The following is a 47,322-nucleotide window of genomic DNA, read 5'->3' as shown; positions in this document are numbered from 1 at the left end:
GGTGGATGCCTTGGCATGCACAGGCGATGAAGGACGTGATACGCTGCGAAAAGCCGTGGGGAGCTGCGAATAAGCTTTGATCCATGGATCTCCGAATGGGGCAACCCACCTTAGATGCTTGGAAAATTTAAGCCGTGCGATGTACGGCTTAGGTTTCCAAGCATTGTTGAAAGGTATCTTATCCTGAATACATAGGGATAAGAAGCGAACGCAGGGAACTGAAACATCTAAGTACCTGCAGGAAAGGACATCAACCGAGACTCCGCAAGTAGTGGCGAGCGAACGCGGACCAGGCCAGTGGCAATGAGGAATAAAGTGGAAGGATCTGGAAAGGTCCGCCGTAGCGGGTGACAGCCCCGTACACGTAGAACACTCATTGTCCTTGAGTAAGGCGGGACACGAGAAATCCTGTCTGAACATGGGGAGACCACTCTCCAAGCCTAAGTACTCGTGCATGACCGATAGCGAACAAGTACCGTGAGGGAAAGGTGAAAAGCACCCCGACAAGGGGAGTGAAATAGAACCTGAAACCGGATGCCTACAAACAGTCGGAGCCCGCCCTCCAAATTCCTTGGAGGGGCGTTTCGAATATCTCGTCGTTTACGGCGGGAATTTGGAAGACTTTAAAGTGACCCCAAATGCCAAGGCATTTGGTGGGTGGGTGACGGCGTACCTTTTGTATAATGGGTCAACGACTTAGTGTGACATGCAAGCTTAAGCCGGTAGGTGGAGGCGTAGCGAAAGCGAGTCTGAACAGGGCGCCTTAGTATGTCGCATTAGACCCGAAACCGAGTGATCTAGCCATGAGCAGGTTGAAGGTTGGGTAACACCAACTGGAGGACCGAACCCGCATCTGTTGCAATAGATTGGGATGACTTGTGGCTAGGGGTGAAAGGCCAATCAAACTCGGAAATAGCTGGTTCTCCGCGAAATCTATTTAGGTAGAGCGTCGACCGAATACCCCCGGGGGTAGAGCACTGGATGGGCTATGGGGACTCACCGTCTTACTGATCCTAACCAAACTCCGAATACCGGGGAGTACTAGTCGGCAGACACACGGCGGGTGCTAACGTCCGTCGTGAAAAGGGCAACAACCCTGACCTCCAGCTAAGGTCCCCAAGTCATGGCTAAGTGGGAAAGGATGTGAGGATCCCAAAACAACCAGGATGTTGGCTTAGAAGCAGCCATCATTTAAAGAAAGCGTAACAGCTCACTGGTCTAAATAAGGGTCTTTGCGCCGAAAATGTAACGGGGCTGAAGCCATGCACCGAAGCTGAGGATTTGCCTTACGGCAAGTGGTAGCGGAGCGTTCCGTAAGCCTGTGAAGGGATACCCGTGAGGGGTCCTGGAGGTATCGGAAGTGCGAATGTTGACATGAGTAACGATAAAGAGGGTGAGAGACCCTCTCGCCGAAAGACCAAGGGTTCCTGCTTAAAGTTAATCTGAGCAGGGTTAGCCGGCCCCTAAGACGAGGCGGACACGCGTAGTCGATGGGAACCACGTTAATATTCGTGGGCCTGGTGGTAGTGACGGATCGCTTAACTTGTCCGGACTTATTGGATTGTCCGGGCGGGGACGCGGTTCCAGGAAATAGCTCCACCGTATAGACCGTCCCGAAACCGACACAGGTGGTCAGGTAGAGTATACCAAGGCGCTTGAGAGAACTATGTTGAAGGAACTCGGCAAATTGCACGCGTAACTTCGGAAGAAGCGTGACCTCATGATGGGCAACCATTGTGGGGTGGCACAGACCAGGGGGTAGCGACTGTTTATCAAAAACACAGGGCTCTGCGAAGTCGCAAGACGACGTATAGGGTCTGACGCCTGCCCGGTGCTGGAAGGTTAAGAGGAGGGGTGCAAGCTCTGAATCGAAGCCCCAGTAAACGGCGGCCGTAACTATAACGGTCCTAAGGTAGCGAAATTCCTTGTCGGGTAAGTTCCGACCTGCACGAATGGCGTAACGACTTCCCCGCTGTCTCCAACATAGACTCAGTGAAATTGAATTCCCCGTGAAGATGCGGGGTTCCTGCTGTCAGACGGAAAGACCCCGTGCACCTTTACTATAGCTTTACACTGGCATTCGTGTCGGCATGTGTAGGATAGGTGGTAGGCTTTGAAGCGGGGACGCCAGTTCTCGTGGAGCCATCCTTGAAATACCACCCTTATCGTCATGGATGTCTAACCGCGGTCCGTCATCCGGATCCGGGACAGTGTATGGTGGGTAGTTTGACTGGGGCGGTCGCCTCCGAAAGAGTAACGGAGGCGCGCGATGGTGGGCTCAGAGCGGTCGGAAATCGCTCGTCGAGTGCAATGGCATAAGCCCGCCTGACTGCGAGACTGACAAGTCGAGCAGAGACGAAAGTCGGTCATAGTGATCCGGTGGTCCCGCGTGGAAGGGCCATCGCTCAACGGATAAAAGGTACGCCGGGGATAACAGGCTGATGACCCCCAAGAGTCCATATCGACGGGGTTGTTTGGCACCTCGATGTCGGCTCATCGCATCCTGGGGCTGGAGCAGGTCCCAAGGGTTTGGCTGTTCGCCAATTAAAGCGGTACGTGAGCTGGGTTCAGAACGTCGTGAGACAGTTCGGTCCCTATCTGCCGTGGGTGTAGGAATATTGACAGGATCTGTCCCTAGTACGAGAGGACCGGGATGGACATATCTCTGGTGGACCTGTTGTCCTGCCAAGGGCATAGCAGGGTAGCTATATATGGAAGGGATAACCGCTGAAGGCATCTAAGCGGGAAACCCACCTGAAAACGAGTATTCCCTTGAGAACCGTGGAAGACGACCACGTTGATAGGCCGGGTGTGGAAGTGCGGCAACGCATGAAGCTTACCGGTACTAATCGTTCGATCGGCTTGATCGTTCCCATTGCTCATGCTCATCGATGATGAGCATCGAAATTCTTTGTCCTCACGCTGTCGCGATCGGAAGATCGCTTCGCTGCGGACGGCCTTTGGCCTTGCGGAGCAAAAGCTCCGACAAGTGCCCGAAGCACCGTTAAAGACGTGTTCGAAACAAAAGAAGTGAAAACTTCACCAGCTTCTCGATGACAGTTTGCTCCGCAAGGAGCAACGCTTGCGCTTTGCCGACCTGGTGGTTCTGGCGGGGTGGCTGCACCCGTTCCCATTCCGAACACGGCCGTGAAACGCCCCAGCGCCGATGGTACTTCGTCTTAAGACGCGGGAGAGTAGGTCGCTGCCAGGTCTGCAAAACGCAAGAAAATACATCTTCTCTCATAAACAAGGCCCGGACGATACAAACCGGCCGCCGGACAAGCCACTGTCCGATCGCCAAGCCGAGCCGATACAAACAAGATTTTGCTTCGCAAAACTCGCGAGATTTTGCTTCGCAAAACTCGGATAACGCGGGGTGGAGCAGCCCGGTAGCTCGTCAGGCTCATAACCTGAAGGCCGCAGGTTCAAATCCTGCCCCCGCAACCAAAAATACCGACACTCCCGAACGATCCGTTCCGGGAGTGTTCTTTTTTGCAGCCTTTCCAACGACCTGGCGCTCGAGCCGGTTTAGGATCGCAAGCGGCAAGCAGACCGCGTCCGGCGACGCGGGTCATCGGCGCACTCCGTTCAGGCGACCTTGTCGAACCGGGTCGGCCGGATAAGGACCTCGGCGGAAATGCCCAGGCGATCATGCAACTGACGAATCATGTCGATCGACAGTCCGCGCTTGCGGTTGCGGATGGGCTTCAGGTCAGCCGCCATGCTTCACCTCCGTCACGTCGATCCTGTCATAGGCCTTGTGGGTGCCGATCCACTTGATCCGGGGACGATGCCCTTCTCGAAATCGACAGCCACCACCAGACGGTAGGGTAGTCATTGCCCTTGATGTTGAACACGGTCCGCCCGGAATTAACGATGCTGGTCGTGGCGTAGCGTCTCTTCATATCGGCGGAACTCGCCCACTCCGACGTGCTGACTTCATCGAACCAGGCGTCGAGTGCGGCTTTGACGGCCGGCTGGTCTTTTTGCCCGGCAAGGCTATCGACGAATTCCCGCAAGTCCGGCGGGCGATGATTTTGGCCTCAAGAGCGATATGCCGGTTCCCCCGGCGCCCGAGCAGACGGGCGAGGCGAAGTACAGCCTCGTTGGACACACGGGCGGGGTCATCCTTCGTCTTGGCGACGCCGAAAACTTCAATGCTAAGGCGAGGAAGCTCGGGATAAAGTGCTTCGACTTCTGCAAGAAGGGCGGCGCGTGAGCGCCGCCTCCCTGGGGTCAAATAGACCAAAGAACGTTGCGGTTGTCGCAGAAGCTCAAATTACGCGAGCGATCAATCTCAGGCGGGAAGAACAGAACTGGGTTTTCTCGCGGAAACCAAGATGGCGGATGCGTATGACTGAGGAAGCACTCCGTGATAATCGTTATTTATGCCTTCAATCCCGTTGCCCTTCGTCATCTCCCTTCTTCTCTGCCTTATCCTTGTGCGGATGTTCCGGCAGGGAGAAGGGAAACTCGGGCTGTTTCATCTGCTCGTCGCCACGTTTGCCGCTCAGGCGATCTTGTCGGGATTGAACTGGAACGTCGGCTGGCGTCCGGCTCGTTCTATTCAGCCGATCGTCGCAGCGGTCCTTCCGGCCATGTCTTTTGGAGCCTTTGATCAGCTACGCCGCAATAGGCTTGCAAGGCGCACAGACATCCTGCCGCACCTGGTGCCGGCGGGCCTCGTTGCAACTCTCGTCGCCTTCTGGCGCGCGCCAGTCGACATTGTTCTCTTTGCCATCTACCTCGGATACGGTCTTGCGCTTCTCCGGGTTGCCGGACAGGGGCCGGGCGCTCTTTCCGCTGTCCGTATCTCCGATGAATGGACCGCACATAGGGCGCTCATCGCAATGGCGGTCATGCTTGTGGCGACGGCCTTCATCGACGCAATAGTCTCGCTCGATTTCGTCTTTGGAGGTGGCGAGCAGGCCCGAACGATCGTCACCGTTGCGAGCGTTTCATGGCTAGCGGTCGCCAGCTACGCCGCCACGGTCGCGGACAATACTCGCCCCGACCATGAGGCAAATACCACTGCGGAAGAATTCGCCTCTTCCTCCTCCGCACTGCCGGCGTCTCCGAGCATCGAGGATGACAAAGCCATAGCAAGCCGGGTCGATGCCCTGATGCGGGAGCAACATCTCTATCGCGATCCAGACCTGACGTTGGACCGTCTTGCACGGCGCGTGGGTATCCCGGGACGCCAGATTTCCGGTGCCCTGAATCGAACTTATGGCCGCAACATCTCCCAGGTTGTAAATGAATACCGAGTCAGCGATGCCAAACGACGGCTCGTCGCGACACGCGATCCGGTGACAACCATCATGTTGGAATCGGGCTTCGGCACAAAATCGAACTTCAATCGGGAATTCTCGCGCGTCACGGGCATGACCCCGAGCAGCTATAGGCGCGCTGGCTGCGAGATATCTGCCGCACCGGATGCGCGGGCGGAAGTACCGGCGTCATAGCTGTTCGCCCCCGGTCCAAAGTCATCGCAAAAAGGCCTAGATCGCGATCTCGAACGTCCAAGATCGTGTTCAAGGACGCGCTGCTCTTTATCTTCCGACAAGTTTCGGCCTGATCCATCAGCCCAAGGAACTTCGATGAAACTGTTGATCAAAATCGCGACGATGTTTTGCAGCACCATCTCTCCGGTGCTGATGGTGCACCATTCTGCCGCTGCCGGTGAATTTGTCGGCGTGCGGCAGATCGCAGCTCCCTCCAAAGAACGAGGCAGCGATCTAGCGGTCACCATTTGGTACCCGGCGGACGCGGGCGGCAAATCTGTTACGCTTGGGGAGAGTGTATTTTTTGTGGGAACGGACGCCATGCTCGAAGCCCCGATCTCGCGCGGAAAATACCCGCTGATCTTGTTATCGCATGGCGTTGGCCTGGGAGGCACTCCACAAGCCATGAGCTGGATTGCAACGCCTTTGGCGAAGCAGGGGTTCATCGTGGCGGCTCCCGTTCATCCTGGGAACACGGGGGCGAACAGATCAGCAGCGGAAACGATGAAGCTTTGGCTGAGACCTGGAGATATCAGCGCGACCTTGGATACGGTTCAGAAACAGCCGTTTCTTGAAGATCACTTTGAAGCTGGGAAGGTCGGCGCACTTGGACTCTCGATGGGCGGCAGCACTGCTCTGGCGCTGGCTGGTGCCCGTATCGATCCGATCCGTTTGGCAGGCTACTGTGACACCGACATCCTCAATCCGTCGCTTTGCGGATGGGTGAGGCAAAGCGGCGTCGATCTTCACGCGATGGATATGAAGCTGGCTGGTCGAAACAACGAAGACAAAAGAATCCAGTTTGCCATGGCGATTGATCCTGCCCCTATGGACGTGTTTCAAGCCAGCACGTTTTCGGAGGTTTCCATTCCTGTCGAGATTGTGAATCTTGGACGACCAGGAACGATCCCCCGAACTGCGCTCGCTTCGGAGATCGCAAAGGCCATTCCGGAGGGTAAGTATTCCACGATCGATGATGCGAGCCATTACAGCATGTTTGGCGAGTGCAAACCCGGCGCGGCCGAGATCGCTGCGTCTGAAGAGATAGGCGATCCCATTTGCTCCGACGGAGGCGGGCAGTCGCGCCCCGAAATTCATAAGCAGTTGGTCGATATGGTCACGGAGGCTTTTGATCGAGAGCTGAAAACGGACCGCTAGCTGGGCATGACTGCTAGGAAACACTGATCTTTCGAGCCTACAGCTAGCCGCATTCATCTTGCGACGCGTTGTTTGCCGCCGACTGCGCAGGAGGTCCATCCGTAGCCTTCCTCGAAACCGTGGGTGTTCGCAAATGGATCCGATGCGGTCTGCGGCCCCTTTCACCGACTCGGCCGATATCGGTTGACCATCGAAATGATCTCGTTCCGAGACGAACGGATGCGCCGAGCCACTATCGGCGCGCCGCATAAGGCCGGACAGATCTGTCTTTGCGAGCATCTTGGTTCGGGTAATACCAAGATCGAGCGGAAGCGTCAGCGGTGATCCGTCAGACCCAGCAGATCGCTGACCTGCTGGGATTCCGGGCTAATGGGCTTACAGAGGCAATCGCAAGCCTTTCCGGACCTCTGCCCTTGCCTCCGCGAAATCCGCGAGGAAGGCCGGGTTGTCCCGAACCATCACCGCGCAGATGGCGCCAAGAATCCTTCCGGCTTCAACATCGCTTGGAAAGTGAACCCCGCCGATAACCCGGCTGAAGCCGAGATCCCGACCCCTTTGCATGATCTCCTCGCCCTTTTCAGGGATCATCTGAGCGAGCACGATTGCAGTGAAGTGCGAGAAGGCGGCATGCCCGCTCGGATAGGCGCCGTAGTTCTTGAACTCCGACACCGCCTCGACCGCGTCGTTGAGCGCGCCCGGCCGTGCCCGGTTCCACTTCTCCTTGCCCTGCTTGTTCAGATTGCTCTCGGTTTTATAGACTTGATGAAAGAACTGCTTCGCGATTGGAAAGTTCTCCTCCTTCCATTCCGGGCCGAGCACGTCAGCCCACCGGAACACGCTCTGCTCTGAATCCGCGAGCGACGCCTCCGCCATTTCCGGCGTCCGCCGCTCCTGCCAGCGCAGCACGAGATCCATATCATCGTCAGCCAGCAATCCTTCCGGGGGCGGCGGCAGGTAGCGTGTGGAATCGAACGTTTCGGGATCGATATAGACCTTCACGTCCTTAACGATGACGGCTCCGTCCATCACCTCGGTCGCACCGACGTGGCTTCCAGGTAACGCGAACAGGGTAAGCATTCCCGCCGTCACCAGTCCCCTCAGCGCGCGCCCGCCCGAGCCGGGGCTCCGGGACTTGCGGACCGCATCCGCCGAAACAGAACCGTTGCAGATCAAGTCACTCATATGATTCCTCCCTTGGTGGATGCCGGCTAGAGGCCGGCAACAATGATTTTGCAATCACCATGCCAGTCGCGCCGCAAAGCAAGTTCGCTAGTGATTTGTTTTTCCATTGTTTTTCGCCGCGCAAATCTGACCTGCTGTCAAGGGCGGGTCATTGTTGACCCATGCGCGACTTGGGGCGTGGCATAACTGACCCGAGGCACGGTGGGTGAACCCACAAAAAACGCCGACCCAATGGGCCGGCGTCGTTTGGGTTGATGATCGAGTGAGCCGTAGGACTAAATGTGCACAGTCTTCGTCTGCTCCAACACGCCGAAAGCCCGTGCGATCGGGGCATCAAGCGGTATCTCCGTCTCCCCGCCCTCAGCGAGAAAATAGGCAGTGGTCTGCGGCTCGCGATAAGCATCCATCTGGCGCCGTGTCGCGTTCGTGCAGATCCCGCGGATCGCCCGGAAGCAGCCGCTATGGGTTACGACCACATGCCGGGCGGAGGGATCGATTGACCTAAGCCACGTCTCTATCCGTGCTCCGACATCCGCCTTGCTTTCTCCGCGCGGAGGACGATAGCCCCAACGGTCGCGTTCGTGCTCGCCAAACTCCGTTGGTCGCTCCGCTTCCACCTCCGCCAGGGTTTTGCCTTCCCATTCTCCGTAAGCTCGCTCAGCAAGAGCAGGCTCCTCGACGAAGCTATGGAACGGAATGGCCCAGCAGTCGCTGAGGAGCGAGGCCGTTTGACGGGCACGTCCTAAAGGGCTCACCCAGTACCGCACGGGGCGGTGCCGGATGACGTGCTGCTGCAACGCCGTTGCAACGGCAAGAGATTGCCGCACGCCGTTCAGCGTCAAGGGCGTGTCCCCGCGGCCCTGCAGCCGTCCTTCCTGGTTCCATTGCGTTTCCGCATGCCTGATCAGCAGGATTGGCGGATAGGGGACGTCTCGCGAGATCTCCGCCCTCGGCGACGGCGCGTCGGTCGCTGGCCGGTCATTCAGCAGCGCCTCAGTCACGGATCACCACCGCCTGGTCCTGATCGACACAGATCCATACGGCCTCACCCTCGCCACGGCGACTGGCGCCGCGCCGATGATGTTCGTCAACGAGCAGTCGCTCGCCGCCGACGTCGACGAAGTATCGAACCATCCCGCCGAGAAATTCCGCTGAAGCGATGACGCCGTCGAGCGAGCGAGGGTCGCGACCCTCGCGGAACGCAATGCCTTGCGGACGCAGCACGAGCCTTGCGGGTCCGGCGGTGTGTTGCCCGGCCAGAGAAACCTTTAGTCCCTTCGTGCTCGTGAACGAACTCGCGCCGCCGGCAGCCTCGACCCGACCTTCAAGTACATTCGCCGTGCCAAGGAACTTCGCCACGAAGCTGTTGACCGGACTGTCATAGACATCGTCAGGCCTTCCAACCTGCTGGACGACACCATCCGCCATCACGGCGATGCGGTCGCAGATCGTGTTGGCCTCTTCCTGGTCATGGGTCACGAAGATCGTCGTTATCCCTAGCCGCCGCTGCAGCTTCAGGAGATCCTGTCGCATCTGGACGCGGAGATTGGCATCGAGATTGGACAGCGGCTCGTCGAGCAGGAGCACGCGCGGCTCGACGACGATTGTCCTTGCGAGGGCGACGCGCTGCTGCTGGCCACCCGAAAGCTGGGATGGATAGCGATCGGCAAACTTGCTCATCCCCACGAGATCGAGGGCGGCCCTGACCCGTTCCGTGGCCTCGGCCCTCGGCACGCGCCGCTCATCAAGGCCATAGGCGACGTTCCTTGCCACCGACATATGCGGCCAGAGCGCATAGCTCTGGAACACCATGCCGACGTTGCGCTTCCAGGGCACCAGACCGACCACGTCCTGTCCGTCGAGCAGGATTCTCCCCTTCGGAACCGGGCCAAATCCGGCAATCGCGCGCAGCAGCGTCGATTTTCCCGACCCGGACGGGCCGAGAAAGGCAAAGAACTCGCCCGGCTCGATCCTGAGATTTATGCCCTTGAGGACATCCGTCGACCCGAAGGACAAGTGGATGTCCTCGATGTCGATCGCGACAGGCTTTACACCCCTCTGGGTTCCCTCGATCCCGGGATTGGTTCGAGCGACATTCATCGTATTCGTTGTCAAATTCATGTTAGTGTCCTCCCCCGGTGTCTCCCGAGTTGGTTCGATTGCGACGTGCCTTGTCGATGAGGCGGTGCGAGAGATAGGTGGCGAAGCCGACGATGATGACCGCCAACACGCCGAGCGCTGCACCCGGGCCGCGGCCGGCCGCCGATTGCATGAACAGATAGAGACCGTAGGCCAGCGGCGCGTCGCGCTCGCTCGATACCAGCATGATGGTTGCTGAAAGCTCGACTGCCGCCGTCGAGAAGCTCGTGACGAACCCCGCGACCAATCCACTCGCCATGAGGGGCACGACGATGCGGCAAACTGTCCTGAACTTCGATGCCCCAAGGTTTTCCGAGGCTTCTTCAAGCGATGGAGAAATCTGCTGCAGGGCCGCCGTGCAGGACCGCAACGCGTAGGGCAGACGACGCACGGCGAGGGCGATGACAATGATGCCCCACCAAGTCGCCAAGGGTTTCCCCGTGCCCGGCAGTTCGATCCCGTAGAACACCCGCAGATATCCAATGCCCAAGACCACGCCCGGCACCGCCAGTGCGGCCACCGCCATATAGTCCAGCCACTTCCGGCCGATGATGTCGGTGCGCATCACGACATAGGCGATAGCCGTACCCAGAACGACGTCGATCAGTCCCGCGAGCCCCGCATAGAGGAGCGTGTTCTGGATGAACCCCCAGGCCGATGTTAGCGCCGTGCTGTAGTGCGCAAGGGTGAACCCATCAGGCAGGACGCTGAAGGACCAAACGGTGCCCAGCGACAGAAGCAGCAATCCAAAATGGGGCGCAAGAACGATCGCAAGGATCAGCAGGACGACCAGGTAGCAGAGAATCGCCTCATGGGGGCGGAGGTCACGTTTGGCGAGTCCGCCGCCGCCCTTTTGTGTGGTCGAATAGTCCCTGCCGCGCATGCCAAGGAACGACACCCACATCGCAAAGATCGAGAAGGCGATCAGGATGCAGGAGATGACGTAACCCATCGGGTCGGAAATGCCGACGGAGGATATGCGCAGATAGGCTTGCGGCGCCAGCATGGTGTTGACGTTCAGGAGCAGGGGCGTGCCGAGATCATCGAAGACCTTCACGAACACCAGCGAGGCCCCGGCGATATAGCCAGGCATCGCCAGCGGAAAGACGATCCGGCGAAACAGACGAACACCGCTCGAGCCGAGCATCTGTGCGGCTTCCTCCATCGACCGGTCGATGTTCTGCAGACTGGCCGAGAGATTGATCAGGATGAAGGGGAAGTAGTGAATGCTCTGGACGAAAATCACCCCGTTCAGGCCCTCCATGAACGGGAAACTCACGCCGAAATAGTCGCGCAGAAGGAGATTGACGCTGCCGTTGGCGCCGAAGAGGAGCTGCATGGCGACTGCGCCGATGAAGGGCGGCATGATCAGCGGGACAAAGGCCAGCGTCTGAATGATCACAGAGCCCGAAAAGTTGAACCGCGTCGTGAAGTAGGCGAGCGGCAGGGCGATCGCCGACGCGATGATCACCGACATGCCGGACACGTAGAGAGAGTTGAAGAACGACTGCCGGAAGAGCGTGCTGTTGAAGAAATCGTAGAAATTGACCAGCGTGGGGGCACCCGTCGACGGATCCTGAAACGCAACCTGGATGACCTTGAGCACCGGCACGATCAGGAATGCGCCGAGAAACAAGAGCACCAGGCCGGCCACGACATAAGGGCCAAGCGAGGACGCGAACGCCGGTCGCCGTAAAACTGCGGACGACATCAATCCATACTCCAATCATGAAAATCGGGGAGCGGTACGGCAGGCCGCACCCCCTGCCCACCACAGCAGGAAGGGGACGGGTGCGACCCGGTATCAAACAGATGATTGCTACGTCTCAGAACATCGAACGAGCTTTGTCGGCGAATTCGATCGCCTTCTGGTAGTTCGCGACTACCTTCGCGTCCCACTGCTGCTCGATCTCGGCCTGCCGCCCTTCGACCTTGTCGTCGGCGGATTTGCGCTCGACCTTGAAGATGGCGTTGAAGTCCGCGTCCATAGCCTGCGTCTCGTCGACTGGAAGTTCCGCAACCAGCGCCTTGGCCTCATCGATCAGGGCGCGCGCTTCGGCATTGTCGCCGCCTGCTTCAGCGAGTGCGGCCTCGGCCCTTTGAATGGCCGCGGTCGCGTTCCGCAGATCCTCCAGACGATAGGTGATCATGACGTCGAAGAGCGAATTGACGACGTTGTAGCGCTTTTCCGAAAGGGCGCTGTCGAAATTGACCTCCGTCTTGATCGACCCGTCAAAGGGATTGGGAAGCCCTTCCGGTGCTTTCTTGTATGCGTTCTCGTTGACCGGGAGGCGCATGATCTTCGGATCGAAAAGGAGCGCTTGCCCCTGCTCAGAAAGAAGGAAGTCGATGAACTTCTGCGCCGGCCCCTCGTTGGGGGCGTTGGCAACCACACCGATATTGGCGGGCACTAGTGCGGTCACGCTCGGATATTGGAACTCGACCGGGAAGCCCGAAGCCTTCGATGAGAAACCGAAGAAGTCGATGACGATGCCAATGCCGAACGAGCCGCTGTTGACGCCGTCCGGCACACCGAAGCTTCGCTCCGTGATAGTCTTGGCATTGCCGGAGATCGCCTTGACGGTCTCCCAGCCGTTCTGCCAGCCCTCGCCCTGCAGAATGGTCTCAATCGTCAGATGTGTGGTGCCGGAGCGCGACGGCGAGGAAGTGCCGACATGTCCGTGATAGACTGCCTTCTCCAGATCGCTCCACTCCTTCGGCACCGGCAGATCGAAGGCCTCCATGTAGCGGGTGTTCCACATGATGCCGTAGCCGGAAAGCGCGAAGCCCAGATACATGCCGTCCGGATCGTTGATAGGATAGCCGTTGAAATCGGCAGGAATCCCCTCGACCGACTTCGAATACGGCGCAAGAAGATCCTGCTCCTTGAGCACCTCGAACGCGTCCGGAGCGGAGGCCCAGAAGATGTCGGACTGATTGTTCTTTGCCGTCTCGACCAGGTATTTCACTCCGGACGAGGTGCTCTTGTTGACAATCTCCACCGCGATCGACGGGTTTTCTTTCATAAAGGCAGTCTTGAACACATCGGTCAGGTCGGAGGGGAACGACGTGACGATGACGAGCCTGTCGTCAGCGGCAGAGGCCGGCATTGCGACGAGCAACGCCGCCGCGGCGACACTGAAGCAGGCTTGTTTCAACAGGTGGTGAATTCTTGCGGACATGGGTTCCTCCCGGATTTCTGCGCAAAGCGGCCAGCAAGCCGCCAAACACCTGGGAGCAACCTCCGTGCCAATCACCGAAGCATCCGGCGAACAACGAATGCATTGAAATCAAAAGAAAAAAGAACAGCGCATCAACACGATGGGGGTCACTATTGACCCAGGTCGTCTTCGTCGCGTGTCACTAGTGACTCGGCCTCTCCGCAGAACCCCTCGCGATCGAGTCCATGACGCTGCAGGCGCAGATAAAGCCTCTTCCTGGGAATGCGGAGCAGATCGGCTGTCTGCTGCGCACGCCCGCCAGTCGCGCGCAGGGCATTGATGAGGATGCGTTTCTCGAATGCGTCCACCTGATCCGGCAGGCTCCGCCTTTCCTCGCCCGCAATAGCCATCTCGCCAAGGTCGGCGTCTATCCCGAGCGCATGCCGCTCCGCAAAATTCACCAGTTCCCTGACATTGCCTTTCCACGGCCGGGTGCACAGCTCTTCGAAGAAAGCTGTATCCGGCGTGGCCAACTTGATTCCTCTGCTCTTGGCGCACTTCTCAGTGTAATTCATGAACAGGAGCGGGATATCCTCGACCCGGTGTCGAAGCGGCGGAATCGAGACCATCGCCACGGCGATCCGATAGTAAAGATCGGCCCGAAAACGCCCCTCCGAAGATGCCTCCTCGAGGTCCGCCTTCGAAGCTGCGACAACCCGAACATTGATCGGGATCTCCGCCTTACCGCCTAAACGTTCGATGACCTGCGACTGGAGTGCGCGCAAAAGCTGGGTTTGGTGCGCGATCGGCATGCTTTCGATCTCGTCCAGAAACAATGTGCCGCCGCTCGCCTGTTCGAGCCTGCCAATGCGGCGCCGATCCGCTCCGGTGAAGGCCCCGGCCTCATGGCCGAACAGTTCACTCGCAATCAGCGTGTCGGGCAGTGCGCCGCAGTTCAGAGCCACGAAGGAGCCGTTGCGTCGCGGCCCGAGGCTGTGCAGCGCGCGTGCCACAAGCTCTTTTCCGGAACCGGTCTCGCCATAGATCACCGTGTTCACATCGGCGGCCGCGACGGCGGCGACGCGTTGGCGCAATCGCCTCATCGCCTCGCTGTTGCCGACAAGGTGCTTTTCGATCTCATAGCCGCCGCTACCCTTTCTCGACAGGCGCCGGTTCTCGATAACAAGCGATCGCATTCGCACGGCACGCGCCACAGCGGCGAGCATCGTCTCCGGATCCGCCGGCTTTTCGATAAAGTCGTAAGCACCTGATCGCACCGCGCGCACCGCCATCGGGATGTCGCCATGTCCCGTCACGATGATGACCGGGATGTCGGGATCGATTCTCCGCACGGCCTCGAGGAAATTCATCCCATCCATGACCGGCATGCGAAGATCGGTGACGACCGCGCCCGGCCAGTCGACGCAAAGCGCGCGCAGCGCTTCCTGCCCGTTGCCGAACGCCAAGGGCTTATACGCCTCCAACGCCAGCGTTTCCGCCCAAGCGCTGCGAATCTCAACTTCGTCGTCGACCAAAACGACGGGCAAGCCTGTCGTATGGTTGCTCATGACTTGAATAGCTCCACGGTTGCCAAGACGCCGCCTCCTCGTGCCCGCCTGACCTCCAGCCTGCCGCCGAGATCCCGGATCACATTGTATGATATCGACAGACCGAGCCCGAGACCCTCGCCGGGTGGCTTGGTCGTGAAGAAGGGATCGAACAGGCGATCACGCACCTCATCGCTGAACCCGGCCCCACTGTCGCGGATGCTGACGCGGGCGAGTTTGCCCGTCTCGCTCACACCAACGACAAGCTGAGGTGAGGCAATCTCCCGCATAGCGTCAAGCGCGTTGCTGATCAGGTTGACGAGCACCTGCTCCAGAAGGGCTGGCTCGGTCATGACGTGCACCGGGTGCTCGGGACGATCCCAACGGACATGCACCCCTTCCCGTGCCAGGCGTTCTTCGAAGAGGGAAAGCGCGTTTGACGCGACATCCGACAGGTCGTGCCGGGTCACCACCTCCTGCGGGCGGCGCGCGAACCGCTTCAAGTGGTTTGACGACTTCGACAGCCGACCGATCACCCGGTCCATGTCGGCCAGTTTCTCGCGGATCTTGTCCAGATCGCCGCGCTCAACATAGCGCAGCGCATTGTGCGTATAGGAACGCATGGCCATAAGCGGCTGGTTGAATTCATGGGCGATGCCCGCCGAAAGCTGCCCAAGCGCGGCCAGTTTTGCTGCCTGTATAAGTTCCGCCTGCGTTTCCCTCAGCTCCGTCTCCGCCCGCCGCCGAAGATCGATCTCCTCAAGAAGCGCCTCGTTCGATCTCCTCAATTCGGTTGCGTGGACGTCAAGGGCTCGGGATTTGTCCTGAAACAGACGAACCGCATCGGCAAGTTGGCCGATCTCATCGGGACCTGAAACGGGTACAGATATATCTGTCTTGCCGTCGGCAATAAGACGCATGGACGAGAGAACATCCATTAATCGCAGAAGGAGCTTCCCTCGTACGAACACGACCGAGAAGGCTAGGAGCAGCGCCAGCAGGATCGCGGTGCTGGCAGCGTTCAACAGGTGGGCATTCGAAACGATGACGGCGATTTCTTCGGACGCCAGCTCCGAGCGTCTGCCGCTCTCGCGAACGGCCCCCGCGACCAAGTCTCCAAGCTTAGTGAGGAGCGCGCCGCTCGTCTCCTGCAATTGCATGTTTTCTGAGAGAAGTCCGCTTTCGCGAAGCTTCAGATTCAACAGGCTGTCCTCGCCGTCACTAAATCTGGCGAGTTGATGCCACAACTGTCGCAGCGTAATGGAGCTACTGTTCCCGACAAGCATAGCGGCGGTTTCATTCGCTTCCTCAACCGTCTCTGCCAGACGTCCCTGGAGATACTCGATCGCCCGATACTCGTTCTCACTTGCCGCCCGCAATATCAGGCCGACTGCCAGATTTGCATTGGCGTGCAGCCGCCCGAGCGCCTCCGTAGCGCGAACCTCCTCTGCGACGAGTGCGTGATGAAACGCATGTGCGCCGCCGGTTCCTCCGGCATGCCGCAGCGCGGATCCGACGTTGAATCGTGCATCTGTCAGCAAGGGCTCGACCTCGAGCAGAAAATCCCCATGCAACCGGTTGATCCGGGTCACCTGTTGCGCAAGCGCTGACTTCAGGAAAAAACGTTTGCCCACATTCGTGTCCAGGTCACGGATATTGGCCTCAAGCGAGGAGATGACGTCGCCGAGACCGACCGAATAGCCGCCCTCGCTACGTTTCGCCTGCCCCAGCAACTCTCGAATGCCTCCGAAATGATCCGTCAACCGTTCAAGCGCTGTCTCCCGTTCGAACTGTGTCTGCGCGTCGCCTAAGGCCGGCACCTCGACGCGAATTGCCTGGCCGATCTCGGCGAACCGTGCATTGACAGCGGAAGCGCCCAGGTTCTCGACGGCGAGATTGGCCACCGAGCGACTGACGCGGTCCAGCGTTATGCCGGTGACCAGTGTCGCCGCCACCGCCACTCCAGCGATCACTGCCAGGGAGGCCGCCAGCTTCCATCTGAGCGTTGTGAAAGCCGGTCTCACTGGACTGCTTCTTTCGTTCGGCTTTGACCGGAGGCCTCGATCCGCGCGACAAGTTCGCGGGCGCGTCTGAAGCGTTCGTCGAAGTCACGGGACCAACTGTCGCGCAAGGCAATCCCTGATCCAGACGGCTGTGCGTCAGAATCGAGCGGCAGAGCCGATAGCGCCTCCTCCAGCTCGGCAGCGTCCGACATGAACGACGCCACGGGAACAGCCTCCAGCAGGTTCCTGAGATTGGCGACCAGTGCCTTCTCTGTGCCTGATTCCATGACCAGCTGGTCCCTTTCGAACCGCCGGACTGCCGCCCACAACTCGACCAGATCGACATATCGATACGTGATCATCTCGTCGAAGAGCGCGCTGACGACCGCGATGCGCCGCGCCGCCAGGGCCGTGTCAAATGCTGAAGCATCCTGCGCCGGTTCGAAGCCCACCTGCGCCCACAGTCCTGGTGTGATCGGAATGCGCGCAAGATTGGGGCGTAGCAGCAGATTCTGAGCGGCTTCGGACCGGAGGAAGTCGACAAACGCCATCGCCCCCCTGTCCTGATCCGAATGTTCCGTAATCGCAACGCTCGCCGGAAAGACGATCGATGGCGAGAGGGCAGCGAAGCCGAGACGCTGCCCCCCCTCATTGGCTTGCGCGAGAAAATCGATCCCGATCCCGAAACTGAACCGTCCCTTCGCCACGCCCTCCGGGACTCCGAAACTCCGAGCCGTTATCGTCGCCGCATTTCCACCAATGCGCGACAGCAATGCCCATCCAGCCTCCCAACCGTAGTGTTGCAGCACTGTCTCGACGAACAAGTGCATGGTGCCGCTTCGCGCGGGCGAGGTGAGGCCGAGTGTGCCGGCGTAAGACGGCAATCCAAGGTCCGACATCGCACCCGGTATGCTCATGTCATGTCCCGGCCTCCACATCACGCCGATGCGGGACAGCGCGAAGCCGAAGCGTGAGCCATTCGGATCATCGACCTCGATGCCGGCGAAATCAGAGGCACTCCGGACCATCTCGGGGCGGCGAGCTAACAGTCCGGCCGCATCCAAAGCCCTGAAAGCCGTCGGCGAGCTCGCCCATACGATATCAGGCTCCGGGCGGCGCTTCTCGCGCACATGCCGGATCAGTGCAATCGTGTTCTTGTTGGTGACGCATACGCTGATGCCTTGATCGGCAGAAAATCGCTCAACGAAGGGGCGATAGAATTCTTCAGGATATGAAGTCAGAACTTGGATGCGGCATCTTTCTTCAGCGGTGTGGGCTCGCTCTACCGCCAACAAACAGACCGCAGCCAGCAAAATAATGAGCTGTCCGCTTCTCCAACCGACTTTTCTCATCCTCCCCCGGCCCTCGGCGCTTTCAACTGTTCTGTTCACCTCCCCACATGATGTGCTCTCGGTTAATTGGCACTTGTAGAGCGGCGGCTCCGCGCCAGTGTTGCCACTGCTATCGCGAGTAGGAAGCCATGTTCTCTATATCACCTTTTGTGCTTGATGCCGCAGATTAAGGCGCTGAATGCCTGTCCGCTGATCAGAAACCAGGCAAGACCGCTGGCTACCAGAATGCTGATAGTCTCCGTCAGATGCAGGTTTTCATCCGTGGCATGGAGTCGTATGCGCGCAGGAAAGTTTCTGCTTTCTCGCTGAGCAATAGCTGCGAAACCGATACCGAGACAGGCATGGAGAATGCCCATAGGTCTGCCAGTTCGAGGGAGCGCAGACTTGCAACGCCGCGAGCAGCATTCATCATAGAAAGAATTCTATTAACCCACTCCATATGAGCTCCCGTGTTGGAAAGCGGCTTCTTTCGCAAAGGTTTTGTTAACTAATGCTTACTTCAGACGGTTTGACCTTTTGCCTATCAGCATTGCCAAAGGAAGGGTCGGCAGGCTCACCCTTGCGATATGAGTTATAGTACGGTACATTATCTCATAATCGAGGTGAGGAATGATCGTTGGCTTTCGGGATGACTGGTTGCGGGCTTTCTTCGTGGACGATGCCCATTCCCGCAACATCCCGTCTGATCTCGAAGCCCGGCTGTTCCGTAAACTCCAGATGATCGATGATGCAACAACCGATCAGGACTTGCGCGTGCCGCCCAGCAATCACTTCGAGAAGCTGCGCGGGAATTTGGCAGGGTTCCATTCGATCCGCGTGAACCAGCAATGGCGGCTGATTTTCCGCTGGGATGGCGAACGCGGCGAGGCTGACGGGATTTATCTGGACGATCACAGCTACCGATGAGAGCGAGGCAAAATGCTGACCACCAAGCGCAAGCCGGCGACTGTCGGCGAGATACTGACCGAAGAATTCATGAAGCCGATGGGCCTGACGCAGGGCGCGCTCGCCGAGGCGATGGGTGTCCAGCGCAAACATGTCAACGAGTTGTGCGGCAACCGCCGGAACGTAACGGCGGCGACAGCCTTGATCTTGGCCCGTGTCTTCGGCAACAGCCCGGACTTCTGGCTCAACGTGCAGCGGCGCAACGATCTTTGGGAGGTGATGAACACGCCGAAGGAACGCGAGCGAGTTGAACGCGCGCGTCCGTTGAAGGATGCGGCCTGACTGGTATCACCAAAGCGGCGACGGATGCTCAGACGTTTTACCCGTCCTAGGTGCCGCCGATGCTTCGCCAGCGCCGCACGCTTGGCTTTATGCCTTCACAGCCTGAATCCCGTGCCGCTTCCTGCCTGTTTGACTCGAAAACAGGGCAGGAAGCGGCATGGAAGACGTTGGGAAAGGCAGGCGCGATCAGAGGCCTTCGGCCAATGACAACGGGCCGGAAGGAAAGGCAGAGGGCGGGGAGGAAATCGCGCCGTTGCAGAAGCTAGACAGAGTGGTGCTCGATATCGCCCGCCTGATCGGCAGGCAGATGGCGAGGAGGATTTCGAGCGGTTGAGAGCCGCGACCGCTGGCAGATCGCCGGTTCCTATGAGGATGCGGCGATATCCGGTTCCAGCACGATTCTTCGTCCCGGGATCCAACGGCTTGTGCGGGACGCGCAACGCGGCGAGTTCAAGATATTGCTGGCCGAGGCGTTGGACCGCATCAGCCGCGATCAGGCGGACGTCCCACCCTGGTGAGGGCGATGGGAAGCAGCATGCAACCGATCCAAGCCGCTTTACTCCAGTCGTGCAGGTCTGTGCGCCAATATCGCCTCATAACAGCTCCAAAAATGGGGCGTGATGCAAACCGAGGTACCGATATTCGTTCAGATATCGGCAGCCTGTCCCGCAACGAGATTGTAAAGCCGTTTTCCGATGAACCCATCCGGATCGGCCAGGTCGTGAACCACGCTCATGTGATTGAGCCTGGGTGCACCGAGAAGCTCCGCCTCCTCGTTCAACGAGGCGAGCAGTGCCTGAAACTGCGACGCCTGATCGAGAAAAGGAGCGGTTTCGTTCTCGCCATAGGCAATAATGCGTCGAGCGCATTGATGATGGGTGGAAGTGAGCGGCGTCCAGGCGGCTGCCTCCGAGGGCGTCATCTGCGCTTCGCTGCGCAGGAAGCTGTCCGGAATCCCGGAGAGATCGTAGATGCCGCTGACGAGGAGAAGACCCGCAAGCTCAGGGAGCGCGCGCGCACCGGTTTCTTCCGGGCCCGTCGCAGCGAGATAGGACGCCAGATGAGCTCCAGCGGAATGACCGCTAACGGTCAGTCGCTGAGGGTCTGCACCAAAATCGGCAGCGTGATGCTGAAGCCAGAGGACGGACCGCCGAACCTGATCGACCAGCACGTTCAGCCGCGTCCCGGGCATGAGGTCGTATTCAACGAGTGCCGCAACGCCGCCGGCGGCAAGGACAGGCGCGGCCACGAAACGGTAGTTCTCCTTTTCCCCGGAGCGCCAGTAGCCGCCATGGACAAAAACATGCAGCGGGGCGCCGGCCTTCGGACGTTCCGGCAGGATGACGTCCAGGACCTCACGGGCGCGTGTGCCGTAGCGTAGGTCTGCAAGGACCTTCGCCCTGGCTGAAAATATGCGGCTGCGTTCGGCGAACTCGGCGGCGATCGCGTCGAAATCGGGCACGAAGTCCCGAATTCGGTAAAGGTCCTGTGGGGCCATCTTCTCTTCCTTCGATATCAGTAGTCTACTGCGTAATACTTTGCCTCCATGAACTCCAGAATCCCGGTCACGCCTCCTTCCCGGCCGAGTCCGCTCTGCTTGACGCCGCCAAAGGGCGCGGCGGGATCCGACATCAGACCTCTATTGATACCGAGCATGCCCGTTTCGAGGCATTTCCCCACGCGCATCGCGCGTTTCAGATCGCGCGTGTAGACGTAGGCGGCAAGACCATACTCGGTGTCGTTCGCAAGATTGACGGCCTCCTCATCGGTATCGAACCGGTAGACCGGCGCAACAGGCCCAAAGATCTCCTCGCGGGCGATCGAGGCGCCCGTCGGAACGTTCTCAAGTACGGTCGGGGGATAGAAATAACCGCTTTCCTCAAGCGGCTTGCCGCCGGTCGTTGCACGCGCGCCGGCCGCGATCGCGTCGGAGACCAGCCGATCGATCTTCTTGACGGCGTTTCGCGTGATCATCGGGCCGCACTGCGTCTGCGGGTCATAACCGGGGCCGATTTTCAGGGCGGCCATCCGGGCGGTAAGGCCCGCTACGAAGGCATCGTGGATGCCTGCCTGGACATAGAAGCGGTTGGCGGCTGTGCAGGCTTCACCTGCATTACGCATCTTCGCGATCATGGCGCCATCGAGAGCGGCCTCGAGATCGGCGTCGTCAAAGACGAGGAACGGCGCGTTGCCGCCGAGCTCCATGGAGCAGCTCACGACCGATTTGGCGGCTTCGGCCAGAAGAATGCGGCCGACGCCCGTCGAGCCCGTGAAGGAGAGCTTGCGCACGCGCGGATCGGCGAGCATCGCGTTGGTCACGCCGCTCGGGTTGCTCGTGGTGAGCACGTTGACCACGCCGGGCGGAACACCTGCCTCCTCGCCCAGACGCGCCATGGCATAGGCCGTCAGCGGTGTTTCGGAGGCCGGCTTCAGAATCACGGTGCAGCCTGCGGCCAGGGCAGGCCCGATTTTGCGCGTGGCCATGGCGGCCGGGAAGTTCCACGGCGTGATCAGGACGGCGATGCCGATCGGCTCATGATCGACAAGAATATGGTGCGAACCGGATGGCGTGTGTCGAAATTCGCCCGGAATGCGAGTCGCCTCTTCCGCATACCAGCGGAAAAACTCGGCGGCATAGGCGACTTCCCCGCGCGCATCGGGCAATGCCTTGCCGTTTTCGAGCGCTATCAGCGTTGCGAGTTCCTCGGCGTGCTGGATCATCAACTGGAACCAGCGGCGCAGTATTTCCGAGCGCTGGCGCGCTGGGGTAGCGCGCCATCCCGCAGCGGCAGCGTCTGCCGCATCCACCGCTCGCAATGCATCTTCGGCCGTGGCATCGGCCACCTCGGCAATCTTTTTGCCGGTCGAAGGATCAAGAACGGCGATGCCACCGCCCCTGTGCCATTCGCCGCCAAAGTAGAGACCCTGGGCGTGGAATGCCGGGTCGGCGTAACCGGAAAATTTTGCGTGGAACGTCATGGCAGGGTCCTTTTAAGTCAGTTCAGGCTGGCCCGGTCACCGCTGAAGGCAGCGGCGACGAGCTTACGCATTTCGTTGGCGTTGAGCGGACGGGGGTTGTTCTGGACAAGGCGAGTAATGCCGGAGCTCTGCTCCGCCACCCAATCGATCTGTTCGTGCCTCAGGCCGAGATCGCCTAGTGTTTTCGGGATGCCGATCCGTTCGAAGAGCGAGGAGACGGCAGGGATCACCGCTTCGGCTCCATCCAGGCCGACCGCCTGCGCGATCCTTGCGAGCTCCTCTTCTATCACCGGAGCATTCCAGGTCATGACATAGGGCATCAGGCAGGCAACGCCGACGCCGTGCGCGGTGTGGGTCAGAGCGCCCACGGGGTACTGGATGGCATGGGCGGCCGCGGTTCCCGCAGCACCGAAGGCGAGACCGGCCAGCGTCGCTCCGAGCATCACTTTTTCGCGGGCCGCTATGTCCGAACCGTTGCTGCATGCCGCTTCCAGGCCCTGCCACAGATGGGCGATGGCACCCAGGGCGAACTGGTCAGAAAGCTCGTTCTTACCGACAAACACACGCTGCTGCGCAATGCCGGGGACGGGCTCGCGCCGGATCGCGGTCAATGCCTCGATCGCATGCGTCAGCGCGTCGGCACCAGCGATTGCCGTGAGTCCGGGCGGGCAGGAAAGGGTCAGCTCGGGGTCACAGATCGATACCGTAGGGATCAAATATGGACTTGAGATACCCACCTTCAGGGTGCGCTCCGAATCCGACAGCACCGCGACCGGGGTGACCTCCGAGCCGGTGCCGGCGGTGGTGGGGACAGCGATGATCGGCATGACCGGTCCGGGAACGGCGTTCTCTCCATAGTAATCCTGTGGCCGCCCGCCATGCGTCAGGAGAAGCGCGACACATTTCGCCATGTCGAGGCAGGAGCCGCCGCCGACACCGACGATGAGGTCGGGAGCGAAGCCTCTGGCCCCCTCAGCGCTTGCGATCGCTGACTCGACCGGAACGTCCGGCAAAGTGGAACTATCGACCAGGACCGCGAGACTCGCCTCTTCGAGCTGTCCGACAAGCGTGAGGAAATCCGCCTCCGCCGCAAGACGCCCATCCGTGACGACCAGTGCGCGCCGTCCAAGCCGAGCGGCAGCGCCGGCGAGCGCATGGCGCTGGCGGGATCCGAACAAGAGTTCGCGCGGCGCCCTCAATGTGCCGAATAGGTTCATTCCGTGCTTCCTCCACAAGGTCACGCGGCTTCAAGAGCCACAAGGTTTTCGAATAGCTGTTGCGGCAGCTCGATGCCGGTGCTCAAAGAAGCCGCACGACGGGCGCGAGCGCCGTCGCCGGGGACGGCGACCGGGCAGGCAGGATCAGCGGGACGGGAGTGACGCAGGCGGTCGAGATATGCGGAAAGCGCGTGGGCGCTTCCGGCTCCAGCCGCCGGATCGATCAATACAATGAGATCACCCTTGTTCGCGAAGTGCCCGTCATCGAGGGTGCCTCGAACCTCGGGAGCGAGATCCGAGCCGGCAAGGGTTGAGACCAGAAGTTCTATCGCGAGGCCGATCCCGTAGCCCTTGGCGCCCCCGAACGGAGCGATCGCGCCGCTCCTCACGGCGTGTGGATCGGCTGTGCGGCGGCCGTGGGCATCTACCGCCCAGCCCTCGGGTATGGGAATGCCGCGCATCGCGTGATTGTTGATTTTCCCCATTGAAACGACGCTGGTCGCCAGATCCAGCACGAAAGGGTCGTGGGCCGTCGGAATGCCGATGGCGATCGGATTGGTGCCCAGCATGGCCTCGGTGCCGCCGAAGGGATGCACGAGTGCCTCGCTGGTCGACATGATGATCGCAATCAGCCCGCTCCGTGCGGCGACCTCCGCATAATAGGCGAGCATGCCGATGTGATTGGTGTTGCGGATCGCGGCGAGAGCCACGCCCGTCTCGTTCAGCCTGACCTGAAGGGCGCGGATCGCACCCATTATCACGACGGGACCGAGCCCCCGCTCGCCGTCCACGCTCAGAAAGGCCCGGCGTTGCCAGGTTGCGGTACCGCAAGTGCGTGCATCTGCAAGCCCTTTGTCCAAACGAGACAACAGCAAAGGCAGCCGCTGCAGGCCATGGGACGGCAAACCCCGCAGCTCGGCCTCCAGCAGGAGATCCGCCTGCAGCCGCGCGGCCTGCTCCGGCGCGCCGCGGCTTTCGAGTAATCCGCTGGCGAGCGCCTGCAATCGGTCAAATGGAACCCTCATTTCAAATCCCATATCAGATCATATACGATATTGTATTTGACATGCGATATTGTATCCTGCAACAAGTAACCGCATGTCAATAAGCAGTCGGAGAATGCAGATGGTAATTGCGACGGAGCGAGAGGGCAGGGCCAACATTCGTCCCATCAGTGTGGTGGAGGGTGTCTACGACAGCATCTATCATCGATTGATGTCGCTCGAGATCGCTCCTGGCGCCCGTATCCCGATCGATGTCCTCGCTCGCGAGCTCAACGTTTCGCAGACACCCATCCGCGAGGCTCTTAGCCGGCTGGAGCGGGAAGGGCTTGTGCGCAAGGAGCACTTGATAGGCTACAGTGCAGCGCCGCAATGGACGCGCAAGCAATTCGAAGACCTCTATGCTTTCCGTCTTCTGGTCGAACCCGAAGCCGCTCGTCTTGCCGCCGTCAACATGACGCTGGAGGCGCTCCAGCAGCTCGAGAATTCCGCTGCGGACATGGGGCACGGAGAGGCGCCCGTGGATCGCAACACGCGCTACTCCCGATTTGCCCGCGCCGACGCGCAGTTCCACGACGCCATCCTGAAAATCGCGGGGAACGAGGTGATCCGCAGCACGCTCTCGAACCAGCATGTCCATCTGCACATCTTCAGGTTGATGTTCCACACGCGGGTGACGCAGGAAGCTCTGGAAGAGCATGAAAACTTGGTCGCAGCATTCCGGGCGGGTGATCCGCAGGCGGCGTACGACGCGATGCGAGTTCACGTTGAACGGTCACGCGATCGCTTGCTTTCGGCTTTCGAATGAACGCTGTCCTCTCTTCCCATCCGGTTGCACCTTCGCCGGGCGCCAGCGTTGCCGCGCTGTCGGCCGAAGGACTAGGCAAGACTTACGGGCAGGTCACTGTCCTGTCGGAGGTTGCGCTCGATATCCTCGCCGGTGAGGTTCACGCCGTCATTGGAGAGAACGGTGCGGGCAAGTCGACGCTGATGAAGCTCCTGTCCGGTCACGTAGTGCCAAGCGTCGGTCGCCTGTTCATGGAGGGGCGGCCCGTTGAATTCCGTGATGCGGTCGAGGCGGAGAATGCCGGCATCGTGCTTGTGCACCAGGAAATCGTACTTGCTTCGGACCTGACCGTCGCGGAGAACCTGTTCCTGGGGCGCGAGATTGGCCGTGGCCTGCTGGTCGCCGATCGAGCGATGAATCGCCGGACGGCGGAGCTCCTGTCCAGGGTCGGCTCGACCGCGCGCCCTCGCGACCGCGTCGGCGATTTGCCGCTCGCCCAACGCCAGCTGGTGCAGATTGCGCGCGCCCTTCTGGACGAACGCAAGGTCGTCATTTTCGACGAGCCGACCGCCGTGCTCGCCAACGACGAAGTGGCAGCGTTGCTCGACATCGTGCGGAACCTGCGCGATCACGGAGTTGCCGTGCTCTATATCTCGCATCGCCTTGACGAAGTTCAGGCATTGGCCGACCGCATCACGGTGCTTCGCGATGGCCGCATGATCGGGACCTGGCCTGCCGCGGGGCTCGGCCAGCGTGAAATGGCTGAGCTGATGGTCGGCCGCGAACTCGAAATGCTGTATCCGCCAAAGCGTCCGGAAGCTGCCGGCGTACCGATCCTGTCGGTCACGGATCTCTCCGTTGACGACGGCCAGGCAAAGGCCTCCTTCAGCGTCAGGCCCGGAGAAGTTCTCGGTTTCGGCGGCATGATCGGGGCCGGGCGTACCGAACTGATCGAGGGGCTGATGGGCCTTCGCCCGTCCGATGCCGCAAGCGTCGTCCTGAACGGCAAGGAGATAGTGAACCGCTCCGTTCGCACCCTGATGGATGCCGGCCTCGTCTATCTGACCGAAGATCGCAAGGGAAAGGGCCTGCTGCTGGATGAGCAGCTCGGACCCAATCTGACCCTGCAAGCCCTTGACGTCGTCAATCCCGGCGCCGTTCTCGACAAGCGCGGCGAGCTTTCTCTTCTGCAGAAGGCCGTGGCCCGCTACGACATTCGCGTGCGCTCGTTACGCCTCGATGCCGGGAAGCTCTCTGGCGGCAATCAACAGAAGTTGCTTCTTGCCAAGGTGATGATGGCTGAACCGTCGGTGATCATCATCGACGAGCCGACACGCGGCATAGATATCGGCAACAAGGGCCAGATCTACGATTTCATCGACGCGATGGTGCGTGCCGGCAAGGCCTGCATCGTCATTTCGTCGGAAATGCCGGAACTGGTCGGCCTTGCCGATCGGGTGCTGGTTATGCGGGCCGGCAGGATCGTAGCCGAGCTGCGGGGCAATGACATCAATGAGGAAAATATCGTCTTCGCGGCCACGACCGGTGCGCGCGAGGGACTCGGGGAGGACCAGCATGACGTCAGCAACAGCGACAATATCACCGGTTGACGAAGGGGCCGGCATTCGGTGGGGCGATCTTGCGCCGTTTATTGCGCTTGCGGTGATCGTTCTGTTCGGCGCGCTGGTGAACTCGAACTTCGTTGCGTCGGCCAATCTGCTCAACGTGATCACGCGCAGCGCTTTCATTGCGATCATCGCAGTCGGAGCAACTTTCGTCATTTCCTCCGGCGGTCTCGATCTGTCCGTGGGCTCGATGGTGGCTTTTGTTACCGGCATCATGATCATGGTGATGAATTATCTTGCCCCCACATTCGGCAACTGGGCGATCCCGATGGGAGCGGGCGTTGCCGTAGTGGTCGGTTGCCTGTGCGGTCTTTTCAACGGTCTGATCGTTACCCTCGGGCGGATCGAACCTTTCATCGTCACTCTCGGCACCATGGGCATCTTCCGTGCCTTCATCACCTTCATGACCAATGGCGGTTCCCTGCCCATCGACCGTAGCCTTCGAGAGGCCTATCGGCCCGTCTATTTCGGCAGCGTCTACGGCATTCCCTATCCCGTGCTCATTACCTTCGTCATTGTCGTCATGGGCGCCTTCCTGCTCTACAAGACGAAGTATGGCCGCCGCCTGACATCGGCCGGATCCAATGTCGAGGTTGCCCGCTTTTCCGGCGTGAACGTCGCAGCCGTGCGTACCATCGCCTATGTGATCCAGGGTTTCTGCGTCGCCGTCGCGGCCATCTGTTACGTGCCGCGCCTCGGCGCCGCCACCCCGACGACAGGGCAGCTCTGGGAACTGCAGGTCATAACTGCAGTGGTGATCGGCGGCACGCTGCTGCGCGGCGGGCGGGGACGCATCGGCGGCACCATTGCCGGCGCCCTTATCCTCGAGGTGATCGCAAACGTCATGGTCCTCTCGGACATGGTTTCGGAATACCTGGTCGCCGCCGTGCAGGGCGCGATCATCATCATCGCCATGTTGGCGCATCGCTTTACTGCCAACCGCTGAAAACAGCACTGACTTCAGAAGGAGGAGAAAATGAAGTCGATCATTCAAAAGACCGGGTTGTTGCTGTCGACGACCGCCATGGTCCTCGCCGTCTCGCTGGCAAGCGCGACGGCCGAGGATCGTGACGTCACGATCGCCGTTTCGATCCCGGCCGCAACGCACGGTTGGACGGGGGGCGTCGTCTATCACGCGGAGCAGGCGGAAAAGGAGATCGAAGCTGCCTTCCCGAACATCGACGTCGTGCTGTCCACGGCATCCTCGGCGACGGCCCAGGTTTCCGCACTGGAGGACCTCTCGGCGAGTCGCAAGCTCGATGCCCTGGTCATCCTTCCCTTCACCTCGGAAGAGCTGACCGGCCCCGTGGAGCAGATCAAGCAGAATGGCACCTTTATTTCCGTAGTCGACCGTGGTCTCACGGATCCGAATGTCCAGGATCTGTATGTCGCCGGCGACAACATCGCCGTCGGCGCCAACACCGCGCACTGGCTTGTCGACAAGCTCGGGGGGAAGGGCGAGATCGTCGTGCTCCGCGGTATCCCGACCGTCATCGACGATGAGCGCATCAAGGGTTTTTCGGATGTCATCAACAAGTCCGACATCAAGATCCTCGACATCCAGTATGCCAACTGGAACCAGGACGAGGCGTTCAAGCTGATGCAGGACTACCTCGCCAAGTATCCGAAGATCGATGCGGTCTGGGCCAATGACGACGACATGCTGCTCGGTGTGCTCGAGGCGGTCGACAACGCAGGGCGGAAGGATGTCAAATATGCGCTGGGCGGGAACGGCATGAAGCAGGTCATCGAGATGGTGAAGAAGGGCGACGAGCGCACGCCGATCTCTACGCCCTACCCGCCGTCGATGATCAAATCGGCCGTTTACATGACGGCGGCCCAGTTCGGCGGGCATGCGCCGATGCGCGGCTCCTTCCTGCTCGGTGCACCGCTGATCACGCCCGAAAATGCCGATCAGTTCTATTTCCCCGATTCCCCATTCTGATCCCGATCGATGCCCGGCAACCCCGGGGCCATTGCCCCAATTTCATGACAACAGGAGATGCGACATGAGCGGCAAGAAAATCCTCATGCTCACTGGTGAGTTTACCGAAGAGTACGAGATCTACGTCTTCCAGCAGGGGATGGAGGCTGTCGGCCATACGGTCCACGTCGTCTGCCCGGACAAGAAAGCCGGAGATCGGATCAAGACCTCGCTGCACGATTTCGAAGGCGACCAGACATATACCGAGAAACTCGGGCACTATGCCGACATCAACAAGACCTTCTCCGAAGTGCGCGTGGAGGAATACGACGCCGTCTATGCGGCGGGTGGCCGCGGCCCGGAATATATCCGCACCGATAAGCGTATCCAGGATATGGTCCGCCACTTCCACGAAAGCGGCAAGCCTATTTTCACGATTTGCCATGGCGTGCAAATTCTCATGGCTGTGCCGGGTGTTCTGAAGGGCCGCAAAGTTGCCGGCCTTGGCGCTTGCGAACCGGAAGTGACCGCGGTCGGGGGCATCTACGTGGACGTCAAACCCAACGAGGCCTTTGTCGACGGCAACATGGTCTCGGCTAAGGGTTGGACCGGTTTGGCTGCCTTTATGCGCGAGTGCCTGAACGTGCTCGGCACGAAGATCGTCCACGAGTAGTTCAAACATCGATTTTGCGGCTCCGAAAGGACTGACCCGCGCTCAAAGGCCCGCTAAAAAGCGGGCCTTTGAGCATTCAGATATTCCCAACGCCACGACGCGTCCGTCTCATGCATCGCCGGCCTGTCCGGCGTCAGGCCGTTGCCGGCGACATGTTTCATTCCTTCGCAAGGCGGCCGGGTCCATCACGGATTCGCATCGGCTCATCATTTCGTTTCATGGAGCAGAGCGCCATGCGGCCTTGACACTGCGCCAGCAGGACTTACTAATTCAGTTGTCAGACATCTTATAACTGGGAACCCGCTGCATGTTCCCCGGATCATGCGGCAACGCGGAGTTCTGCGGCGACCTTCGCGCGTTCTGTAAGGCGCGCGATGCTGCAGGGCTGACCGATCGAAGAGGAGGATTTGCGTGAAAGGACTGTTTTCAAAGCTCGCCATCGGCGTTGCCGCACTGGCATTCGTGACCACGGCACAGGCGGGCGAGACGCTCGACCGGGTCATGGGCAAGAAAGCCATGGTGGTCGCCACCAACAGCGGCTGGCCGCCCCAGAGCTATCTCGACGACAGCAACGAGCTGACCGGTTTCGATATCGACGTCTCCAAGGAGATCGCCAAGCGCCTCGGCGTCGAAGTGAGCTTCGAAACGCCCGATTGGGCGACGTTGACCGGCGGACGCTGGCAGGGGCGCTATGATTTGGGGGTCGGCTCCGTCACTCCGACCAAGGCGCGCGCCCAGGTCATCGATTTCGCAGGCATCTATTACTACAGCCCCTATGTATACGTATTGCACAAGGACAGTCAGGCGAAATCCGTTACCGACCTGAACGGCAAGATCATCGGCGTCGAAACGGCGACCACGTCGGAAGATTTCATTCGCCGCCAGCTGGAGATCGACGCGCCGGGCCTGCCGCCGATCGAGTACAAGATCGAGCCGGGCGAGGTCCGCACCTTCGCCGATTCCATGCTGCCCTTCGACGATCTGCGTCTTGGCGACGGCGTGCGTCTCGACGCTGTCATCGCGCCGGAGCAGACCGCTCTCAACGCGATGAAGAACGGCTATCCGCTGCGCGTCCTCGAGGGCGAGTACGCTTTCAAGGAGCCGCTTGTCGTCATCGCCGAAAAAGTCGATCCGGACTGGACCAAGAAGGTCGGGGCCATCATCGACGAGATGAAGAAGGACGGCACGCTCGCGGCGCTCACCACGAAATGGTACGGCAAGGACTATAGCGCCGACTGAACCGATACATGCGGGGAGGCGGTACGCCGCCCCTCCGCCTTGCCACCGCGGTCGACGGGCGAGAGAAAATGTCCTATCCCAATACCTACTACAAGCAGACACTAGCCGACATGAACGTCAGGCCGGTCCTCTCCGGGACGGTCGAATGCGATGCCGTGGTCATCGGCGGCGGGCTTGCCGGTCTGACCACTGCGTTGCAACTGGCGCGCGCCGGGCAGTCGGTTGCCGTCCTCGAAGCCGAAAGCGTGGGGTTCGGTGCCTCCGGCCGCAATGGCGGTTTCGTCAGCCCCGGTTTTGCGACCGGCAGCGACAATATCGCCCGGATGGCCGGCGCCGAAGCGGCGCGGCAGATACACCGGCTTTCGATCGAAGGCGTCGAATTCGTTCGCGAGACGATCGAGGCGCTGAAGATCGAGGGCGTAACGCCGCAGGCAGGCATTACGAGCGTCTTGCGCTACGACGACGGCGGCAGCTTGAAAGCGCATGCCGACGAGATGCGGCGTGTTTACGGCTACGAGCTCGACTACCTTTCCACCGACGAGGTGCGTTCGGTGTTGAAGTCGAAGCGCTATTTCCATGCCTTGCGCGATCGCAAAGCCTTCCATATGCACCCGCTGAACTACCTTCGCGGGCTGGCATATGAGATCGAACGTCTCGGCGGGCGGATCTATGAAGGCTCGGCCGTGACGGGCGGCGCTCTCGACGGCGCCGAGAAGACGGTGACCACGCCGGGTGGACGTGTTCGAGCGCGCCATGTGGTCTTCACCACCGGCGGCTATACGGGTCCCCTGAACAGGCGGCTGAAGCGTTCGTTCCTGCCGATCGCCACCTATGTCATGCTGAGCGAGGAAGCGCCGGAACTCATCCGCACCGCCATCGCCACAACGGACGCGATCGGCGACAACCGTCGTGCTGGAGATTACTACCGCCTGGTCGAAGGCGGGAAACGTCTGCTGTGGGGCGGGCGCATCACCACCCGCGCGGCGTCGCCCGCCGCCTTGGCCGCGGAACTGCGGCGCGAAATGGTCGGGACCTATCCGCAGCTCAAGGATTTGAAGACCGAGCTCGCCTGGTCGGGGCTGATGTCCTACGCACGCCACCTCATGCCACAGATCGGCGAAATGCAGGCAGGCGTATGGCATTGCACGGCATTCGGCGGCCACGGTCTGAATACGACCGCCATCGGCGGAAAGCTGGTGGCCGAAGGCATTCTGGGCCAGTCCGACCGCTACAAGCTGTTCAAGCCCTTCGGGCTCGTCTGGGCCGGCGGTTATGCCGGACTGGCGGTGGCCCAGCTCACCTACTGGAAACTGCAGGCTCAAGACTGGTGGCGCGAGCGCGCGGCCTGATGCATGTCGCCCAAAACCGTGCAGCGGTTTGGGCGACGAAATGCACAAACCTATGACCTACGGCGCGTTGTGCGAATGCGATTGAACGCGACGCGCTTTCATGGCGGAGAGAACAAATGATCGGTCGTATGATTCTGACATATCCGGATGCTGCGCGGCGCACCGGGACGTTTCTCCTTCTCGCGCTGATAACCCTGACGGTCTACGGACTGGGCGTAAGCCCGGACTGGATCGGCCTTGTGCTGCCGACAAGCTCGGAGTGGCTGGCCGCCAATCCTGCAACCGGACGCCTCGTCAGCGCAGGAATGATCGCCGTGATAGCGGCGCTGAATTGGAAGGCCTTGCGGCAGTTGCCTCGCCATTGGCAGGTTGCCGGCGTCTGGCTGGAGCTCTTCGCCCTGCTGATGCTCTTCTTCTATTCCTTCGATCTTTCCTTTGCGTTCATCGCCAAGAAGATCGGCTTCCTGATTTCGCAGGGCGTCGTCACCACGCTCTACATTTCGGTGATCTCGATCGCTGTCGCAACCGTCATCGCGCTTGTCGGTGCGATTGCGAAACTGTCGAAGAACGGAGTGATCTACGGTCTCGCCACTTTCTACACATCGCTGTTCCGGGGTCTGCCGCTCCTGATGCAGATCTATATCATCTATCTGGGTCTGCCTCAGGTGGGCTACGTCATCGGCGCGGTGCCGGCCGGCATCCTTGCGCTCTCGCTCTGCTACGGTGCCTATATGACGGAAATCTTCCGGGCGGGCATAGAAAGCATTCCGCGGGGGCAGACGGAAGGTGCGACTGCGCTTGGCCTGAACCCGAGCCAGACGATGGGCCTGGTGATCCTCCCGCAGGCGATGCGGGTGATTATTCCGCCGACCGGAAACCAGTTCATTGCGATGCTGAAGGACTCCTCGCTCGTCTCCGTCGTCGGCGTCTGGGAACTGATGTATCTCGCCCGCACCCAGGGCCAGACCGAGTTCCGTCATATCGAGATGCTGATCACGGCATCCATGATCTACTGGATCCTTTCGGTCGGGCTGGAATACATGCAGTCCCGCATCGAAGCACGGTTCGGACGCTTCAATGTCCGTTGACGCTGCCGCGCCGGCCGCGGCCGGCATGCCGCGCAATCTGCGCGCTGCTCTGCTGGGTTTCCTGGCCTTCGCAGTGTTTTCGGGCACGGATGTGCTTGTGAAGCTGCTCGCAGAGCGCTTTGACGTGCCACAGGTGACCTTCATGGTAACCCTTGCGGCGCTCGCGTTGCTTGCGGTTTATGCCGGCATCACCGGCACCACGGCATCGCTCAGGCCGCGTCATCCGGGCTTGGCGCTCCTGAGGGCATTTCTGCTCGCGGTCGATACGCTCCTGATCCACTACGCATTTTCGGTGCTGCCGCTGTCGGAAGCCTATCTGCTCGCCTTCCTCACACCGGTCCTTGTGGCGGTCCTGGCCTTCGCCCTTCTTGCGGAACGGCTGTCTGCGCTCGCCTGGTGCGGCGTGATCGCCGGCTTTGTCGGCGTCGCGATTGCGCTCAGGCCGGGAATCGCGCCGCTCAATCTGGGGCACGCAGCGGCGGCTGGGTCGGCTCTCGTCTTTGCGCTCTCGCTCGTCCTTCTGCGTTGCGCAAGGACGACGGAGAGCGACCTTGCCCTCGTCTCGACGCTGCTCGTCGTGCTTGCGGCGGTCGCGCTGGCCGTTTCGCCGGTCGGCGGCGGACTGGCGCCGGTCGGGCCGGGCGATCTGCTGATCGCCTTCCTCGCGGGGCTCTTCATGCTGGCCGGCCATCTGCTTCTGGTCCGCGCCTTCCGCACGGGCGATGCCTCGGTGGTTGCGCCTTTTCAATACAGCCAGATCGTCTGGGGCTGCCTCTACGGAGCGCTGTTCTTTGCCGCCCCCGTCGAACTGCACACGGTCGCAGGCGCGCTCGTCATCGTGCTTTCCGGCTGGCTCGTCCTGAAATAATCCTGGAGACTACAATGCCCACATCGATCGACATCGCTTCGCCGGAGATCACTCTGAGCGGCGTACATAAGTGGTACGGCCAGTATCATGCCCTGGACAATATCAACCTTTCGATCGCGCCGCGCGAGAAGGTTGTGATCTGCGGACCCTCAGGTTCCGGCAAATCGACGCTCATCCGCTGTGTCAACCGGCTCGAGGCCCATCAGCAGGGCCGCATCGTCGTCGGCGGGATCGAAGTCGGCGAGGACGAGCGCAAGGTGGATGCCATCAGGCGCGAAGTGGGAATGGTGTTTCAGCAGTTCAATCTCTTCCCGCACCTGACGATCCTCGAGAACTGCGTTCTGGCGCCGATGTGGGTCAAGCGCATGCCGCGCGCCCAGGCGACGGAGATCGCGATGGACTATCTCAACCGCGTCCGCATTCCGGAGCAGGCCAACAAATATCCGGGCCAGCTTTCCGGCGGACAGCAGCAGCGCGTTGCGATCGCGCGGGCGCTGTGCATGAACCCGAAGGTCATGCTTTTCGACGAGCCGACCTCTGCGCTCGACCCCGAAATGGTCAAGGAAGTTCTGGACACCATGGTGACGCTCGCGAACGAGGGCATGACGATGGTCTGCGTCACCCACGAAATGGGCTTCGCGCGCCAGGTTGCCGATCGGGTGATCTTCATGGATCAGGGTCGCATCGTCGAAGAGGGCGAACCGGACGAATTCTTCGCCCATCCGAAGACGGATCGAGCGAGCCTGTTCCTCAGCCAGCTCCTGCACTGATGCATATCGCAGGATTTGTGCGCTCCCGTCGCCGATTGGGTAAGCCTTGATCAGCAGCGGATGCCAACCGCAAGCTTTCTCTTATCCTGTGCAGCCTGCGCGAGGGGCACGGCTATGTCGTGACGAGCCACGGAAGGCCTGTCGCGCCCCTCGTTCCCGCGGCGAGGCATAGGAGTAATCCGGCCTGTTCGCCGCCGTCACTTCGCTATCGAGGATGGGTATGGTCAAGAGCCCACCGGCAAGTGCGACCGTCAGATCGATTGTGGCTCCTGCGGAAAGCCGCCGACATGCGTGCAGGTATCCGCGGCCAGGTCCCTGCCTGCTTCGAGGCAGGCGGCAAGGGGGCGTCCTGCCAGCCGGGCTGCGGTGAAGCCGGCGATGAAGCTGTCGCCGGCGCCGGTCGTATCCACGACATCGACCGGACGAATTCCCGCAGACGCGTATTCGGTGCCGTCGCTCGCGAGCGAGCCGAGCGCCCCACGCGTGACGACGGCAACTCGCGCCCCGCGGGCGAGGAAATCGCGAACCAGCCGCTCGGCACCGGCATCGTTCTCGCCGGCGGAACCGAAGGCGATCGAAAGGCCATCGACCTGGAGATCGGCTGCCGCTGCGTTGACCGAGATGTCCTGGGAAACGCTGACGCTTGCGGCAGAAAGCGTCCGGCGCAACAGGCCGCCATCGTCCAGCCAGCCGATATGCACGTGATCCATGGTTTTCAGCAGCTCGATCTCACAGGCGTCAGGGCGGTAGCCGGCGCAGGCACCGAAGTCCTCATGGACGAAGATGCGGTCGCCGGATGGCGTCACGTCGATATCCGTATAGGCCGTGTTGGTGTCGCGCTCGAGCAGGTGGTCGACATTGACGCCGTTTGCAATCAGCAGGCGCCGGATCTGGGTGCCGTCGGAATCGCGGCCGACCGCGCCGAAATAGAAGGAGCCGTGGCCGAGTCTCGCAAGCTGGACGGCGACATTGATCGCGTTGCCGCCGACATAAGCCTGGCCGAGGGGCGCGCGATAGCGGTCGATGCAATTGTCGCCGACGGCGGCAAATCGGAAGGAAGTCATGGCGATCTCTTGTCCTGCGGCGTCACGGCCGCGAGTGCGGAAGCAATCGCGGCCGTGCTAATTCATCGGGTGCTCCTGCTCAATAGGCGACGCGCTTGTAATAGCGCCGCGTCGTCAGCGGGTGATTGCGCATCACTTCGAGATGCGCGCTAATGCGCTCGAGCACGGTCGCGAGGACGATCGGCGAGACGAGGCCCCGCACCTCCTGCGATACGCCGGGAAGGGCGAAGTCTGCCGTGTCGAGCACGGTCAGCCTGTCCGTGTAGCTCGGCGCGAAATTCTCAACGCGGTCGGCAAGCGGCCGCAGCGCGTCCTCACCCTTGAAGAGGAGGACGCTGACGCCCTTTTCCACGAGTTCGAGCGTTCCGTGGAAGAAGTCCGAGGCATGGACGGGGCGGGTGCGGATCCACTGCATCTCTTCCAGGATGCACATGCCGTAGTAAAAGGCCTCGGGCCAGACGTTTCCGGCGCCGGTGATGATGTGGTAATCGGAGCCCGCCAGAACACGGGCGAATGCTTCAGCCTTGTCCTCGTAGGCGCGCTTCACATCGAGGAGAAGCCCGGGAAGCTTTTCCAGCTCGCCAACGATCTGGCCATAGTTCTCGATCTCGCCGCGGTAACGCATGATCGACAGCGCGATGAACAGGGATTGCAGGTAGAAGGACTCGCAGGACGTGTCGTCTTCGGCGAAGTTGACGAAGGCGTGATCGCCGCCCTTGCCGAGCGGCGTTTCCTCGTGCCCTACCAGAGAGAGGACTGTCGCTCCGGCCTCCTTCGCCTTTGCCAGCAGAGCCACGCTTTCCTTGGTCGTGCCGGAGAGCGACGGAATGACGACGATGGACTTTTCCGTAAGATTGACCGACCCGGTGATGAAGAGCTCAGCCGGGAGGTCCATGAAAGCCGGGAAGCGCGACCTGCGTTGGAGCAACTGGAGGGCCGGCTGCATGAGGATGGCTGCACCGCCGGTTCCAAGGAAGAAGATGTTTTCCGCACCCTTCTCGAGGCAGGAGGCGATAACCGCGTCCAGGCGTTGACGCAGGGCGACGGCGCCCGACTGGATGCGAAGGAATCTCTGTTCGTCAAAATTCAGCATGGTTCTCTCTCGGACAGGGGTGGCTATCGCCGGCTGAAGCGCCGGCAATGTTGTAAGACAACTGACAACATTGCTCGAAGATGTCAAGAGAGATGATCTGCCGGATGCGCTTCTGCCATGCCGTGTCCTCTGATTATGAAGGTAGATCTGTCCCTTGACCTTGCCGGATTTGTCAGACAAGAAGGATCATATTTCGCAGCATTTGGAGAGAGGAATTGGTCGAGCCCCTTCGCGACACGCGTACCCTGGTCATCCAGCTTCGCGACCGCATCGCCGACCTGATCCGCGAGCAGGGGCTTACTCCGGGCGACAAGCTGCCGACGGAGGCGCAGCTGACGGAGCGCTTCAAAATTTCCCGCCCCGCGCTGCGCGAGGCATTGAAGCTGCTGGAGCAGGATGGCGTCATCTACGTGGAACATGGCCGCGGCCGGTTCGTTTCGGCGATGTCGGCGGTCCATGTCGAAAGGCCGATCACCGTTTTCGAGAGCGTTACCGATATGACGCGGCATTACGGATATGCGACCGTCAGCAAGGTACTCTCGATCGCCGAGGAATTGCCCGATGCGGTCACGGCCGGTCAGTTGCGCCTCGGAAATGGCGAACGCGTCATCCGCCTCGAGCGGCTGCGTCTGCACAAGGATGAGCCGATCCTCTACTGTATCGACTACATCCCGCGCGGCATCATCCCGACCCGTCTTTACGACATAGACTGGGGCGGCTCGCTGCTCGATCTCCTCGAGCATTACAGGCACCGGCCGCGGATGTCCGCCGCTACGGTTACGGCGGTGATGCTGCCGGATGACGTGGTGGAGCGCAACGACCTGCGGGACTTCGGGCCGGCGCTGCTGATCCGCGAAACCTGCTTCAATGCGAACGGCGTGCCGGTCGTTTACGCCGTCGATTATCACCGCGGCAGCCATTTCTCCTTCAGTCTCGCGCGCAAGTAGCCAGCAGCGGTGGCCGAATCAAACCGGCCTCAGGTGAGGCCGGCGTTTGTCCTTCGGCGGAGGGGATTGGAAATTTCGCGCGGGCGCCGGTCGGCCGACATGGAAGCCCTGTACATGGTCGATCCGGAATTGGCGCATGAGTGCGAGCTGTTCCTCCGTCTCCACGCCCTCGACGAGAATCTTGTGCCCGCGATTTCGCACCAGGCCGATAATGTCCCTGAGCATCGCCTTGCCCTTGGGCGTGTCGCAATCGTGAAGGAACGAGCGGTCGATCTTCACCGTGTCGAACTCGATCAGGCGCAGCCATGACAGGCCGGCGAAGCCGGTTCCGAAATCGTCGAGCCAGATCCTGATGCCCAGCGTCTTCAAATCGCTGATGCAACGCAGGATATCGGAATGCATCTCCATCTCGAGCCCCTCCGTGATTTCGAAGGCAAGCCTGCTGCCGGCCACCCCGGTTTCACCGAGAATGGCAGCGACTGAAGCCGCGAAGCCGGGAGATCTGAGCTGGATCGGCGAGACGTTCACGCTGACGACGGGCACATGCTCGCTTGCCAGGAGCTCAAGGCACACCACGCGTATGACCCAGCGGCCAAGGTCGAGGATGGCCCCGGTTCTCTCGGCAATCGGCACGAAGAGGCTCGGGGGAACGGACGTGCCGTCCAGCATCTTCAGCCGCATCAGCGCCTCCACCGCGTCTACCCGGCCGGTGGCGACGTCGCGTATCGGTTGATAGACGAGCGAGACGAGATTCTGGTCGATCGCAATTTTCAGCAGCGCGGCGATATTCTCGCTCTCGTCGCCGGTTTGCGGGTCGTTCGGATCGAAGAGGCGCGCGCAGTTGCGGCCGTTTGCCTTTGCCCCGTAGAGGGCGCGGTCCGCTTCATGGATCAGTCTCTCGAGCTTCGAGCCGATCTGATTCCGGGTGAAGCCCGCGCCGACGCTCACGGTCACGATCGACACGCCGTCGCGGCGCTGTTCGTGCGGCAATGCGAGGCTCTCGACGCTTCTCCGTATGGCTTCCGCCAGATCCGCCGCCTGCTCCCGCGTCGTCAGCCGTGCGAGCACGATGAACTCCTCGCCGCCATAGCGGCCGATCGAACCATCGCAGGCCGCGATCGACTCCTTCAGCGCGTTGGCAACGAGAACAAGGCAGCGATCGCCTTCCTGATGCCCGTAAAAGTCGTTGTATCTCTTGAAGAAGTCGACGTCGATGAGGATTGCCGCGAAGCTCTTGCCCTCCCTTTGCCAGTCGCTCCAATAGTCCCGGAGTTTCTGGTCGACGGCGCGGCGGTTGTCGAGGCCCGTGAGCGAATCGGTATGCGACAGCCGCAGCAGCGCCTTTCCGCGTTCCGAGGCTTCCTTCTGCTGGATTTTCGCCTCGAACGCATTGAGAAAGACCTTGTAGCGCTCCCTGTTGAGCTTCCAGTTCACATAGGACGTGAAGACGAAGCACGAGACATAGAAGGTCCCGAAGGCCACCTGGTAGGAGACGCTTTTCGGAATGTAGAAGATCAGGACGAGGAAGAACGTGGCGAGGACGATTCCCGAGGTTGCGACCGACAGTCGAAAGTGAAAACTGAAGAATAGATTCGCGCCCATCATGAATATTGCGCCGAAAATCATGTAATAGGAAATACTCTCGGTCTGACTGGTCATCAGCGACGGGAACAGCCAGCCCCAATATCCCGCCACGAGCGCCCCGGCGCAGGTGAGATCGAACCACTTCGTCGGAGCATTGAGCCGAAACAGCATCTCGATGGCTGCAATCGCCGCAGCACCAACCGCAAGGCGTGCCAGGATTGCATAAAACGCGACATCCGGAACGAGCAGGATATCTGTGGCCGAGAACAGCATATAGACGGCCACGGCCACCCAGAGGCCCTGTCGGCTTGCCATCCGGCGCATGACTTCGCCTTCTCTCCGATAGAGCATTTGCAGCTCTACAGATTGCAGTCTGGGCGGCTGCGCCTGCAGATCGATCTCAATTACCTCGGCCAAAGTGTGCCTCATGCACCGATCCAAATCGCTTTGCGCCGCCCGCCGCGAGGCTGAGCCCGGTGCAGCAAACGACGTGTTTTAGTTGTTTCACGTCTCACCCATCCCAACACGCACCCGATGACGACAGACTGAAACGATCGGCACAATAGTCGAGGCGAATTAAGTTTTGCTGAATTGGCAAAGATCAATAGAGCGATCAATAGTGTATTGAAACAATCCAGCGGCTGTTTTTATTAACCATATTATTCGAAAACATGAAACCCGTCTGGCGCGGATCCCTGATCCCTGCGCATAATGTTAACAAACAGTTAACGGATGAGTAACGCGTGAGCCAATTTCAGATCGTACTAGACGGCGAGAGCCTGATTACGCCCGCCGCAATCGCAACCGAATTCAATTCCCAGAGAATCGAGTTTTACGAAGAACAGCTGGCCACAGGAAAGGCGGAGATTGCGCTGATTTTGAACATTGCCCAGCAACAATTTGCGCAAAACCGAGAGCCGGCCGATATAATACACAGGCTCGCCGGTTCTCTTCATGAGGTACGCAGCAAATATCATCCAAGTGTGTGGCAGGAGCTGATACCGATAGTCCAGAATCACCCGGTTTCCGAATTCTTCCTGCAGGACCCTTTTACGCGCTGGTCGTTCGAAAAGCCCCGAGGGTATTCCGGCGATGCGCAATTGTTGGACTTCATTTATGGGCATCCCAGCATTGCCGGGGAGGTCGCAAGGGCCACGCCGCTCGGGCGAGCGCTCTATGACTACACCAAGGACGCCTCGTCTTCCGTGGCAGTGCGGGAGCGCCGCGACCTGCTGACACGCCATGTCGACGAGATCGCGGCGACACGCGGAGGGGAGGCGGAGATTCTGACGATCGCTGCCGGGCACCTGCGCGAAGCCAACCGGTCGACAGCTTTGCGGGAGCAAAGGCTGAAGCGTTGGGTCGCTCTCGATCAGGACCCTCTGAGCGTCGGTTCGATCGCGCGCGACTTCATGGGAACCTGCGTCGAGGCGGTCGATGGGTCCGTCAAAAGTCTCCTCACCAGGTCTCAGAAGCTCGGCGAGTTCGACTTCATATATGCCGCCGGGCTTTACGACTATCTTACGGAAAAGGTGGCGGTGAAGCTCACCCGGAGATGCCTGGAGATGCTGAAACCGAACGGCGTCTTCCTCTTTGCCAACTTTGCGAGCGACATTCGCGTCGACGGCTACATGGAGACCTTCATGAACTGGGCGCTGCTGCTCCGATCGGAATTCGACATGTGGCAAATCATCCATGCCAGCGCGGACAGGGAAGCCATCGATGCGCGCGTGCAATTCGGTGCGAACCGCAACGTCGTCTACGGTATCGTGCAGAAGCGTTCTTAAGCGGGCTTTACACGGCCGGGGACGCGCGCCGCTGTGGCACCCCGGCTCCCCGCCCACAGGCCGGACGCGGCTTCAGTGCTTGATTTTCGAGGCCTTCCAGCCAAAGATCGACGGTCTCGCGTGCAGATGGGCCGATGAGCCCGCGGGCAGCAGAGGCGTCAGGAGCGGCTGCGCGACCGTCGTTGTTGGAACAGCAATCTCATGTGCTTGCGTCTCCTGCTCCGGCTCCTTCATGCCGGCGGCACCGTTCAGACGCGTCAGGATCTCCCCTGCCCTTATCTTGCAGAGGATGTGATCCGCGTCGTCGGACGCGATGTCATGGAAACTCTGGAAGGTGGCGATAGCGGCATCCCTTTGGCCTGCGGCCAGGCGCGCGACTGCGAGTTTGTAGCGCAGGATGCCCCGATGCGGATAGCGCGTAAGAAGCGCTTGAAAGGTCTTGCCGGCCTTGCGGTAGCATGCCTGCGCCATTTGCGTGTCGCCGAGCCAGTGGAGAACGTCGTCGGCGTTCGGCACGGCCGGCAGCAAAGTGCGAAAAAGATGTTCCGCCTCCGCATATTCGCCCACGTGGCTCAAGAGATGCGCAAGGCGACAGCGCGCCTCGACATGTCCCGGAACGGTACGGATCAGCTGCCGATATCCCGCCTCGGCTCCGTCAAAATCGCCGAAAGCGTGCAGCGCCACTGCGCGCGACAGCACGAAGTCGAGACTGCGGCGATTGAGGCAGTCGCGCAGGTTCCTGCCTGTGAGCGTTCTGAGATGCATACCGCGGAGGCGGCGCCCGCAGGCGTCCACTCTCTCCGCCTCGTCGGCTGTATCGACAAGCGCGAACTCCCCGTTGGAAAGGGCGCCGAGCAACCGGTCCAGGCGCGCCGAGGCCGCACCGCAGCGGTCGAACCGGATGCTTGTCCAGTTTTCGGTCTTGAGGATGCCGGCGAATGCGTCTGCCGCCTCGTTCTCAAGGCCAGGCGCGCAGAGGAAACCGGTGCGCCCGGTTCCGTGATTGCCGATCATCAGGATCTCGTCGACGAAAAGTCCGGTATCCTCGTCCTGAGAGGTCGCCAGCTCGAGCGGTAAGAACGCGTCGTACTGCTTTCCGATGGCGCGGTACTTCCAGGCGAGAATCAGCCATCTCTTTCCATGCGGAAGGTATTCGTGCAGCCAGGGCCAGGAGAGAAAGGCGTGCGCCTCCGGATCTGAACGATATATCTTGTTCCAGTTTCTGTGACTTTTTTCGAATTTGTCGATGCAGTCGATGACGTGGACTGTCATTGTCGCCTCTTTGAGGCAGTATACTCGATACTCGCCAAAATAGTTACGTTAGAGAACAATTGAATATAATACTGGCTATGGTGCAGTATACACGGTCTGGCTGCGCAGGACAACTACCGAGTGCCGGTATTCGGCCTCTCCCCTATATCGAGCGCTCGTCGAAATTCGGTCTCGATCGGATGAACGTCCACAGGCGCTTACTGATGTCGGTGATCTCGCGGATCGCATTGTCGAGACGCTCCATCTCGCGTGCGTCGAGCTGCTCGACCTTCCCGTAGCGCACGTCCTTCTCGCCCTCGACGAGCCGCATCAACTGCGTGCTTGAAATCTCCCCCTGCTCGTCGACGGAGTAGATGCAGTGATTGTACTTGTTGCGCATCTTCGACTGCTGCTTCAGGCGCTCGGTAATGGCAAGCACCTCGTCGCGGGTCGCCACCGGGATCCGCGGCAGCTTCGCCAGGCGTTCGGTCAGGTCGATACGCGCGCGCGTGGTATTCAGGGTCAGGAAAACGACGATGGCCGCGTCCTTTTCCACTCCCAGAAGATGGGCGATAACGTAGATCAGCAGGCTCTCGGTGTTGGTCCACACGTAGTTCAGGCGACCAACGAGCAAAAGCACATCCTGTGCAGCCGCCATGGCGATCTCCAAGCGGTCCTGAGAATGAAGCGCCAGGACCATATTTGCGCAGTTGCATAGTCGGGCGGACAGGAGCCGGTCTCTCCAGTGTCGTGCATTCAGGTCTCCTTGAAGGCGCGCGACATGCTGTCGGTGATGGGCTTCGTCAGATATTCGAAGAAAGTGCGCTCCGAGGTGGTGATCAGTACCTCGGCGGGCATGCCGGGCACGGGGTGGAAGCCATGGATGCGTCCTATCTCGCTCGCTGGCACTTCGACACGGACGATGTAGACGTCACGCTGCTGCCCCCCGCCCATCTCCTCCTCGATAGAGTCCGCGGAGACGTAGAAGACCTTGCCCTTCAGCACTGGCGTCGTGCGGCGATTGAGCGCCGAAAGCCGGATCGTCGCGCCCTCGCCGACCTTGAGCTGATCGATGGCCGTGCGCAGCAGCTGCGCCTCGATGATCAGCGGTACGTTGGCCGGCAGGATTTCCATGATCGGCTTGCCGCTTGCGATGACGCCGCCGGCCGTGTGGAAGTAGCTGCGCACGACGGTGCCGTCTACGGGCGAGCGGATGGTGGCGCGGCCAAGCACTTCGGATGCCTCCCGAACCTGCTCGCGTACGCTGTCGAGATCGGCCTCGGCCGCTTCGAGACCGTCGAGCGCCGCCTGCTTGTTGGCATTGACCGCGATGACAGCCTCCTGTCGGTAGCGGTCGATCTGCGTGTAGCTCTCTTTGACCTCGGACTCGAGGCGACCGATCTCGCCGATCGCGTCGGCGATCGCACGGTCCAGTGCCATGAGTTCCGGCCGCCGGATCAAGCCGTTGTCGGCGAGCTTGCTCTTGGCTTCCCGTTCCTCGTTGAGAATCTCCAGTTGCCTGTTGAAGGATGCCTGCTGCAGGGCGTAGCCCCTGGCGCGGAATTCGAGCGAACGGATGTTCTGCTCGATCAGGTTCAGCTGGTCGCGCAGCTTGATCTTCTTGCTTTGAAAATTGACGTTCTGGCTTTCGATGATGGCGTGAACGTCGGGATCGCCGGCCTGTCTGGCGACGATAGGGGGTACGTCGAAGGCGTCGCTGCCGACCGCCTCCGCTCTCAGGCGCCCGACGACTGCCTCGAGACGCAGGCGTTTGAGGTTGAGCATGCGTGCATTGGCCCGGGCGGCCGTCTGGTCGAGCTTCACGAGAATGTCGCCGGCCCTGACCTTGTCGCCCTCCGCGACCAGCAGTTCCTCGATGATGCCGCCTTCCAGATGTTGGACGATCTTATTGTTGCCGTTGGCGACGAAACTTCCCTGGGCGATGATTGCTGCGGCAAGCGGTGCCGCGAAGGCCCAGTAGCCGAAGCCGCCGAAGCAGATCGCGATCAGCGCCAGACCCGTCAGGCTGTGGAGCCGTATCGAGCGGGGTACCTCGGCATACCACTCCGCCGGATCTCGAGGGCCGGCGCTCTGCTTGTCGCCCTGCATCGTCACTCTCCATGAATGCGGGATTGCGCGCGGTCGCCTTCCGCCTTTGCGCCGAGCGCGGCGAGCACTTCGTTTCGCGCCCCGAACATCGCGACCGTTCCTTCGTGCAGCACCATGATCCTGTCGACGCATTGGAGGAGGGCGGGGCGCTGCGTGATGGTGACGGTGGTAATGCCTTCCTTTCTTGCGTGCAGCAGTGCGCGGGCAAGTGCGGCCTCGCCATTGCTGTCGAGGTTCGAATTCGGCTCGTCCAGCACGACGAATTTCGGGTTGCCGAAGAAGGCGCGCGCCAGAGCTATGCGCTGCTTCTGACCGCCCGACAGCGGGGCGCCGTCAGCGGCGACCACGGTTTCGTAGCCTTGCGGAAAGGTCGCTATCAGATCATGCACGTCGGCGAGCACCGCCGCCGCATAGACCATGCTATCGTCGATGTCGTCGCGCATGCGGCAGATATTGGCCTTGATCGTTCCCGGAAAGAGCTGAACGTCCTGGGGAAGATAGCCGATGCTTTCGCCGAACTGGCGCTGATCCCAGTTCCGCAGATCCATGAGATCGAGACGAACGCTGCCGGATGTGGGCAGAACCGAGCCGACCAGCATCTTGCCGAGTGTGGTCTTGCCGGAACCGGAATTGCCGATGACCGCAAGCGATTCCCCCTTTTCCAGAGAAAAGGAGATGCCGTTCAGGATGACGCGTTTCTGCGGCGGCGGGACGAAGAGGATCCGCTCGACGTCGAGCCTGCCTTCCGGCTTCGGCAGGCGCAGCCGCGGGAAGTTCAAGGGCGAGGCGAGCAGGAGTTGCCTGATGCGCTGATAGGCGGCGCGCGAATGATTGAGCTGGTTCCAGCCTTCGATCGCCCCTTCGACGGGAGCGAGCGCACGGCCGGCAATGATCGAAGCGGCAATCACCATGCCGCCGGTCAGTTGCCCCTGCATCGCCAGATGGGCTCCCCAGCCGAGAAGTGCCACCTGAGTGAACATACGCGCGGCCTTGGAGGCGCCGGTGAACATTATATTGCGGTCCTGAGCGTAGACCTGCGCCTTGAGCGAGGCCGCCGTCTCCTGACCCCACATCCGCACCGCTTCCGGAATCATCGCCATGGCGTTGATGACCTGGGCGTTGCGCGACATCGAATCGAGATGGAGATTCGCCCGGCCAAGCGAGGCATTGGCTTCGCTGAACGGTTTTGTCGTCGCCTTCTGATTGAGATAGGCGATGACGAAGAGAACAGTACAGCACAGGATGACGATCATGCCGAGCTGTGGCTGTATGAGGTAGACGACGATCACGAAGAGTGGTGTCAACGGAGCGTCGAGGAATGCGGTCAGAGTTCCGGACGTGATGAAAGCGCGAAGCTGCTGCAGGTCGCCCAGTATCTGGTAATCCCGGCCACTTCCGTGCAGCGACGCGCGAGCTGCCGCGCTGAGGATCGGCGTGCCGAGCTGGACCTCGATTTCGACGGCCGTCCGCATCAGGATGAAGCGGCGGATTGCATCGAGAACGACCTGGAGCGCCACCGCGCCGAGCACAGCGATCGTCAGCATGATCAGCGTATCCTGCGAGCGGCTGGTCAGGACCCGGTCGGAGATCTGGAACAGATAGATCGGGATGGCGAGGACGAGGACGTTGATCGCCAGGGTGAAAGCGATGACGATCAACATGTTGCGCCGGACGGCGGCCATGCCGTTGTTCAGACTGGCCGCGAAGTTTGCCGGCCCCATGCGCTTGTGAAGCGTGCTCCTGCCACCGCCGTTTTCGCTCCCTTGTTCTTCATGCCTTGCACTGCTTTCCACCGGGCGAATGTCGCCTTGCTTCATCGGACCGGGATCATTGTCGATGGTTTGCGGCAGTCCCCGGGGCTGTCGTCTTTCGATCTTGGGAACGCCGTCTTCGTGGCGGCACGCATCGGCCGGTGCCGATGATCGGTCCTGCTCCGAGGACTTGGCCACGGCTGCCTTTCCGTCCGACCCTGACGGCTCTCCGGAGGGGGCGACAGCCTCGGCTTCGGCCACCTCGCGCAGCTCCAGCCGCGCGACATCGTGGCGCTCCGGCTTGCCCCGCCCGGCATACCACTTCGACATGTCGTTCATGCTCGCTCCCCTGCGCTTGCGAGTGAAGTCTCTCGGCTGACCGCCCAACGGAACTTCCGCTCGCAGCCGTGCGGTTTTCCGACGGCGTGAAGCGGCTCGCCGTCCCGTCGGATGGCGATCTGCTTCAAGCCAGTATCGTATGCATGACGTCGCCCCATGGGTTCGCCGACAGATCGGTGCCGGCTCCGCTGTCGACGCCTTGGCCCTGCGGCGAACCATCGTCGCCGATAAAGGCGATGAGTTCGGTCGTCAGCCCGCCGCCTTCCCGCTGGAGGTCCGGAACCCCGACTATTCCGGATTGAATGAGCACCGCGTCGGAATAGACATTGCCTCCGACATAGGTGACCCCGCTGGAGTGGTCGAACTCGATGATCTCGGCGACATTGACGACGGCGTTGTTGCCGGTGTGCACCGTGACCGCGGCCCCCGACCCGTCTTCCAGAACCTTGCCTGCGGCATGGGAGACGGCATCGGCATCGCCGAGAATGCTGATCTGCTGCACGATAGTGATGTCGTACAGATTACCGGTGATGAACAGGATATGCAGGCTGGCATAGCCCTCGAAATGATGGTCGCGCAGCAGTTCGTCCGGCAATGTGCCGTC

The 47,322-nt window shown here is 60.6% G+C and carries 40 protein-coding genes, 1 tRNA gene, 2 rRNA genes and 2 pseudogenes (2 of these 45 cut by a window edge); 23 read left to right on the top strand and 22 right to left on the bottom strand.

What is annotated here, in order from left to right; translation table 11 throughout:
- The 3 genes from SINAR_RS0125355 to SINAR_RS0125345 all read left to right on the top strand — a co-directional run.
- A 23S ribosomal RNA gene (locus SINAR_RS0125355) occupies positions 1–2,870 on the top strand; it begins 23 nt to the left of the window's first position.
- A 226-nt stretch (positions 2,871–3,096) separates the two neighbouring features.
- Positions 3,097–3,211, top strand: a 5S ribosomal RNA gene (rrf, locus tag SINAR_RS0125350).
- A gap of 159 nt (positions 3,212–3,370) precedes the next feature.
- A tRNA-Met gene (locus SINAR_RS0125345) sits at positions 3,371–3,447 on the top strand.
- 141 nt (positions 3,448–3,588) lie between these two features.
- Here SINAR_RS0125345 and SINAR_RS1000000138215 read toward each other — a convergent pair.
- Both SINAR_RS1000000138215 and SINAR_RS01000000133875 read right to left on the bottom strand, forming a co-directional pair.
- On the bottom strand, positions 3,589–3,723 hold the full coding sequence (locus SINAR_RS1000000138215) for a hypothetical protein (RefSeq protein ID WP_272913700.1): 135 nt from the start codon (positions 3,721–3,723) through the stop codon (positions 3,589–3,591).
- A 26-nt stretch (positions 3,724–3,749) separates the two neighbouring features.
- Positions 3,750–4,019 carry a type II toxin-antitoxin system HigB family toxin gene (locus SINAR_RS01000000133875; protein WP_234710638.1) on the bottom strand — a complete coding sequence of 90 codons (270 nt, stop codon included), beginning with the start codon at positions 4,017–4,019 and terminating at the stop codon, positions 3,750–3,752.
- Positions 4,020–4,054: 35 nt separating this feature from the next.
- On the opposite strand from SINAR_RS01000000133875, the gene SINAR_RS1000000137420 reads away from it, so the two are divergent.
- From SINAR_RS1000000137420 to SINAR_RS0125325, 3 genes are all read left to right on the top strand, one after another.
- Positions 4,055–4,219, top strand: coding sequence for a hypothetical protein (locus SINAR_RS1000000137420; RefSeq protein WP_167333609.1), 165 nt, complete (start codon positions 4,055–4,057; stop codon positions 4,217–4,219).
- Positions 4,220–4,388: 169 nt separating this feature from the next.
- Positions 4,389–5,465: a helix-turn-helix domain-containing protein gene (locus SINAR_RS0125330; protein ID WP_028001679.1), complete on the top strand. Its 1,077-nt coding sequence runs from the start codon at positions 4,389–4,391 to the stop codon at positions 5,463–5,465.
- A gap of 135 nt (positions 5,466–5,600) precedes the next feature.
- Complete coding sequence (locus SINAR_RS0125325; RefSeq protein ID WP_033057566.1) at positions 5,601–6,662, top strand: alpha/beta hydrolase family protein; 1,062 nt, start codon at positions 5,601–5,603, stop codon at positions 6,660–6,662.
- A 375-nt stretch (positions 6,663–7,037) separates the two neighbouring features.
- Here the strand turns inward: SINAR_RS0125325 and SINAR_RS01000000133870 are convergent, their stop codons facing one another.
- The 8 genes from SINAR_RS01000000133870 to SINAR_RS0125280 form a co-directional block, all read right to left on the bottom strand.
- Complete coding sequence (locus tag SINAR_RS01000000133870; RefSeq protein WP_050577548.1) at positions 7,038–7,844, bottom strand: acid phosphatase; 807 nt, start codon at positions 7,842–7,844, stop codon at positions 7,038–7,040.
- Positions 7,845–8,119: 275 nt separating this feature from the next.
- A complete protein-coding gene (locus SINAR_RS01000000133865) occupies positions 8,120–8,845 on the bottom strand; it encodes a histidine phosphatase family protein (RefSeq protein WP_234710637.1) in 726 nt (241 codons plus the stop codon).
- Positions 8,838–9,965, bottom strand: a complete 1,128-nt coding sequence (locus SINAR_RS0125305) for an ABC transporter ATP-binding protein (RefSeq protein WP_084617637.1) — start codon at positions 9,963–9,965, stop codon at positions 8,838–8,840. The genes SINAR_RS01000000133865 and SINAR_RS0125305 overlap by 8 nt, the downstream gene beginning before the upstream one ends.
- A gap of 1 nt (position 9,966) precedes the next feature.
- Entirely contained in the window at positions 9,967–11,694 is a 1,728-nt protein-coding gene (locus SINAR_RS0125300) for an ABC transporter permease (RefSeq protein ID WP_028001675.1), read from the bottom strand.
- A 115-nt stretch (positions 11,695–11,809) separates the two neighbouring features.
- Entirely contained in the window at positions 11,810–13,165 is a 1,356-nt protein-coding gene (locus SINAR_RS0125295) for an ABC transporter substrate-binding protein (protein WP_050577547.1), read from the bottom strand.
- A gap of 149 nt (positions 13,166–13,314) precedes the next feature.
- The gene (locus SINAR_RS01000000133860; RefSeq protein WP_050577546.1) at positions 13,315–14,712 is read right to left on the bottom strand and encodes a sigma-54-dependent transcriptional regulator; all 1,398 of its coding nucleotides are present in this window, start codon (positions 14,710–14,712) and stop codon (positions 13,315–13,317) included.
- Positions 14,709–16,715, bottom strand: a complete 2,007-nt coding sequence (locus SINAR_RS0125285; RefSeq protein ID WP_028001673.1) for a sensor histidine kinase — start codon at positions 16,713–16,715, stop codon at positions 14,709–14,711. Before SINAR_RS0125285 ends, SINAR_RS01000000133860 begins: the two co-directional genes overlap by 4 nt.
- Entirely contained in the window at positions 16,712–18,007 is a 1,296-nt protein-coding gene (locus tag SINAR_RS0125280; protein ID WP_234710636.1) for an ABC transporter substrate-binding protein, read from the bottom strand. Before SINAR_RS0125280 ends, SINAR_RS0125285 begins: the two co-directional genes overlap by 4 nt.
- 648 nt (positions 18,008–18,655) lie before the next feature.
- Between SINAR_RS0125280 and SINAR_RS0125270 the strand changes: the two genes are divergently transcribed.
- From SINAR_RS0125270 to SINAR_RS1000000135780, 4 genes and pseudogenes are all read left to right on the top strand, one after another.
- Complete coding sequence (locus tag SINAR_RS0125270) at positions 18,656–18,952, top strand: type II toxin-antitoxin system RelE/ParE family toxin (protein WP_028001670.1); 297 nt, start codon at positions 18,656–18,658, stop codon at positions 18,950–18,952.
- A 12-nt stretch (positions 18,953–18,964) separates the two neighbouring features.
- Complete coding sequence (locus SINAR_RS0125265; protein ID WP_028001669.1) at positions 18,965–19,273, top strand: HigA family addiction module antitoxin; 309 nt, start codon at positions 18,965–18,967, stop codon at positions 19,271–19,273.
- A 157-nt stretch (positions 19,274–19,430) separates the two neighbouring features.
- Positions 19,431–19,607 carry a hypothetical protein gene (locus SINAR_RS1000000137215; protein ID WP_158500205.1) on the top strand — a complete coding sequence of 59 codons (177 nt, stop codon included), beginning with the start codon at positions 19,431–19,433 and terminating at the stop codon, positions 19,605–19,607.
- A 13-nt stretch (positions 19,608–19,620) separates the two neighbouring features.
- Positions 19,621–19,791: pseudogene (locus tag SINAR_RS1000000135780) on the top strand (recombinase family protein); the annotation flags it as partial.
- Positions 19,792–19,919: 128 nt separating this feature from the next.
- Here SINAR_RS1000000135780 and SINAR_RS0125255 read toward each other — a convergent pair.
- From SINAR_RS0125255 to SINAR_RS0125240, 4 genes are read right to left on the bottom strand one after another with little or no spacing between them, the layout of a single operon-like run.
- Positions 19,920–20,771, bottom strand: coding sequence for an alpha/beta hydrolase (locus SINAR_RS0125255; RefSeq protein ID WP_028001668.1), 852 nt, complete (start codon positions 20,769–20,771; stop codon positions 19,920–19,922).
- 17 nt (positions 20,772–20,788) lie between these two features.
- Positions 20,789–22,252, bottom strand: coding sequence for an NAD-dependent succinate-semialdehyde dehydrogenase (locus tag SINAR_RS0125250; protein WP_028001667.1), 1,464 nt, complete (start codon positions 22,250–22,252; stop codon positions 20,789–20,791).
- Between the two features lie 17 nt (positions 22,253–22,269).
- Positions 22,270–23,469, bottom strand: a complete 1,200-nt coding sequence (locus SINAR_RS0125245) for an iron-containing alcohol dehydrogenase (protein WP_028001666.1) — start codon at positions 23,467–23,469, stop codon at positions 22,270–22,272.
- Positions 23,470–23,489: 20 nt separating this feature from the next.
- Positions 23,490–24,494, bottom strand: coding sequence for an Ldh family oxidoreductase (locus SINAR_RS0125240; protein ID WP_028001665.1), 1,005 nt, complete (start codon positions 24,492–24,494; stop codon positions 23,490–23,492).
- 94 nt (positions 24,495–24,588) lie between these two features.
- Here SINAR_RS0125240 and SINAR_RS0125235 point away from each other — a divergent pair, with 94 nt between their 5' ends.
- From SINAR_RS0125235 to SINAR_RS1000000138210, 11 genes and pseudogenes are all read left to right on the top strand, one after another.
- Positions 24,589–25,278, top strand: a complete 690-nt coding sequence (locus tag SINAR_RS0125235) for a GntR family transcriptional regulator (protein ID WP_028001664.1) — start codon at positions 24,589–24,591, stop codon at positions 25,276–25,278.
- Positions 25,275–26,867 (top strand): sugar ABC transporter ATP-binding protein, encoded by a 1,593-nt coding sequence (locus SINAR_RS0125230; RefSeq protein ID WP_028001663.1) that lies wholly within the window; start codon positions 25,275–25,277, stop codon positions 26,865–26,867. The genes SINAR_RS0125235 and SINAR_RS0125230 overlap by 4 nt, the downstream gene beginning before the upstream one ends.
- Positions 26,833–27,828 (top strand): ABC transporter permease, encoded by a 996-nt coding sequence (locus SINAR_RS0125225; RefSeq protein ID WP_028001662.1) that lies wholly within the window; start codon positions 26,833–26,835, stop codon positions 27,826–27,828. Before SINAR_RS0125230 ends, SINAR_RS0125225 begins: the two co-directional genes overlap by 35 nt.
- Before the next feature lie 30 nt (positions 27,829–27,858).
- On the top strand, positions 27,859–28,827 hold the full coding sequence (locus SINAR_RS0125220) for a substrate-binding domain-containing protein (RefSeq protein ID WP_028001661.1): 969 nt from the start codon (positions 27,859–27,861) through the stop codon (positions 28,825–28,827).
- A gap of 64 nt (positions 28,828–28,891) precedes the next feature.
- On the top strand, positions 28,892–29,479 hold the full coding sequence (locus SINAR_RS0125215; protein WP_028001660.1) for a DJ-1/PfpI family protein: 588 nt from the start codon (positions 28,892–28,894) through the stop codon (positions 29,477–29,479).
- Positions 29,480–29,890: 411 nt separating this feature from the next.
- A complete protein-coding gene (locus SINAR_RS0125205) occupies positions 29,891–30,718 on the top strand; it encodes a transporter substrate-binding domain-containing protein (protein WP_028001659.1) in 828 nt (275 codons plus the stop codon).
- A gap of 68 nt (positions 30,719–30,786) precedes the next feature.
- The gene (locus tag SINAR_RS0125200) at positions 30,787–32,067 is read left to right on the top strand and encodes an NAD(P)/FAD-dependent oxidoreductase (protein ID WP_028001658.1); all 1,281 of its coding nucleotides are present in this window, start codon (positions 30,787–30,789) and stop codon (positions 32,065–32,067) included.
- Positions 32,068–32,183: 116 nt separating this feature from the next.
- Positions 32,184–33,155: an amino acid ABC transporter permease gene (locus tag SINAR_RS0125195; RefSeq protein ID WP_028001657.1), complete on the top strand. Its 972-nt coding sequence runs from the start codon at positions 32,184–32,186 to the stop codon at positions 33,153–33,155.
- Positions 33,145–34,023: a DMT family transporter gene (locus tag SINAR_RS0125190; RefSeq protein WP_028001656.1), complete on the top strand. Its 879-nt coding sequence runs from the start codon at positions 33,145–33,147 to the stop codon at positions 34,021–34,023. Before SINAR_RS0125195 ends, SINAR_RS0125190 begins: the two co-directional genes overlap by 11 nt.
- A gap of 14 nt (positions 34,024–34,037) precedes the next feature.
- Positions 34,038–34,793: an amino acid ABC transporter ATP-binding protein gene (locus SINAR_RS0125185; RefSeq protein ID WP_033057563.1), complete on the top strand. Its 756-nt coding sequence runs from the start codon at positions 34,038–34,040 to the stop codon at positions 34,791–34,793.
- Positions 34,794–34,843: 50 nt separating this feature from the next.
- Positions 34,844–34,969: pseudogene (locus tag SINAR_RS1000000138210) on the top strand (type II toxin-antitoxin system prevent-host-death family antitoxin); the annotation flags it as partial.
- 75 nt (positions 34,970–35,044) lie between these two features.
- On the opposite strand, the gene SINAR_RS0125180 reads toward SINAR_RS1000000138210, so the two are convergent.
- Both SINAR_RS0125180 and SINAR_RS0125175 read right to left on the bottom strand, forming a co-directional pair.
- Positions 35,045–35,857, bottom strand: a complete 813-nt coding sequence (locus SINAR_RS0125180) for a PfkB family carbohydrate kinase (RefSeq protein WP_028001655.1) — start codon at positions 35,855–35,857, stop codon at positions 35,045–35,047.
- Positions 35,858–35,936: 79 nt separating this feature from the next.
- Positions 35,937–36,950, bottom strand: coding sequence for an SIS domain-containing protein (locus SINAR_RS0125175; protein ID WP_028001654.1), 1,014 nt, complete (start codon positions 36,948–36,950; stop codon positions 35,937–35,939).
- A 215-nt stretch (positions 36,951–37,165) separates the two neighbouring features.
- On the opposite strand from SINAR_RS0125175, the gene SINAR_RS0125170 reads away from it, so the two are divergent.
- The gene (locus SINAR_RS0125170; RefSeq protein WP_028001653.1) at positions 37,166–37,897 is read left to right on the top strand and encodes a GntR family transcriptional regulator; all 732 of its coding nucleotides are present in this window, start codon (positions 37,166–37,168) and stop codon (positions 37,895–37,897) included.
- 18 nt (positions 37,898–37,915) lie between these two features.
- Here the strand turns inward: SINAR_RS0125170 and SINAR_RS0125165 are convergent, their stop codons facing one another.
- The gene (locus SINAR_RS0125165) at positions 37,916–39,910 is read right to left on the bottom strand and encodes a putative bifunctional diguanylate cyclase/phosphodiesterase (RefSeq protein ID WP_028001652.1); all 1,995 of its coding nucleotides are present in this window, start codon (positions 39,908–39,910) and stop codon (positions 37,916–37,918) included.
- A gap of 314 nt (positions 39,911–40,224) precedes the next feature.
- Here SINAR_RS0125165 and SINAR_RS0125160 point away from each other — a divergent pair, with 314 nt between their 5' ends.
- On the top strand, positions 40,225–41,268 hold the full coding sequence (locus SINAR_RS0125160; RefSeq protein WP_028001651.1) for a class I SAM-dependent methyltransferase: 1,044 nt from the start codon (positions 40,225–40,227) through the stop codon (positions 41,266–41,268).
- A 72-nt stretch (positions 41,269–41,340) separates the two neighbouring features.
- On the opposite strand, the gene SINAR_RS0125155 is transcribed toward SINAR_RS0125160, so the two are convergent.
- The 5 genes from SINAR_RS0125155 to SINAR_RS0125135 all read right to left on the bottom strand — a co-directional run.
- Entirely contained in the window at positions 41,341–42,540 is a 1,200-nt protein-coding gene (locus SINAR_RS0125155) for a tetratricopeptide repeat protein (protein ID WP_028001650.1), read from the bottom strand.
- Between the two features lie 142 nt (positions 42,541–42,682).
- Positions 42,683–43,177, bottom strand: coding sequence for a hypothetical protein (locus tag SINAR_RS0125150; RefSeq protein ID WP_028001649.1), 495 nt, complete (start codon positions 43,175–43,177; stop codon positions 42,683–42,685).
- 98 nt (positions 43,178–43,275) lie between these two features.
- Complete coding sequence (locus SINAR_RS0125145) at positions 43,276–44,628, bottom strand: HlyD family type I secretion periplasmic adaptor subunit (RefSeq protein ID WP_028001648.1); 1,353 nt, start codon at positions 44,626–44,628, stop codon at positions 43,276–43,278.
- 2 nt (positions 44,629–44,630) lie between these two features.
- Positions 44,631–46,718 (bottom strand): type I secretion system permease/ATPase, encoded by a 2,088-nt coding sequence (locus SINAR_RS0125140; RefSeq protein WP_050577545.1) that lies wholly within the window; start codon positions 46,716–46,718, stop codon positions 44,631–44,633.
- A gap of 124 nt (positions 46,719–46,842) precedes the next feature.
- Positions 46,843–47,322, bottom strand: partial view of a hypothetical protein gene (locus SINAR_RS0125135; RefSeq protein ID WP_234710635.1) — the 3' end only. 1,572 nt of this gene lie beyond the right edge of the window; the window shows 480 of its 2,052 coding nt (coding positions 1,573–2,052); the start codon falls outside the window, past its right edge — the gene reads right to left on this strand; its stop codon occupies positions 46,843–46,845.

It is taken from the genome of Sinorhizobium arboris LMG 14919, from assembly GCF_000427465.1.
GTDB lineage: Bacteria > Pseudomonadota > Alphaproteobacteria > Rhizobiales > Rhizobiaceae > Sinorhizobium > Sinorhizobium arboris.
The sequence above is the reverse complement of the archived record's forward strand: the minus strand, read 5'-3'. Positions and strand labels throughout refer to the sequence as shown.

Excerpts from the sequence above, each read along its gene's own strand:
- SINAR_RS1000000137420 (WP_167333609.1), top strand. The coding sequence starts at position 4,055 with ATGCCGGTTCCCCCGGCGCCCGAGCAGACGGGCGAGGCGAAGTACAGC.
- SINAR_RS0125325 (WP_033057566.1), top strand. The coding sequence starts at position 5,601 with ATGAAACTGTTGATCAAAATCGCGACGATGTTTTGCAGCACCATCTCT.
- SINAR_RS1000000137215 (WP_158500205.1), top strand. The coding sequence starts at position 19,431 with ATGGAAGACGTTGGGAAAGGCAGGCGCGATCAGAGGCCTTCGGCCAAT.
- SINAR_RS01000000133870 (WP_050577548.1), bottom strand. The coding sequence starts at position 7,844 with ATGAGTGACTTGATCTGCAACGGTTCTGTTTCGGCGGATGCGGTCCGC.
- SINAR_RS0125165 (WP_028001652.1), bottom strand. The coding sequence starts at position 39,910 with ATGAGGCACACTTTGGCCGAGGTAATTGAGATCGATCTGCAGGCGCAG.
- SINAR_RS0125150 (WP_028001649.1), bottom strand. The coding sequence starts at position 43,177 with ATGGCGGCTGCACAGGATGTGCTTTTGCTCGTTGGTCGCCTGAACTAC.
- SINAR_RS0125235 (WP_028001664.1), top strand. The coding sequence starts at position 24,589 with ATGCAGATGGTAATTGCGACGGAGCGAGAGGGCAGGGCCAACATTCGT.
- SINAR_RS0125220 (WP_028001661.1), top strand. The coding sequence starts at position 27,859 with ATGAAGTCGATCATTCAAAAGACCGGGTTGTTGCTGTCGACGACCGCC.
- SINAR_RS0125265 (WP_028001669.1), top strand. The coding sequence starts at position 18,965 with ATGCTGACCACCAAGCGCAAGCCGGCGACTGTCGGCGAGATACTGACC.
- SINAR_RS0125190 (WP_028001656.1), top strand. The coding sequence starts at position 33,145 with ATGTCCGTTGACGCTGCCGCGCCGGCCGCGGCCGGCATGCCGCGCAAT.
- SINAR_RS0125175 (WP_028001654.1), bottom strand. The coding sequence starts at position 36,950 with ATGCTGAATTTTGACGAACAGAGATTCCTTCGCATCCAGTCGGGCGCC.
- SINAR_RS0125145 (WP_028001648.1), bottom strand. The coding sequence starts at position 44,628 with ATGCAGGGCGACAAGCAGAGCGCCGGCCCTCGAGATCCGGCGGAGTGG.
- SINAR_RS1000000138215 (WP_272913700.1), bottom strand. The coding sequence starts at position 3,723 with ATGGCGGCTGACCTGAAGCCCATCCGCAACCGCAAGCGCGGACTGTCG.
- SINAR_RS0125270 (WP_028001670.1), top strand. The coding sequence starts at position 18,656 with ATGATCGTTGGCTTTCGGGATGACTGGTTGCGGGCTTTCTTCGTGGAC.
- SINAR_RS0125250 (WP_028001667.1), bottom strand. The coding sequence starts at position 22,252 with ATGACGTTCCACGCAAAATTTTCCGGTTACGCCGACCCGGCATTCCAC.
- SINAR_RS0125230 (WP_028001663.1), top strand. The coding sequence starts at position 25,275 with ATGAACGCTGTCCTCTCTTCCCATCCGGTTGCACCTTCGCCGGGCGCC.
- SINAR_RS0125155 (WP_028001650.1), bottom strand. The coding sequence starts at position 42,540 with ATGACAGTCCACGTCATCGACTGCATCGACAAATTCGAAAAAAGTCAC.
- SINAR_RS0125305 (WP_084617637.1), bottom strand. The coding sequence starts at position 9,965 with ATGAATTTGACAACGAATACGATGAATGTCGCTCGAACCAATCCCGGG.
- SINAR_RS0125140 (WP_050577545.1), bottom strand. The coding sequence starts at position 46,718 with ATGAACGACATGTCGAAGTGGTATGCCGGGCGGGGCAAGCCGGAGCGC.
- SINAR_RS0125300 (WP_028001675.1), bottom strand. The coding sequence starts at position 11,694 with ATGTCGTCCGCAGTTTTACGGCGACCGGCGTTCGCGTCCTCGCTTGGC.
- SINAR_RS0125185 (WP_033057563.1), top strand. The coding sequence starts at position 34,038 with ATGCCCACATCGATCGACATCGCTTCGCCGGAGATCACTCTGAGCGGC.
- SINAR_RS0125225 (WP_028001662.1), top strand. The coding sequence starts at position 26,833 with ATGACGTCAGCAACAGCGACAATATCACCGGTTGACGAAGGGGCCGGC.
- SINAR_RS0125200 (WP_028001658.1), top strand. The coding sequence starts at position 30,787 with ATGTCCTATCCCAATACCTACTACAAGCAGACACTAGCCGACATGAAC.
- SINAR_RS01000000133860 (WP_050577546.1), bottom strand. The coding sequence starts at position 14,712 with ATGAGCAACCATACGACAGGCTTGCCCGTCGTTTTGGTCGACGACGAA.
- SINAR_RS0125240 (WP_028001665.1), bottom strand. The coding sequence starts at position 24,494 with ATGAGGGTTCCATTTGACCGATTGCAGGCGCTCGCCAGCGGATTACTC.
- SINAR_RS0125255 (WP_028001668.1), bottom strand. The coding sequence starts at position 20,771 with ATGGCCCCACAGGACCTTTACCGAATTCGGGACTTCGTGCCCGATTTC.
- SINAR_RS0125215 (WP_028001660.1), top strand. The coding sequence starts at position 28,892 with ATGAGCGGCAAGAAAATCCTCATGCTCACTGGTGAGTTTACCGAAGAG.
- SINAR_RS0125295 (WP_050577547.1), bottom strand. The coding sequence starts at position 13,165 with ATGTCCGCAAGAATTCACCACCTGTTGAAACAAGCCTGCTTCAGTGTC.
- SINAR_RS0125245 (WP_028001666.1), bottom strand. The coding sequence starts at position 23,469 with ATGAACCTATTCGGCACATTGAGGGCGCCGCGCGAACTCTTGTTCGGA.
- SINAR_RS0125330 (WP_028001679.1), top strand. The coding sequence starts at position 4,389 with ATGCCTTCAATCCCGTTGCCCTTCGTCATCTCCCTTCTTCTCTGCCTT.
- SINAR_RS0125180 (WP_028001655.1), bottom strand. The coding sequence starts at position 35,857 with ATGACTTCCTTCCGATTTGCCGCCGTCGGCGACAATTGCATCGACCGC.
- SINAR_RS0125195 (WP_028001657.1), top strand. The coding sequence starts at position 32,184 with ATGATCGGTCGTATGATTCTGACATATCCGGATGCTGCGCGGCGCACC.